The 57,223-nt window shown below is 44.2% G+C and carries 59 protein-coding genes and 12 pseudogenes (1 of these 71 cut by a window edge); 23 read left to right on the forward strand and 48 right to left on the reverse strand.

Annotation, left to right across the window (positions count from 1 at the left end; translation table 11 throughout):
* Positions 1-226: 226 nt before the first annotated feature.
* The 6 genes and pseudogenes from JCM19037_RS27355 to JCM19037_RS12635 all read right to left on the reverse strand — a co-directional run bounded on the left by JCM19037_RS27355 (position 227) and on the right by JCM19037_RS12635 (position 5,303).
* Positions 227-1,159 carry an ATP-binding cassette domain-containing protein gene (locus JCM19037_RS27355; protein ID WP_238544709.1) on the reverse strand — a complete coding sequence of 311 codons (933 nt, stop codon included), beginning with the start codon at positions 1,157-1,159 and terminating at the stop codon, positions 227-229.
* Between the two features lie 17 nt (positions 1,160-1,176).
* Positions 1,177-1,830, reverse strand: a complete 654-nt coding sequence (locus JCM19037_RS27360; RefSeq protein WP_238544710.1) for an ATP-binding cassette domain-containing protein — start codon at positions 1,828-1,830, stop codon at positions 1,177-1,179.
* A 278-nt stretch (positions 1,831-2,108) separates the two neighbouring features.
* The gene (locus JCM19037_RS12625) at positions 2,109-2,297 is read right to left on the reverse strand and encodes a hypothetical protein (RefSeq protein ID WP_042401631.1); all 189 of its coding nucleotides are present in this window, start codon (positions 2,295-2,297) and stop codon (positions 2,109-2,111) included.
* Between the two features lie 218 nt (positions 2,298-2,515).
* On the reverse strand, positions 2,516-2,659 hold the full coding sequence (locus JCM19037_RS25815; RefSeq protein WP_193744171.1) for a hypothetical protein: 144 nt from the start codon (positions 2,657-2,659) through the stop codon (positions 2,516-2,518).
* A gap of 218 nt (positions 2,660-2,877) precedes the next feature.
* Positions 2,878-4,482 (reverse strand): annotated as a pseudogene (locus tag JCM19037_RS12630) (long-chain fatty acid--CoA ligase).
* Positions 4,483-4,537: 55 nt separating this feature from the next.
* Positions 4,538-5,303, reverse strand: a pseudogene (locus tag JCM19037_RS12635) (3-hydroxyacyl-CoA dehydrogenase).
* Positions 5,304-5,462: 159 nt separating this feature from the next.
* Here JCM19037_RS12635 and JCM19037_RS12640 point away from each other — a divergent pair.
* Complete coding sequence (locus JCM19037_RS12640; RefSeq protein WP_042401632.1) at positions 5,463-5,807, forward strand: YolD-like family protein; 345 nt, start codon at positions 5,463-5,465, stop codon at positions 5,805-5,807.
* A 310-nt stretch (positions 5,808-6,117) separates the two neighbouring features.
* Here the strand turns inward: JCM19037_RS12640 and JCM19037_RS12645 are convergent, their stop codons facing one another.
* From JCM19037_RS12645 to JCM19037_RS27365, 10 genes are all read right to left on the reverse strand, one after another.
* Positions 6,118-6,384 carry a hypothetical protein gene (locus JCM19037_RS12645; protein ID WP_042401635.1) on the reverse strand — a complete coding sequence of 89 codons (267 nt, stop codon included), beginning with the start codon at positions 6,382-6,384 and terminating at the stop codon, positions 6,118-6,120.
* Between the two features lie 19 nt (positions 6,385-6,403).
* Positions 6,404-6,949 carry a GNAT family N-acetyltransferase gene (locus tag JCM19037_RS12650; RefSeq protein ID WP_042401637.1) on the reverse strand — a complete coding sequence of 182 codons (546 nt, stop codon included), beginning with the start codon at positions 6,947-6,949 and terminating at the stop codon, positions 6,404-6,406.
* 14 nt (positions 6,950-6,963) lie between these two features.
* Complete coding sequence (locus JCM19037_RS12655) at positions 6,964-7,437, reverse strand: DinB family protein (RefSeq protein WP_042401639.1); 474 nt, start codon at positions 7,435-7,437, stop codon at positions 6,964-6,966.
* Positions 7,438-7,452: 15 nt separating this feature from the next.
* Positions 7,453-8,010: a YdcF family protein gene (locus JCM19037_RS12660; protein ID WP_042401643.1), complete on the reverse strand. Its 558-nt coding sequence runs from the start codon at positions 8,008-8,010 to the stop codon at positions 7,453-7,455.
* Positions 8,011-8,205: 195 nt separating this feature from the next.
* Positions 8,206-9,345 (reverse strand): CaiB/BaiF CoA-transferase family protein, encoded by a 1,140-nt coding sequence (locus JCM19037_RS12665; RefSeq protein ID WP_042401646.1) that lies wholly within the window; start codon positions 9,343-9,345, stop codon positions 8,206-8,208.
* Positions 9,336-10,514 carry a thiolase family protein gene (locus JCM19037_RS12670; protein ID WP_042401649.1) on the reverse strand — a complete coding sequence of 393 codons (1,179 nt, stop codon included), beginning with the start codon at positions 10,512-10,514 and terminating at the stop codon, positions 9,336-9,338. The genes JCM19037_RS12665 and JCM19037_RS12670 overlap by 10 nt, the downstream gene beginning before the upstream one ends.
* Position 10,515: 1 nt before the next feature.
* Complete coding sequence (locus JCM19037_RS12675; protein ID WP_042401652.1) at positions 10,516-11,343, reverse strand: DUF2268 domain-containing putative Zn-dependent protease; 828 nt, start codon at positions 11,341-11,343, stop codon at positions 10,516-10,518.
* A gap of 3 nt (positions 11,344-11,346) precedes the next feature.
* The gene (locus tag JCM19037_RS12680; protein ID WP_042401655.1) at positions 11,347-11,883 is read right to left on the reverse strand and encodes a GNAT family N-acetyltransferase; all 537 of its coding nucleotides are present in this window, start codon (positions 11,881-11,883) and stop codon (positions 11,347-11,349) included.
* The gene (locus tag JCM19037_RS24395) at positions 11,867-12,331 is read right to left on the reverse strand and encodes an MOSC domain-containing protein (RefSeq protein WP_238544711.1); all 465 of its coding nucleotides are present in this window, start codon (positions 12,329-12,331) and stop codon (positions 11,867-11,869) included. Before JCM19037_RS24395 ends, JCM19037_RS12680 begins: the two co-directional genes overlap by 17 nt.
* Positions 12,274-12,546, reverse strand: a complete 273-nt coding sequence (locus JCM19037_RS27365) for a hypothetical protein (protein WP_052363867.1) — start codon at positions 12,544-12,546, stop codon at positions 12,274-12,276. The genes JCM19037_RS24395 and JCM19037_RS27365 overlap by 58 nt, the downstream gene beginning before the upstream one ends.
* A gap of 175 nt (positions 12,547-12,721) precedes the next feature.
* Between JCM19037_RS27365 and JCM19037_RS12690 the strand changes: the two genes are divergently transcribed.
* Entirely contained in the window at positions 12,722-13,978 is a 1,257-nt protein-coding gene (locus JCM19037_RS12690; protein ID WP_042401656.1) for an oleate hydratase, read from the forward strand.
* 41 nt (positions 13,979-14,019) lie between these two features.
* Here JCM19037_RS12690 and JCM19037_RS12695 read toward each other — a convergent pair whose 3' ends face one another.
* Positions 14,020-15,261 (reverse strand): hemolysin family protein, encoded by a 1,242-nt coding sequence (locus JCM19037_RS12695; protein ID WP_042401659.1) that lies wholly within the window; start codon positions 15,259-15,261, stop codon positions 14,020-14,022.
* A gap of 148 nt (positions 15,262-15,409) precedes the next feature.
* On the opposite strand from JCM19037_RS12695, the gene JCM19037_RS12700 reads away from it, so the two are divergent.
* Positions 15,410-16,948, forward strand: a complete 1,539-nt coding sequence (locus JCM19037_RS12700) for an FAD-dependent oxidoreductase (protein WP_042401660.1) — start codon at positions 15,410-15,412, stop codon at positions 16,946-16,948.
* Positions 16,949-16,993: 45 nt separating this feature from the next.
* Here JCM19037_RS12700 and JCM19037_RS12705 read toward each other — a convergent pair whose 3' ends face one another.
* The gene (locus JCM19037_RS12705; RefSeq protein WP_042401661.1) at positions 16,994-17,827 is read right to left on the reverse strand and encodes an STAS domain-containing protein; all 834 of its coding nucleotides are present in this window, start codon (positions 17,825-17,827) and stop codon (positions 16,994-16,996) included.
* Between the two features lie 81 nt (positions 17,828-17,908).
* Here JCM19037_RS12705 and JCM19037_RS12710 point away from each other — a divergent pair, with 81 nt between their 5' ends.
* From JCM19037_RS12710 to JCM19037_RS12720, 3 genes are read left to right on the forward strand one after another with little or no spacing between them, the layout of a single operon-like run.
* The gene (locus JCM19037_RS12710; protein WP_042401662.1) at positions 17,909-18,142 is read left to right on the forward strand and encodes a hypothetical protein; all 234 of its coding nucleotides are present in this window, start codon (positions 17,909-17,911) and stop codon (positions 18,140-18,142) included.
* Positions 18,139-18,903, forward strand: a complete 765-nt coding sequence (locus JCM19037_RS12715; RefSeq protein ID WP_042401667.1) for a DUF4339 domain-containing protein — start codon at positions 18,139-18,141, stop codon at positions 18,901-18,903. Before JCM19037_RS12710 ends, JCM19037_RS12715 begins: the two co-directional genes overlap by 4 nt.
* A complete protein-coding gene (locus JCM19037_RS12720) occupies positions 18,894-19,166 on the forward strand; it encodes a hypothetical protein (protein ID WP_152549060.1) in 273 nt (90 codons plus the stop codon). The genes JCM19037_RS12715 and JCM19037_RS12720 overlap by 10 nt, the downstream gene beginning before the upstream one ends.
* 15 nt (positions 19,167-19,181) lie before the next feature.
* On the opposite strand, the gene JCM19037_RS12725 is transcribed toward JCM19037_RS12720, so the two are convergent.
* The 4 genes and pseudogenes from JCM19037_RS12725 to JCM19037_RS12740 form a co-directional block, all read right to left on the reverse strand.
* Positions 19,182-19,583 carry a recombinase family protein gene (locus tag JCM19037_RS12725; RefSeq protein ID WP_042401672.1) on the reverse strand — a complete coding sequence of 134 codons (402 nt, stop codon included), beginning with the start codon at positions 19,581-19,583 and terminating at the stop codon, positions 19,182-19,184.
* A gap of 66 nt (positions 19,584-19,649) precedes the next feature.
* Positions 19,650-20,689, reverse strand: a pseudogene (gene dinB, locus JCM19037_RS12730) (DNA polymerase IV).
* Between the two features lie 676 nt (positions 20,690-21,365).
* Positions 21,366-22,780 (reverse strand): annotated as a pseudogene (locus JCM19037_RS30135) (putative glycoside hydrolase).
* 3 nt (positions 22,781-22,783) lie between these two features.
* The gene (locus tag JCM19037_RS12740; protein ID WP_042401675.1) at positions 22,784-23,440 is read right to left on the reverse strand and encodes a YkyA family protein; all 657 of its coding nucleotides are present in this window, start codon (positions 23,438-23,440) and stop codon (positions 22,784-22,786) included.
* A 282-nt stretch (positions 23,441-23,722) separates the two neighbouring features.
* Between JCM19037_RS12740 and JCM19037_RS12745 the strand changes: the two are divergent.
* Positions 23,723-25,065: pseudogene (locus JCM19037_RS12745) on the forward strand (MATE family efflux transporter).
* Positions 25,066-25,114: 49 nt separating this feature from the next.
* Here the strand turns inward: JCM19037_RS12745 and JCM19037_RS12750 are convergent.
* From JCM19037_RS12750 to JCM19037_RS12755, 4 genes are read right to left on the reverse strand one after another with little or no spacing between them, the layout of a single operon-like run.
* The gene (locus JCM19037_RS12750) at positions 25,115-26,128 is read right to left on the reverse strand and encodes a cell wall metabolism sensor histidine kinase WalK (protein WP_238544718.1); all 1,014 of its coding nucleotides are present in this window, start codon (positions 26,126-26,128) and stop codon (positions 25,115-25,117) included.
* The gene (locus JCM19037_RS22980) at positions 26,125-26,343 is read right to left on the reverse strand and encodes a hypothetical protein (RefSeq protein ID WP_052363871.1); all 219 of its coding nucleotides are present in this window, start codon (positions 26,341-26,343) and stop codon (positions 26,125-26,127) included. The genes JCM19037_RS12750 and JCM19037_RS22980 overlap by 4 nt, the downstream gene beginning before the upstream one ends.
* A 44-nt stretch (positions 26,344-26,387) precedes the next feature.
* Positions 26,388-26,564, reverse strand: a complete 177-nt coding sequence (locus JCM19037_RS25820) for a hypothetical protein (protein WP_193744755.1) — start codon at positions 26,562-26,564, stop codon at positions 26,388-26,390.
* Positions 26,557-27,216 carry a response regulator transcription factor gene (locus JCM19037_RS12755; protein ID WP_042401678.1) on the reverse strand — a complete coding sequence of 220 codons (660 nt, stop codon included), beginning with the start codon at positions 27,214-27,216 and terminating at the stop codon, positions 26,557-26,559. The genes JCM19037_RS25820 and JCM19037_RS12755 overlap by 8 nt, the downstream gene beginning before the upstream one ends.
* Before the next feature lie 544 nt (positions 27,217-27,760).
* On the opposite strand from JCM19037_RS12755, the gene JCM19037_RS12760 reads away from it, so the two are divergent.
* The 3 genes from JCM19037_RS12760 to JCM19037_RS12770 are packed head-to-tail and all read left to right on the forward strand — an operon-like array spanning position 27,761 to position 29,657.
* A complete protein-coding gene (locus tag JCM19037_RS12760; protein WP_042401681.1) occupies positions 27,761-28,312 on the forward strand; it encodes a bifunctional transcriptional activator/DNA repair enzyme AdaA in 552 nt (183 codons plus the stop codon).
* On the forward strand, positions 28,309-28,818 hold the full coding sequence (locus tag JCM19037_RS29025; RefSeq protein ID WP_042401684.1) for a methylated-DNA--[protein]-cysteine S-methyltransferase: 510 nt from the start codon (positions 28,309-28,311) through the stop codon (positions 28,816-28,818). The genes JCM19037_RS12760 and JCM19037_RS29025 overlap by 4 nt, the downstream gene beginning before the upstream one ends.
* On the forward strand, positions 28,815-29,657 hold the full coding sequence (locus JCM19037_RS12770; protein ID WP_042401685.1) for a radical SAM protein: 843 nt from the start codon (positions 28,815-28,817) through the stop codon (positions 29,655-29,657). The genes JCM19037_RS29025 and JCM19037_RS12770 overlap by 4 nt, the downstream gene beginning before the upstream one ends.
* On the opposite strand, the gene JCM19037_RS12775 is transcribed toward JCM19037_RS12770, so the two are convergent.
* Entirely contained in the window at positions 29,587-30,345 is a 759-nt protein-coding gene (locus JCM19037_RS12775; protein ID WP_152549061.1) for a hypothetical protein, read from the reverse strand. The two genes, JCM19037_RS12770 and JCM19037_RS12775, sit on opposite strands and share 71 nt — an antisense overlap.
* 60 nt (positions 30,346-30,405) lie before the next feature.
* Positions 30,406-32,269: pseudogene (gene htpG / locus JCM19037_RS12780) on the reverse strand (molecular chaperone HtpG).
* A gap of 219 nt (positions 32,270-32,488) precedes the next feature.
* On the opposite strand from htpG, the gene JCM19037_RS12785 reads away from it, so the two are divergent.
* From JCM19037_RS12785 to JCM19037_RS12795, 4 genes are all read left to right on the forward strand, one after another.
* A complete protein-coding gene (locus tag JCM19037_RS12785; RefSeq protein WP_052363872.1) occupies positions 32,489-33,034 on the forward strand; it encodes an N-acetyltransferase in 546 nt (181 codons plus the stop codon).
* A gap of 139 nt (positions 33,035-33,173) precedes the next feature.
* Positions 33,174-33,518, forward strand: a complete 345-nt coding sequence (locus JCM19037_RS28585; protein ID WP_255357914.1) for a prenyltransferase — start codon at positions 33,174-33,176, stop codon at positions 33,516-33,518.
* Complete coding sequence (locus tag JCM19037_RS12790; protein ID WP_255357915.1) at positions 33,515-34,093, forward strand: prenyltransferase; 579 nt, start codon at positions 33,515-33,517, stop codon at positions 34,091-34,093. The genes JCM19037_RS28585 and JCM19037_RS12790 overlap by 4 nt, the downstream gene beginning before the upstream one ends.
* Positions 34,094-34,114: 21 nt before the next feature.
* Complete coding sequence (locus tag JCM19037_RS12795; RefSeq protein WP_042401689.1) at positions 34,115-34,849, forward strand: DUF6081 family protein; 735 nt, start codon at positions 34,115-34,117, stop codon at positions 34,847-34,849.
* A 1,269-nt stretch (positions 34,850-36,118) separates the two neighbouring features.
* Here JCM19037_RS12795 and JCM19037_RS12800 read toward each other — a convergent pair.
* From JCM19037_RS12800 to JCM19037_RS12835, 9 genes and pseudogenes are all read right to left on the reverse strand, one after another.
* On the reverse strand, positions 36,119-36,721 hold the full coding sequence (locus JCM19037_RS12800; protein ID WP_042401691.1) for a short chain dehydrogenase: 603 nt from the start codon (positions 36,719-36,721) through the stop codon (positions 36,119-36,121).
* A 557-nt stretch (positions 36,722-37,278) separates the two neighbouring features.
* Positions 37,279-38,097 (reverse strand): NAD(P)/FAD-dependent oxidoreductase, encoded by an 819-nt coding sequence (locus JCM19037_RS12805; protein ID WP_152549062.1) that lies wholly within the window; start codon positions 38,095-38,097, stop codon positions 37,279-37,281.
* Positions 38,098-38,262: 165 nt separating this feature from the next.
* Positions 38,263-38,655: an Rrf2 family transcriptional regulator gene (locus tag JCM19037_RS12810; RefSeq protein WP_042401693.1), complete on the reverse strand. Its 393-nt coding sequence runs from the start codon at positions 38,653-38,655 to the stop codon at positions 38,263-38,265.
* A gap of 59 nt (positions 38,656-38,714) precedes the next feature.
* A complete protein-coding gene (locus tag JCM19037_RS30140; RefSeq protein ID WP_373900898.1) occupies positions 38,715-39,146 on the reverse strand; it encodes a topoisomerase C-terminal repeat-containing protein in 432 nt (143 codons plus the stop codon).
* Positions 39,138-40,233, reverse strand: a pseudogene (locus JCM19037_RS30145) (DNA topoisomerase); the annotation flags it as partial. The gene JCM19037_RS30140 and the pseudogene JCM19037_RS30145, both read right to left, overlap by 9 nt.
* A complete protein-coding gene (locus JCM19037_RS27385; protein WP_373900889.1) occupies positions 40,209-40,691 on the reverse strand; it encodes a toprim domain-containing protein in 483 nt (160 codons plus the stop codon). The gene JCM19037_RS27385 and the pseudogene JCM19037_RS30145, both read right to left, overlap by 25 nt.
* Positions 40,573-40,833, reverse strand: coding sequence for a toprim domain-containing protein (locus tag JCM19037_RS27390; RefSeq protein ID WP_238544715.1), 261 nt, complete (start codon positions 40,831-40,833; stop codon positions 40,573-40,575). The genes JCM19037_RS27385 and JCM19037_RS27390 overlap by 119 nt, the downstream gene beginning before the upstream one ends.
* Before the next feature lie 125 nt (positions 40,834-40,958).
* Positions 40,959-42,511 (reverse strand): annotated as a pseudogene (locus JCM19037_RS12830) (AbgT family transporter).
* Positions 42,512-42,743: 232 nt separating this feature from the next.
* Complete coding sequence (locus JCM19037_RS12835) at positions 42,744-43,550, reverse strand: alpha/beta fold hydrolase (RefSeq protein ID WP_042401699.1); 807 nt, start codon at positions 43,548-43,550, stop codon at positions 42,744-42,746.
* A 140-nt stretch (positions 43,551-43,690) separates the two neighbouring features.
* On the opposite strand from JCM19037_RS12835, the pseudogene JCM19037_RS12840 reads away from it, so the two are divergent.
* Positions 43,691-45,116 (forward strand): annotated as a pseudogene (locus tag JCM19037_RS12840) (aldehyde dehydrogenase family protein).
* 251 nt (positions 45,117-45,367) lie between these two features.
* Here the strand turns inward: JCM19037_RS12840 and zupT are convergent.
* Entirely contained in the window at positions 45,368-46,183 is an 816-nt protein-coding gene (gene zupT / locus JCM19037_RS12845; RefSeq protein WP_042401702.1) for a zinc transporter ZupT, read from the reverse strand.
* Between the two features lie 151 nt (positions 46,184-46,334).
* Between zupT and JCM19037_RS12850 the strand changes: the two genes are divergently transcribed.
* Together JCM19037_RS12850 and fdhA are read left to right on the forward strand one after the other, a co-directional pair.
* Entirely contained in the window at positions 46,335-46,949 is a 615-nt protein-coding gene (locus tag JCM19037_RS12850) for a hypothetical protein (protein WP_042401704.1), read from the forward strand.
* Between the two features lie 174 nt (positions 46,950-47,123).
* Positions 47,124-48,324 (forward strand): annotated as a pseudogene (fdhA, locus tag JCM19037_RS12855) (formaldehyde dehydrogenase, glutathione-independent).
* A 255-nt stretch (positions 48,325-48,579) separates the two neighbouring features.
* Here the strand turns inward: fdhA and JCM19037_RS12860 are convergent.
* The 4 genes from JCM19037_RS12860 to JCM19037_RS12870 form a co-directional block, all read right to left on the reverse strand.
* A complete protein-coding gene (locus JCM19037_RS12860; RefSeq protein WP_042401707.1) occupies positions 48,580-48,933 on the reverse strand; it encodes a YisL family protein in 354 nt (117 codons plus the stop codon).
* 228 nt (positions 48,934-49,161) lie between these two features.
* On the reverse strand, positions 49,162-49,521 hold the full coding sequence (locus tag JCM19037_RS22990) for an SCO family protein (RefSeq protein WP_052363874.1): 360 nt from the start codon (positions 49,519-49,521) through the stop codon (positions 49,162-49,164).
* An 11-nt stretch (positions 49,522-49,532) separates the two neighbouring features.
* Positions 49,533-49,781, reverse strand: a complete 249-nt coding sequence (locus JCM19037_RS22995; RefSeq protein WP_052363875.1) for a hypothetical protein — start codon at positions 49,779-49,781, stop codon at positions 49,533-49,535.
* A 142-nt stretch (positions 49,782-49,923) separates the two neighbouring features.
* Entirely contained in the window at positions 49,924-50,403 is a 480-nt protein-coding gene (locus JCM19037_RS12870) for a glutathione peroxidase (protein WP_042401710.1), read from the reverse strand.
* Between the two features lie 138 nt (positions 50,404-50,541).
* Between JCM19037_RS12870 and pdxK the strand changes: the two are divergent.
* Positions 50,542-51,373 (forward strand): annotated as a pseudogene (pdxK, locus tag JCM19037_RS12875) (pyridoxine/pyridoxal/pyridoxamine kinase).
* Positions 51,374-51,409: 36 nt separating this feature from the next.
* Here pdxK and JCM19037_RS25825 read toward each other — a convergent pair.
* Positions 51,410-51,583, reverse strand: a complete 174-nt coding sequence (locus tag JCM19037_RS25825) for a hypothetical protein (protein WP_193744172.1) — start codon at positions 51,581-51,583, stop codon at positions 51,410-51,412.
* Between the two features lie 77 nt (positions 51,584-51,660).
* Entirely contained in the window at positions 51,661-52,215 is a 555-nt protein-coding gene (locus tag JCM19037_RS12880) for an NADPH-dependent FMN reductase (protein ID WP_042401713.1), read from the reverse strand.
* A gap of 449 nt (positions 52,216-52,664) precedes the next feature.
* Between JCM19037_RS12880 and fumC the strand changes: the two genes are divergently transcribed.
* Complete coding sequence (gene fumC, locus JCM19037_RS12885; protein ID WP_042401716.1) at positions 52,665-54,053, forward strand: class II fumarate hydratase; 1,389 nt, start codon at positions 52,665-52,667, stop codon at positions 54,051-54,053.
* Between the two features lie 37 nt (positions 54,054-54,090).
* Here the strand turns inward: fumC and JCM19037_RS25830 are convergent, their stop codons facing one another.
* Both JCM19037_RS25830 and JCM19037_RS12890 read right to left on the reverse strand, forming a co-directional pair.
* A complete protein-coding gene (locus JCM19037_RS25830) occupies positions 54,091-54,267 on the reverse strand; it encodes a hypothetical protein (protein ID WP_193744170.1) in 177 nt (58 codons plus the stop codon).
* A 24-nt stretch (positions 54,268-54,291) separates the two neighbouring features.
* Positions 54,292-54,852, reverse strand: a complete 561-nt coding sequence (locus tag JCM19037_RS12890) for a phosphatidylglycerophosphatase A (RefSeq protein WP_042401719.1) — start codon at positions 54,850-54,852, stop codon at positions 54,292-54,294.
* A gap of 109 nt (positions 54,853-54,961) precedes the next feature.
* Between JCM19037_RS12890 and JCM19037_RS23000 the strand changes: the two genes are divergently transcribed.
* The 3 genes and pseudogenes from JCM19037_RS23000 to JCM19037_RS12900 all read left to right on the forward strand — a co-directional run bounded on the left by JCM19037_RS23000 (position 54,962) and on the right by JCM19037_RS12900 (position 56,122).
* Entirely contained in the window at positions 54,962-55,258 is a 297-nt protein-coding gene (locus JCM19037_RS23000) for a hypothetical protein (protein ID WP_052363876.1), read from the forward strand.
* Positions 55,165-55,680 (forward strand): esterase family protein, encoded by a 516-nt coding sequence (locus tag JCM19037_RS23005; protein ID WP_238544720.1) that lies wholly within the window; start codon positions 55,165-55,167, stop codon positions 55,678-55,680. Before JCM19037_RS23000 ends, JCM19037_RS23005 begins: the two co-directional genes overlap by 94 nt.
* Before the next feature lie 47 nt (positions 55,681-55,727).
* A pseudogene (locus JCM19037_RS12900) lies at positions 55,728-56,122 on the forward strand (GNAT family N-acetyltransferase).
* A 42-nt stretch (positions 56,123-56,164) separates the two neighbouring features.
* On the opposite strand, the gene JCM19037_RS12905 reads toward JCM19037_RS12900, so the two are convergent.
* Entirely contained in the window at positions 56,165-56,395 is a 231-nt protein-coding gene (locus JCM19037_RS12905) for a hypothetical protein (protein ID WP_042401722.1), read from the reverse strand.
* 209 nt (positions 56,396-56,604) lie between these two features.
* Between JCM19037_RS12905 and JCM19037_RS12910 the strand changes: the two genes are divergently transcribed.
* Complete coding sequence (locus tag JCM19037_RS12910) at positions 56,605-57,090, forward strand: CotY/CotZ family spore coat protein (RefSeq protein ID WP_042401724.1); 486 nt, start codon at positions 56,605-56,607, stop codon at positions 57,088-57,090.
* 20 nt (positions 57,091-57,110) lie between these two features.
* Here the strand turns inward: JCM19037_RS12910 and JCM19037_RS12915 are convergent, their stop codons facing one another.
* Positions 57,111-57,223: the final stretch of a CotO family spore coat protein gene (locus JCM19037_RS12915; RefSeq protein WP_152549065.1), read on the reverse strand. The gene runs 493 nt beyond the window's last position; 113 of the gene's 606 nt are visible here — the last part of the coding sequence; its start codon lies off the right edge, out of view; it ends in the stop codon at positions 57,111-57,113.

Below are 57,223 nucleotides of genomic sequence, written 5' to 3' on the forward strand. Positions count from 1 at the left end.
CCGCGTTACCCTCCAACCCAACACCCAACAGCGCAATCAGGAAAACCTTAAGTTCATACTATATAAATCATCAAATTACAGTATATTCCAGATCTATAGGTGCTAAAAAACCACATAATCCTGCTCACCCCTCAACATAAAGATGAGATATTAGTACCGGGTGCGCTTAAAAGATTAGCTGTTTTTTAGTGACTTTCGCCCTGACGAGGCATCCATTCAGTTTCGTTTACTTCACCGCGCGTTGTTTTCTTTTAAGAAGATCTTGAAACTTGGCATCTAGCTCTTTTTTCTCTTCTTCAGTTGTTGCGACGCTGAGCTTGCTTAATGTTTCTGTAATTTGCATTTCAATCGCTAAAAGATCTTCGTCTGTATGAGAATGAGCGGTTTGTTCGTCTCTTGAGAGCGGGCTGACGGTCGGCACGTTGTTGGCAAACGACAATTCATCGTCAGCGACTTCGTCGACGAAGCTACGATCATGGCTAACAAAAATGATCGTACCAGGAAATGAACGTAACACTTCCGTAAGTGCTTCTTTTGTTGTGAGGTCTAAATAATTGGTCGGCTCATCCAATAGCAGAAGATTGTTATTATGCAAGAAGACGGTCGCAAGCGACGCGCGCACTCTCTCGCCACCACTAAGGACTGCGATCGGTTTATGCACATCTTCTCGCTTAAAACCGAGTCGTGCGAGCACGTTTCGAATGAACGTTTCTTTGTACGGGCTTTTTGCCGTCACATTTTCTAAAATGGTCTCATTTTCATTTAAGTTCTCTTGCTGTTGCGAGAAGATGCCTAGTTTTGCCGGACCTGCAACAGTAAGCGCCGAATCTCGACGTGCAACCATATTAAGAAGTGTCGTTTTTCCACTGCCATTTGCTCCGGTAATGGCAAGTTTTTGACCAGGTTTGATGGCTCCAGATACTTGTGATTTGAGCGAACGGTTGCCAACTTTCACCTCACAATCGTTAAATTGAACAGCATAACGACTATGAAGTTTAGGAAATTCTGCAATATCAAATACAATCACCTCATGCTCCATTGGCTTTTCTTTTTTTTCAAGCTGATCGATTCTGGAGTGCATCGTTTCTGCTGCCCGGTTCAGCTTCGCCTTCGTCGCTCGAGCACTTCGCTTGTGCAACCTTGCTTCTGAATTACCCATACGGCTTGGCGCCTTTTTTACACGACTGATTTTTGCTGAACATTTTCAATCGCTGATTCCAGCCGTTTTTTCTCTTTCGCATACGTTTCGTAATCTTTATTTTGCCGAACACGAGCGGCTTGTTTTTGTTGTTGATACGCATCATAATTTCCTTCGTACATCGTGACGGTCTGATTTTCAATCTCCCAAATGGTCGTACAAACCTCATTGAGCAACTGCTTGTCATGGGAAGTGAGTAGCACCGCACCCCGGTGCATTTTGAGGGTACGCTCAAGTCCTTCAATGCCTTGTATGTCCAAGTGACTCGTCGGCTCATCGGCGATGATTACGTCAGCTTCTTGGCCGATTGCGCTCGCAATCTTTTTCCTCGTGCGCTCACCCCCGCTCATCTCTCTATCGTCCTCTGGCACTCTCCATAGTGAGGCAAGCCGTGCATCCGGTTGGACGTCCCCCTCGTTGAGTTGTGGGATATAGACTGCATTCCCATATCTTTCAACCGTACCTGAATCCTCTTTGAGTTCCCCCGCCAAAATGGAGAGTAACGTCGACTTCCCTGCACCGTTGTCACCGACGACGCCGATGCGGTCTCCTTTGTACACATAAAGAGACTCGACGGAGAATACTTCCTGTCCTTCATAATTCTTTGATAGTTGTCTAGCGTGTAATAGCACGCAAAAACCCCCTCTAAAGACATTTAGAGAGGGTCCGCAAATCGTTCTGCTGCTTATCTATTCACACACGCACAAATAAACATCACCGAACGAGCGTGTGTGTAGGCAGGTAAGTACGAATGGACAGACGAATCCCATCTCTAAACATCTTCAAAATGATGTTCAATCTCATTGAACGTATTCTGATTATGTTTGTTGATAAGATTAGTTCCACATTCGCGACAGTACCTGTACCTTTCTTAGAATTGAGATTATCATCACATACGTTTTCAAAAATGTCAACGCTGTCTGTTTTTAATGAGTAGTACGAACCGAGTCGCATGTAAAGCGACAGTGAGTACGTAAAAAATAAGAATGATCATATCGACAACGAGCGGGTTTTCGAAATCTACATATAACCAGACGATGAGTCCTCCCCCGAGTAGCAGAAAGAGGTTGAATCGGCCGAATTCATTCAAAAGTTGCATCGTGCTTCTCCTTACATTCAATTAAAGGTTTGAAAAAACGAAAAAGGATGAGATAACGAGCAATACGAACGCAACGAGCAGCAAAGAGATCGCATTCATAACCTTTCTTCCTCCCTTAGTGTACTGTTTCTATCGTATCTCGCTTCTCCTTAGAAACGAACCGTTCTTTCTTGCGATTTTCTTACAATTTTGTAACAAATCATAAAAGAAAAGTGCACTCAATAGCTTGAGTACACTCTCCAATCGGTTCGGTAAGGTTTTGCCATTTCTGTCTTTATTCCGTCTGCTTCACTTCTTAGTCGGCTTAAATCTTTCTTTATGTCTTCAATCTCTAGTTGGACTTTTTTAAGCTCCTTTTTCATCGGATCCACTTAAAGTTTTGCCCCCCAATAAACACTCTAGATCTTGTGCTATCTGTCATTATACTAAAGGCAGGGTGGCAGAAACATATGATAAAAGTCAGAAATCTACACGTTTACATTCGCTACGAAGGAATCATTCTCTGTGTTTTCTATAGGTGTGGTGCTCTTTTGCTAAATGAAGCGTGCGCATAAGGTCACAAATGATGACCATCGTTGGATTAAGAGCGGGCGTGATCTTTTACTTGTTCTCGAAGCGCTCGCTTTAGAAACTTTCCAACAGAAGTTTTCGGAAGTACTTCTAAAAACAGCACCTGATCAGGTACCACCATTCACAAATTGCGTCTCAAGATGTTGGAGCAGCTCTTCTTCGGTCACGACCGAACCTTCTTTGCGAACGACACAAGCCATTGGTCGCTCCTGCCATTTTTCATCTGGCACGGCGACAACAGCGGCTTCGAGCACTCCAGGATGGGCCATAAGTGCATTCTCTAAATCGACGGAAGAAATCCATTCCCCACCACTTTTGATTAAGTCTTTCGTTCGGTCAACGATGGCAATCGATCCTTCTCGGTCAATCGTGACAACATCTCCGGTGTATAGCCATCCGTCTTTGAACGTTGCCTCGGATCGCTCGTCGTTATGATATGCATCGGCAATCCATGGACCGCGAATGAGTAGCTCTCCCATTTCTTTTCCGTCCCACTTAATCTCACCATTCTCATTCACGGCCTTCAGATCAACGAGAGGTACCGCCATTCCTTGCTTGGCTCGAATGTTCAATTGCTCTTCCTTCGAATCTTTCAATTGATGACTCTTCAACTGAGAAACGGTTGCCAGAGGTGCAGTTTCCGTCATCCCATACGCGTGCAAAAAGTCAATGCCGTACACATTTTCAAACTGCTCGATCATTCCTTTTGGTGCAGCAGATCCTCCACAGAGCACACAACGCAAACTGCTCGTGTCATACGACCCTTTTTCTAACACTTGTAAAAGACCAATCCAAATGGTCGGAACCCCTGCAGTAATCGTTACTTTTTCTTCTTGGATAAATTGTGCAATGAGCTCGGGGGTGAACTGTGGACCTGGAAGCACTTGTGTTGTTCCAAACCAAGTTGCCGCAAACGGCATGCCCCATGCATTCACATGAAACATCGGTACAACCGGCAATGCCGTATCCTTTTCAGAGATAGCTGTTGAATCGGTTAACCCTAGTGAGAGGCTATGCAACACAATGCCCCGGTGCGAATAGAGCACTCCTTTTGGCTTGCCTGTTGTCGCTGACGTGTAACACATTGCGACAGGTTCATTTTCATCCAAATCGGCGACAAATGAGAAGTTCTCATCTCCTTCTTGAACGAGATCTTCATATGAATACACCGGTGAGAGAGAGGTTTCAGGGAGTGACGGTTTATCTGTCATGATAATAAACGCTCGTACCGTCGTTAGTTGATCGGCCACACGCTCAATGAGCGGTAAAAGATCTTCATCGACGAGAACGACACGATCTTCAGCATGATTCATTACGTATACGAGGTGCTCTGGTGGCAGACGAAAATTAACCGTATGAATTACCGCTCCGACACCAGGAATGGCAAAGTACGCTTCAAGGTGGCGATGGTGATTCCAAGCAAGTGTTGCAACCCGTTCCCCGCGCTGAACGCCTAATTGCTTAAGGCACTTGAAAGCGCGCGTGTTCGTCTGCCAATATCTCGATACGACATTCGCTGTACATTGTCCAATGTCCTGGAAATGACCTCTTTGTCTGGAAAGTATCGTTCTGCTCTTTCTAGCATTGGAGGTATCGTTAATGGCGTGTTCATCACCTTAATCAAACCCTTTCATGTTTAGATGCAGCGCTCTCCACACCGGTTTGTTTTTTTATTTCGGTGGCATACGAACCGCTCCGTCGAGACGAATCGTTTCTCCATTTAACATGACGTTATCGACAATTGATGCGACCAGTTTCCCGTACTCAGACGGGTAACCAAGTCTTGACGGGAATGGGGTCATCTCTTCAAGTGACTTACGTGCTTCTTCTGGTAAACTTTCAAACAACGGCGTTTCAAATAAACCTGGAGCAATGGTGACAACTCGTATGCCTAATGAAGCCAAATCACGACTTATTGGTAGTGTCATCCCTGCTACGCCGCCTTTGGACGCACTGTATGCCGCTTGTCCAATTTGCCCATCGTATGCGGCGATCGATGCGGTGTTAATGATGACCCTCGTTCCCCTTCTTCATTGGTCTTATTGTCCTTCATTCGTTCTGCTGCAAGTCGAATGACGTTAAACGTACCGACAAGGTTGATTTCAATCACCTTTTTAAAAGACTCCACCGATGCGTTCCTCGTTTTCCGGTCGTTTTTTCCGCAGATCCAATACCTGCGCAGTTTACAACGGTATTCACCTTACCGAACACACGAACGGCTTGATCCATTGCGGTCGTTACACTCTCTTCATCTGTGACGTCTGTGACGTAAAACTCCACGTTTTCACCTAGCTCACTCGCCAGCTTTTCTCCTCTCTCTTCGTTCACATCCAAGATGGCAACGTGCGCTCCATCACGAACAAATTGCCTAACGGTCGCTTCCCCTAATCCTGAGGCACCACCTGTTACGACTGCTTTTACTTCATCTCTTTTCATCTGTACATCCTCCAAGTTGTAAGCCTTTTCATTTTTTCCTAATGAATCGATTCTCTCATTGCTACATTTCGCTGAATTTCGCTATTTTCCTGCTAAAAGAAAAAATTACCACTTATAAAAGAACGTATGTTCGTGTATACTCATTGTGAGGTGATCCACATGGCAAACAAACTTACTCCCGGTTCAAACATGCGCTGGGAATCAAGTCGAATGATTTTACCTGAACACCGAGAAGCTTGGCTAACCCATCAACAGGACACAACAAAGGTGAAAAAGCCCATCCTCGATGAACAACGCTGGCTCGAATTTGAACTCATCTTAAGAGAAGCGATGGAATATAACGAGCCCCTGCGATTCACATACTGGAAGAACGGATCATTCTTCGAACTCGCAGGCTACTGCCATTACGTCAGCCATGACCAGAAGCAATTCCACATCGTTTGCACAAACGATGATGTGCACTACCTGAAGTTCGATGTGGTCATGAATGTTGAACGTGCGTAAGCGTGAATGCATCGAAAAATCGTCATCACTACCGTGTGCCGTTGGATAGCTCCCGCACACTACCCATCCCGTTAGTCGATCGTTCAATGCTCAGCGACTATGGGCGAGTGGAAAAACGAACACCCAAGCCACAAAAGTCTCGATAAAAGCAGACAGCGTAGCCGGCCAGACCACAGAGCCAAGCTGTTATTCGGTAGTGATGGCTGTACATACAGCCATCACTACCGTTGCACCCCCACTTTGTGTAGCGTTTCACGTTGTTCGCTTCCATTTCCGCCACCTTTTCTCAACGCATTTCGTCACACGTACATCACTTAACAGAAATCGATTTGATTAAAGCTGATTTATCTTTTACGCGATGCAAACAATCTTCTCTTTTTTTAATATAGCCTGTGATCATAAAGTAAAAACTAAGTCCAACCACCGCTAAAGAAAGCGGTAAAAGACTAGAAACTGGACCTTCAACAGAATAAGCAGCATTCATCGTTAAAAATCCGAAAACAATCGCCAACACACCGAACATCACCGTGACTACGCCTAATAACACTCGAATGTTTTTTACCGTTTTCAGCTTCATAAATCTCCCTTCTTTACACTCAATGATTTTGATTTAACCATTGGTAGAACGACCTCTCTTCAATCACATTCAGAATGCAGTCGGTGCCGTATTCGTTTACCATGCTCTCAACCTCATCAGGGAAAAGGTGCTCCACATTCATGCGAATGTACGGCAATTTTTCTTGTGCCTTGATTGAGCGCAGATTTTCCGCTTTCGCTCCTGCGAAAACAAGTTGGAGATTCAGCTCATCAAAGGCAAATTGAAGAATTTGTTTTTTTGCTGCGGCGTTCATTCCCTGCCCCCAATACGGATAACCGATCCACGTACCGATGTGGCACGAACGCTTGCTCAAATCCACCTGCTTCAGTGTAATCACACCGACGATCTTGTTTTCGAATACGATCGCTCTTGAATACATGTTTCCCTTTGCCTCTTCTGCATTGACGAAGGAGATGAAAGCACGAGTGCCCTCCACCGACGTTTGTGCTTTGCTGAGGCCTAGTGCCCCGCTAATTTTCTCGTGTGAGGATAATGCCGATACGTGTTCAGCATCTTCCAGTTGGTGCGGCCGTAACGTAATCATTCCATCCCTTCTCTCTATCTGTTCGGCAATCTGACAACTGCTCGTATTTCCTGTAGGTGATGACGATCATGTTCCGCAAGCCCTATAAAATATGCGGACACGGTCAGTTCGGTTTCCCCAATGAAGATGGGGCGATTCCAGTCTGTTTCATGAATGTCTCGAATGGACTGTAAAAGATCTGTCCTTATGTTAGTGAATTCGGCGATGATGTCGCGTTGTGCGATACACCTTCCACGTTCAGCTGCTCGGCTGTTGATCCCTTCACGCTCTGGTCCTTTAGGAAGTGGATGCTGCGAAAATAAATAAGGGAGGCGTTTTTGCAAAACGAAGTCGTCCCAAGGAATAAGATGGGCAATAACTTCAGCAACTGTCCACCCGCCACGCTTGACGGGTGTCCTCCACTCATGCTCATCGAGCCTTTGCAAAGATGTCACAACGGATAAGACGCGGGTATGGTGGGCGATAATTCGTGCTTGGTGTTCTTCCATCGTACGCTCCTTAACTTAACGTGAGTTGTCCATTGATAGCCCGAAATACCTCTCGATCTTACTCACTTCTGCCATCGTCCGTTTAATACCTACCGCTGACTGAAACCAATTGTCTCTCGTAATGCCAAATCGGTCGACACACGGAGAGATGAAGAAGGTCGTTTCCGCTGGAAACACTGATTGGTAGGAACATAACACCCTTCTTGCATGACACGCCTTACATACAATGAGAACGGCCTTCACTGAGATTTGCTCTCTTTGTAAAACCTGATAAGAAAAACGAGCATTGTCAAGCGTGTGAGTCGCTCGGTCTTTTTTTAAGATACGAGCATCGGGAATACCATAGGCGAGACCGCTCTGCCGCAAGTACGCCCACTCGGTCGTCTGTAAGCGAGTATTGAAGCCACCAGAAGGGAGGATGAATGGCGCCAATCCACGTTTGTAAATCAAAGCTGCCGTTTCCATCAACTGACGATGATCAGCACCTGGAATAAGGATCACATCTGCATGACTCCCTTTCGTTTCAACGAAAATAAAGTTCGTCATCTGTTCAATGAGTTGAGGTCGGATCATTCACGATCAACCTTTGCCACGTACGTATCGTTTTCTGAGGCGCTATGAATGCCGTATGACAGTGAAAAATCAAAGTCATCTGGACGGGCATTTGGCAACGCTCTATTTGATTCCGATGAACGTGTTCCACATGCGGCCAATCGCATGAACGAGCAGACGTTCCACGCGCGATGTCGCGCTTCTCAGCCTCCTCACTTATTCCTTCACTGACGCATTACGATGAACCCACCCGTGCTGAATAATCTGTTCAGTATGTTCCCCGAGCGCAGGTGCACCCGTTCGGACTCTGGCTGGTGTCTCGGATAAGCGGATCGGCTGGGCAATGGTTCGCCCAGAAGGTGCATCGTCCTGAATCATCTCCCGATGGACGACTTGAGGATCTTTTGTCATTTCTGCAAATGTCGCCACTGGTGTGACACAAGCATCCGAATTAGCAAAAATCGCGGACCATTCTTGAAAAGAGCGTTTGTGGAACTCTCGCTGCACTTCTCGTTTTACTTCACGCTGAACGGCAGCGTCGCCCGTTTGCCTACTGATGAGGTCCGGTCTATCTATTTGTTCACAGAACAAACGCCAAAACTTAGGTTCTAACGCACCGACAGCGAACCAGCGATTGTCTTTTGTTTCATACGTTTCATAACAAGCGAGACTTCCACTTAATGGCAACTCGCCTCGGCTTTCTTGAGCACCACTTGAAAGAAACTGCGGCAAGCTCGTTTGCATCCAGGAAAGGGCGCCATCTAGCATGGAAATATCGACAAACTGACCAACGCCAGTACGATCTCGCTCATGAAGAGCAATCATAATTCCCGAGAAAGCGAGTAATCCCCCGCCTCCGATATCCCCAATTTGTGCAGGAGGAATGACAGGCTTTTCACCAGCATGTCCAGATAGGTCTAAGATTCCCGCACGACTAATGAAATTCACATTGTGACCGGCTTTCGTTCGATCAGGTCCAGACTGCCCGTAGCCAGTAATTGCACAATAGACAAGTCGTTTATTTTCAGACTTGAGGGTTTCATAACCAATGCCTAAACGGTCCATCACACCTGGCCGAAAGCTTTCAATGACTACGTCCGCTTCTTTGACAAGTTTGAGAAAGTGGTTGCTGCCTTCCGGTGACTTTAGATCAAGGCAAAGGCTACGTTTGTTCCGATTCAAACTATGAAACATTGCTTGTTTCTCATCGGAAATGAGAGGGTCAAGACGAGCGGGGTCTCCATCAATACTCTCAATCTTAATCACATCTGCTCCAAAATCAGCAAACATCATCGAACAATAAGGACCGGGCAGTAGCCTTGATAGATCCAATACACGCAAATCATTTAATGCCACGATGAACCCTCCCCACTAGAAACGATTCTTTCAATAATGGTTGCGTTCGCCATGCCATTTCCTTCGCACATCGTTTGTAGTCCGTAACGTCCTCCAGTCCGATCCAACTCATCCATCATCGTAATCATTAGACGCATACCACTTGCGCCAAGAGGATGACCAAGCGCAATTGCCCCACCTAACGGGTTCACTTTGCTCGGATCTACACGAAAAGCATCCAGCCAAGCAAGCGGTACCGAAGCAAACGCTTCGTTCACCTCAAAATGATCGATTTGATCAATCGATAACCGTGCTTTTTCAAGCACTTTTTCGGTCGCTGGAATTGGACCGGTAAGCATAAGCGTTGGATCAGAGCCGACTACCGTTCTTGCTACAATCCGAAACCTCGGAGTAAACCCTAACGCTAACGCTCGTTCTTTTGACATGATGAGCATTGCTCCAGCCCCGTCACTAATCTGACTAGAGTTGCCGGCTGTAACGTTTCCTTCTGGATTAAACGCAGGGGTTAACGCAGCAAGCTTTTCAAAGCTCGTATCCTCTCGCGGTCCTTCGTCTCGGTTGACAATGTGTTGTTGACCGTCTGCCTGTGTGACAGTGACGGGCATAACAGAGCGATCAAAATACCCGTTTTGCAGTGCCCGAACCGCACGTTGATGACTTTCTAAAGCATATTCGTCCAATTGTGCCCGCGTCATTTTCCACTCGTCAGCAATTCGGTCCGCTGACAACCCTTGATGCAAAAGTTCATAACGTTTCGATAATTCCGGACTCGGTTTTACTCCTTGTACCGTTGACCCGAGAGGCACTCTTGACATGTTCTCGATTCCACCAGCAATGACAACGTCCATATCCCCACTCTGAATCGCTTGAGCCGCAAAATGGACGGCCTGTTCACTTGAACCACATTGCCGATCAATTGTCGTTCCAGGCACTTCCACTGGTAAACCTGCAATTAATGCTGCGGTTCGCGCGATGTTTTGTGACTGCTCACCAACTTGACTTACACAACCGAGAATCACATCCTCAATCTGATGGGGATCCAGCTGCGCACGCTTTACGACTTCGCGAATGACCCTACTTGCAAGCTCATCGGCTCGCACCTGACTTAACTGTCCATTCCGCTTGCCAACAGGTGTACGCACAGCTTCTACGATGACGACTTCTCTCATCTCATTCAACTCCTAACGTTTTGTAAAGGCTTCGAATCTCTTCTGTCGGTTGACTGGTGAGTGAGGGAATCGAATGCCCCGCTTCAATAAGCGCTCGAATGATACACATTCCGTAAAAGTATCCGGTCCTTGGAATGACCGCGTCCGGTTGCGCCATAAAGTACGTGGTCATTCGCTCCTTCGTTAACGGCAAATCAAATTGTTGGTCCAATTCTCGAATGATGTCACGTTTATGTTTGTTCATTTGTACATACGTAGCGGAACTACAAAAGAGCATACGTTGTAAATTCCCGTCTGTCATCGGCTCCCTATCCAACTCAAGAGCGGTGAGCAAAGCTAATCCCTCGGCAATCGCCAACTGTCCGACCGTCCACATTCGTTTCCCAAATTCATCCAACCGGGAAAATCGAACGAGGTGATTCATTTCATGGGCGATGAGAACCGGTCGGTCCGTATGTACAAGCCGTTCAATACCCAAATAAAGAAACGGACGAGTTGCTCTTAATGCACAACCGTCAATATGACCGAGGCCAACGAGCAAATACACATCAAAATCTTCATCAAACTGGAGGAAACGAGCAGCGTCTTGTGCTCGACGACGAATGGCACGCTCATCTACACACGCAACGCCCGCCCGGGCATCTCGAATCAGCTCATTGGCATCAATTGATGCAAATAGCGCACGTTTCTCCTCAATCCCTACAATCTGATACAGCAGCTCAAATATCGGTTCAAACACTTGTTCATAATCCGAAATGTATGCCAGCCACGAATGTTCATCCACTGGAGGTGACTTCATGAAGTCGCGATAACCATGTATCACATCCATCGGTCACACCGAATCCGATACCAATTTGCCGTAATAGACGAGATCCAAAAACGCCCCGTCTTTATGCACATGCTCTCTTAACACACCTTCTTTTTTCATTCCACACTTTTCTAATACACGACCTGAAGCGGGATTGAACGTCATGTGACGCCCGTATATCCGGTGAAAACCTTTGGACTGGAACCCCCACTCCAACACGGCACAAGCCGCTTCGGTCGCATACCCCCTCCCCCAATGCGGTTCTCCCAACCAATAACCGATTTCGCCATGACCGTGTTGCGCGTTTTCAGAAAGTGACATCGAGCCAATCACTTTCTTTTCGTCCTCTGTTGTGATCGCCCATCGATACGTATTCTTTGTCTCGTGAGCGATCCAAGCTTTTGCATCCGCAACCGCATAAGGAAAAGGCAAGTGAAGTGTAGATTCGTAAAGCTTTTTATTGTTGCAAAGCGTCGCCACCTGCTTGGCATCCGCCATCCGTAACGTCCGTAACACTAAGCGCTCAGTAACGATACGATATTCATCAACCGCTTGACACATCTTCACTGCCCCCTTTAGGTGAACTCCTCAAAATTTTCCGATATCGATTTTTCCACTCGTGTGAAAGTGACTTGAGTTCGAGCATTGATTGGATTTTTGTAAGGTCTTCACGTTTAAAATAAACATCGCTGCACATCCAAACACTCGGCGAATTGACGGTTCGCTCCATAAGCTCAAGGGTGTCTCCTTCTTTTATACAGCCTGGCTGCAAAACCCTCGCAAAAAAGCCAGAGTAGCGGGTTTCAATAAAGCGGGCAAACACTCCATTAACATTCAGTTTTCGGTCGATCGTGTTGCACGGCACTCGTCCTTGGCTAATCTGAACAATCGCACTGCCCATCGTGTAAATGTCCCCAATATAAACATCTCGCTCCAGCAAGTTCGTAACGGTTACATTTTCGCCAAAAGCTGGGGCTGTAAGGGAAAGGTCAAATTCTTCCTCCCACATCTGATAGTGTTCAAACGGATAAAAACTAATGGCACGATCTCTGCACCGTGGTTCTTCGTATTGCCAACACCGTCTCCTTCAAAGCCGTCGTATGTCAAATCAACAGCTTTTACAGGTTGCTTTTGAATGCCTGTAACAATTGACTGATCCACCAACTGACTGTTCATTTCCTTCGGCAAGCCGATGGATAGTGTATGAATGCTTGGATGTAGCATGCGGTTTCTCCTTTACGTTACAAGTAATCAATGGTTGTCCATATGGTCTTGCATTTCCTCTATAAACCGAACGTTGCGACCGTTTAGAACGTTCCAAGTTCAGCGTAACACATTCTTCGTGTGCCGACGTAAAAAAATGGGTAAAGTAAAAGAAATTGGATGTTGAGGTGATCGAATGAAACACAACGAAAGCGACGTGATTATCATCGGAGCAGGGCTCACTGGACTTTCAGCTGCGAATCGGCTCATCGAAGATGGGTTTCACGTAACAGTTCTTGAAGCGATGGAGCGAGCAGGTGGAAAAGTAGAGTCTGTAGAAAAAGAGAGTGGATGGTTTGAACGGGGACCGCAATTCGTAAATGATGATATGTCCGAAATGGTCAAGCTCATTGAACGAGCGGGCATGACATTAGCGGAGACGACGATCGCTGACAATGCAGCGATGATTCATGCAGAAACGAAAGAAGACGCGGACCAACGAACGGAGCCACTCGTCCCGAAGTTATTTGCCACCCACTTAACCGACGATATTCCACTCGCTCAATTGTATGCGAATGCGGGCATGAATGATACGAGCCTTTCCATTATCCGTAGCATGCAAACAGAACTCGTTACGATCGAACCTGATCAATTGAGCGCTATCGCACTTATTGATACGAATAACCGCTACCCATCAGAAAAAAGCGATCTTACCCACCAAGCTTCAGGTCCACTTGGAACCGTCATTACCTACTTAGCGGACCGACTTGAAGATCACTTGATCTATGAAGCACCGGTCACACACGTCCGGACTTCAGACAAGATGTATACCGTTCATACGAAAAACGAGCAGTACACTGCCCCTGCAGTCATTGTTGCACTTCCCCCTGCTGTGGCAACCTCTCTAAATTATCCAGAAGAGGTTGAGTACCAGTTTCGCGACGCATTATCTAGCTACACGAACGGCGCGATCGTAAAAGTAACTTGGCAATTTGAACAGCCATTTTGGAACGATTTGCATGCCAAGAATACAGAGAAACCGATGGCAGGTCTAGTGTTTACAAACCCTGAAGGCATTACCGTTTCTGTATCAAGCAAAGCAAATGGACAACCTCGATTAACGATGTTTATCGGCGGAAACGAAGCGAAGCGCTTTTCCACTATGAACGAGAAAGAACGTATTCACGAAGCCACGCGCTTACTCGCTATGGGTGTCGGTTCAGCTGCCTATGACTATACGGATGCGACTGACAGCGTGTGGGTGGACCACCCCTATTGTGGAGGTGGCTACGGAGCAAGCGTCCATTTCGGGGGTCAGCCGGATGCGGCAGAACATTTACGTCTACCATACGAGCGCTTTTTGTTTGCGAGCAGTGAAACCGCGACCGAATTCCCGAACTTTATGGAAGGAGCGGTACGTGCAGGGATCCGCGCGGCGATGAATATCAAATAAATGATCTATGACCCAATCCCCACTTGGGAATTGGGCCACATCTATTCGCTTTCCTCTTCCTCATCATGTTTTGTAATACGAACTTGGCTAATTTTCTTCTCATCAGCCTCCAGAATTTCAAACGTCAAATTGTTAAACTTGATGACTTCTCCTATTTCTGGCAACCCGCCATACTGAGCCAACAGAAAACCAGCAAGGTTATCCTCGTCTTCGGGGATGTTCGTCGAGAACACGTTATTTAAACGGTGTAATGTGAGCTTACCCTCACAAATGATCTCATGATCCGTTTGTTTCACAATAAATGATCCGTACGTGTCTGTTTCATCTTCAATGTCTTGTCCGATCATCGCTTCGATGAGATCCTCATGGGTAACAATGCCTTCAGTGCCTCCGTATTCATCATGGACGACAGCAAAATGTTTCTTTTCCTGTAGCATCTTTTTGAATACGGAGTTTACCGCCTGAAATTCATGTACGTAAAGCGGACTCAGATCAGAAACTTCGCGCACGGTGCGGTCTGGCTCCGTAATCCATTGAAGAGCAAACTTCGAATGAAACACACCGACAATGTGATCGATGTCGCCTTCATAAATTGGATAACGCGTGTATTGGTTATTGCTTAAAATTTCTTTAGCTTGTTCAAACGTGTACTCTACAGGAATGGCTTGGATATCTATTCTAGGCGTTTTTAAAATGTCTGATACGTTCAGTTTTGTGAAATCCAACATCCCTTTTAGCCGTTGCATTTCATCTGGAGCAAACGTTCCTTCCGTATGACCGATATCTACCATCGCTCTCATTTCATCTTTGGAAAATGTTGCTTCGTCCTCATTTCCTCTACCTAACACCCGAATAACAAAACGTGTAAACATGTTCAACAAGTATGTAAACGGCTTTAATACTTTAAGCAAGATATACGTAAACGGATACACAATATGAGAGATCCGCTCCGGATACGCTGCTGCAATTGATTTCGGCAACACTTCCGCAAAGATGATAATCATTACCGTTAAAACGGCAGTTGCAATTCCTACATTAATGCCATATTCTAGCGCCACAATCGTCACGAGTGACGGCAAAATGATATTAGGGACATTGTTTGCAATTAAAATGCCCGATATAAACTCCTCAGAGTTCTCGACAAATTTCAATAAGTTTGCCGACCGTTTGTCCCCATTGGCAGCTTTAGATTGCAATTTAATTTTGTTCGTAGCAGTGAGAGCTGTTTCGCTTCCGGAAAAAAAACTGGATGCGAGAAACAGCAAAAATATCGCGATAATCACAAGACTTCCTCCACTCAAGATATAAACGTTTGTGTATACAATTTCCATTTCTTGTTCTTATTATAACGTAGTTAAAGCTCTTATGCTTAGCATCGTATACCTCTCAATAATTCGTGCATACTACACGTAATTTAGGAGGGTAAAATTTATGAGCCTTTGGGAAGAAGATTACAACATACCGTCGTTTCCCGCAGTTACCGCGGACGACTCGGCAGACGTTATTATCGTTGGGGGTGGCATTACCGGCATTACAGCGGCATACCTACTTACAAAAGCGAATGTGTCTGTCATACTTATTGACGCTGATCGGTTAGTAAACGGAACGACCGGCCATACGACCGCAAAAATTACTGCTCAGCACGGCCTCATCTACGATGAACTCATTCAACATACAGACAAAACGAAAGCAAGGCTTCACTATGAAGGTGCTACTGATGCATTAAACATGATTAAAGAAACAATTGAATCCTTGGCAATCGATTGCGATTTTGTTGATAAGAACGCTGTTCTCTACGCAGAGAATGACGTGTACGCTCGTAAATTAGAACGAGAAGCTATGGCTTACAAAACGTTAAACATTCCCCATGAAACGATCGAAGGCCCTCCAGATCTACAGGCGGTGGGCGGCTTGCGTATGCCGGACCAAGCGGAGTTTCATCCGATTAAGTACCTATCTTCACTCGTCCATTATATCACTAAACACGGAGGGCGCATTTATGAGCAGACAGTAGCAACAAACTTGTCTAAAGATGATCGTCCAGAAGTGATCACACGCGATGGCCATCGCCTGCAAGGGTCTCACGTGATCGTCTGTTCACATTTCCCTTTTTATGAAGGCAACCAATTTTATTTTACAAGAATGTACGCCGAGCGCTCCTACATTCTTGCCATCAAACCGAAACAAATGCCCGCAGAAGATGACATGTATTTAAACCCAGAAGATCCGGTCCGCTCTATTCGCAAAATGTCCTTCAGAGGAGAAGAACTTCTACTTATAGGCGGCGAACAGCATAAAACTGGACAAGGTCGTGCGACAAGCTCTCATTACGAAGCGCTTGAAACATTTGCCAATAAACATTTTGGAATTGAACGCATCGTTGACCGTTGGTCTGCCCAAGATTTAACAACGATTGATAAACTGCCCTATATCGGCAGGATGAGTGATGCACATCCGAACGTATATGTGAGTACCGGATATCGCAAGTGGGGGATGACGACCGGCACGTTAGCCGCAATGATCCTTTCTGACGCTGTCCATCTCAAGCAAAATCGGTATGCATCATTGTATTCACCCAACCGGTTTTATGCAAACCCTAGTATCGCGACCTTTCTTAGAGAGAACCTTAACGTTAGTAAACACCTATTACTCGGGAAGCTGGACTTGACGAATCAATCGTTAGATGATCTGAATACGAATGAAGCGATTGTGTTCAAGCATAATGGTCAAAGAAAAGGTGCATTTAAAGATACCGAAAATCACATCCACATCGTTGATACAACGTGTACACACCTTGGGTGTGAAGTGGCATGGAATGACGGTGACCATACTTGGGATTGCCCTTGCCACGGATCAAGATTTTCCTACACTGGAGACGTCATTGAAGGTCCAGCCGAAACCCCTTTACAAACACATGATCATAGTCTTTTTACGAACCTCGACACGAAAGATGATTCGTCTGGTTGGTAAAAAACAAAAAGAACTCGTCGATGTTGTTGACGAGTTCTTTTTTGTTTAGAGTAACCCTTTTTCATGGATCGCCTGCGATAACGACGATCGAACCGAGACTTCATCAAATTGTATACCTAGTTGTACTGCCGTTTGCGCAATTTCAGGACGTAATCCAGACAAAATCGTATGTACGCCTAATAGTCTTAGCCCTTGAATAAGCTGAAACAGTTGTTGCGCGACCATCGTATCGACAATCGGCACACCTGAAAGGTCCATAAACAACGTGGATACTTGCTTTTCAGCACATTGTTGCAATGTGTGCTCCAACATTATTTTCGCACGGTACGTATCAATATCTCCTACGATCGGTAAAAGAGCGGTATGTTTCGTGAGCAAAAGAACAGGTGCACTCAACTCTGCAATCGTTCTCTGTTGAGCAAGGTTTCTGCTTTCAGCAATTTCGTCATACGCTTTTGCAAACATTTGAATAACGGTGTTCATCGCTTCTGAAATGGCTATCGTCCAATCAAGCTCATCTCGTTCACTCCATTTTTCAGGAGATTGTTGGATATATTCATCCAATAACTGTTCATAGAGTCGTTGATTATGCGCGAATTCACGAATAATCAGATGAATGGGTGTGTTTTGATGATACTCATCTCGAGCAATTTCTCTTACCCAAGGTTCAAGCGTTGACTGGAACTCATCGATGGTACTTTTAAAGATCGTAAAGAAACGTGGATGAAAAGCATGATTCTGTTCCTTTAATTGATCAATTACTTCTTGATTCCTCGAAGCGTACACGCCTTCATTTTTGTCTAGCTTTTCGTACCAACGCTCAGTAACCGTTCTGCTATTCCTCATCATAAATTCATACAGACCGTCGTTTTGGCTCATAATCTTCTCTCCTGTTCCATATATATTTCTATCATAGAACATTTGTGCACAATTGTCTTGCAAAAATGGGGGTAGAGAAATATGTCGAATCAAGATGAACAGGTTGTGCATCTCATAAAAGAAGTGGGCACACAAATTGTACAATTAGAAGAAGAGTTAAAGCAGCTCAAACGGATGATCAAAACATTGGAAGAGAATGAAAAAAAGCTTCATGAGCAGATGGAAGAATACGAACAGCTACACCGTTACGTTCACAATAAAGTATGCGAGCATGATCGAGATATATTTTTGCTAAAGCCTAGAGGTGACCGATGAAACAAGAATGGTATTACCTCGTAGATGATGGCAATCAAATCGGTCCTTTCTCTGCAAAAATGATGGTGCAATTATATGAAGATGAGAAAATTCATAAAGAAACGTACGTATGGGATGGAATCATTGATGGGTGGCGCTACTTCTCAAGAACACAACTTTATGAACAATGGAAGTCCTATTCCATGCGTCATGAAAGGACAACCTTACAAGAGCCCGTAACTCGTATGCATAAATGGGAGGAAGTTATTGAAAAACGGGTGCTGCGAAAGCAATTCTTTGCTAAGATCTTTACGATCCATTCTTGGCAAGAAACGAATGATGTGTTATTCGCTCACCACCCCGTCCAAAAACCTGTACAACCTTGGGTGTACACGCGCGTCATGTTGTTAAGTATTTTTTTCTATTTACTCGCGTTCACATTGTCTTTTTTCGTAGCCAATAACCCGCTTTTCATCCCATTTGCCATAGCAGGTTTGCTTCTCCCTGGATTGTTATGGATTGTATTTCTTTTAGAGATTCAACGACACGTGCAATTGCTTCCAATAATCTATACCGTGATTGTTATTCTTTCGGGTGTTGTTGCCATGGTCGGCTACGCCACCGTTGCCATCACCGGCATCTCATTTATACTGTTAGTTTTCTTGATCGGAAGCGTTGCGCTTTATATGCGATTGTATAAGCATCAGGACCTTCCCCACGCCCTGTTTATAGGTGCGCTAATCGCCGTGCCATATGCAATCATTGAAGGCAGATGCTCCTAACATTTGCTGGGAGTAATTTGACGCTTTTCTCGTTGTACGGCACATTCCTCACTTGGGGCATGCTCATCGGCGCAAGCTTGTCAAAGCATTGGAACAAGTGGCAAAGCATCGGATTGTTTTCTTTCGCCATTCTTTTGGCTGGATTCTACTACACCTTCCCTATCACTTTCGTCATCGTTCTCGTTACGATCGTTGGATTAATAGCGATCCTCATGCTAATTTATGTACAATTTATTAAGACAGAGCAAAAAACAGGCGAATAGAACCACTCGCCTGTTTTAAGATTTCTTTTTATTTTTATGAATCCCTAAACGCGTTCTTTCACTTCGTACGTCAAACCCAAACTCATCCATACGTTTGATCATATTTAAGTACAACTCGCCATTTTTTCTCGTATCCATTCCATCAAATAAAGAAATAAAACGAACGCCTTGCTCGCGTAGCTTTGCTAAGTTGTCAATCAGTTGTTCACTCGATGATGCAAAACAGGAAAGCTTAATGACAACGATTGTGTCTTTCGACTTTACAGTGTCCATTAACTTCTCGAGCTCAACTGGTTCATCCGCTTTTCCAAATTCTTGTTCTTCAAACACAAAGTCTACACCGTAATTTTTAAGCATTTGTCGCTGAATAAAGCCCTTTTCATCGCGACTATAAGGATTTACATATCCATAGATCAATTCCGCATACCTCCTTTCGTCTATACTTCTGTCTCATACCTGTTTCTCGTCCTTTTCAAACGCCCTTTAAAAAAGCGGAATCTGCACATGCTCTGCTTCTTCAAGATTGGAGACGGTAATGCCGAGTAGCCGGATCCCTTTTTCTGCATCCCCTAACTCTGCCCATAATTCTTCAGCATATTCATAAATATCGTCAGAGGCTTGCACGTGACGGTTGCCACTCGCTCTTCTAGTAATCGTTTCAAAAGAATGGTAACGAACTTTAAGAACAACCGTTTTTCCTTTCTTACCATGCCTAACTAATGCGTTCATTACCTCATCTGCTAAGCGTTGAAGCTGAGCTAGCACTTCAGTTTCTGAGTACAAGTTTTTAAAATATGTATGTTCTTTACCCACTGACTTTCGTTCACGTTCAACCCGAATCGGCTTATTATCAATGCACGAATCTTTTTATAGTAAGACATGCCCGCTTTACCAAAAAGACGGATCAATTCCATCTGCTCTAACTGATACAAGTCATCCCCTGTATAAATTCCAAGTTCGTGCATACGTTGTGCCGTTTTTGGCCCGACACCTGGAAACTCCTCCACGTGTAATTGGCGCAGAAACCGCTCGGCTTCATCAGGAATGATGACCGTTAATCCCGCTGGCTTTTGCTGATCAGAAGCAATTTTAGCAATGAACTTATTATAGGAAACACCCGCTGAACTCGTCAGCTTTGTCTCTTTCCAGATGTCTCGTTGAATCATCCGTGCGACGACCGTCGCACTTGGAATGTTCTTTTTATTGTTCGTCACATCAAGATACGCTTCATCAATGGACATCGGTTCTACGAGGTCTGTATACCGAAGCATAATGTTTCGAATTTGTGCTGATGCCTCGCGATACGCTTCATAATTTCCAGACACAAACACACCGTGTGGGCATCTTTCATATGCTTCAAAGGCACTCATTGCGGAGTGTACACCGAACTTACGCGCTTCATAGTTCGCCGTTGATACGATGCCCTTTCCCCCGGTTTGGTGAGGGTGCTTCGCAATGATGACGGGTTTACCTTTTAGCCGTGGATCGTCTCGTTCTTCAACAGAGGAGAAAAACGCATCCATGTCGATATGAATAATCTTCCGTGAAATATCCCGATAAGGTTCTGGAAACTGTATTCCTGACGACACGGCTACTTCCCCCCTACTTTTATATACACTTATTATAGCGAACGTATGATCGTTCTTCAAGTGACGAGGGAACTTCACATGAACATTTCACTACCGGTTCTATATAGTGTTAACTTTAGATTTTCCTAATTTACGCTGTTGGATTGGAGGGGGAGTGCGGTGCCATTTTGCGCGCAGTTTGTTTAGTTTAACGATTTTTGCGCTCACTGCGCTAAACTCCTGCGCAGTTTGTTCCAACCGGAGAAGAGATTCAATGCCCATAAGCGAGCACCCTGTCGGCCCCAGTAAGGCCGAAGCCAATTCGGACCCGGTTCGGCGCCCCTCGCGCCGACGGCTTGTGGATACTTCGAGGCGGGGATGTACACATGACTCGGTGATCTGTAACCGAGTTGGCTCAATCTGCTCCCTAGTTTATGAGAATATACCGCTTTTCCAACGATTTCCCTTAACTTGAGAACCGTTCAGCCGCAACTCAAGCACAGTTTCCACTTTACGAAGCCACCCATTGGTTCTTGAAGAACTTCTTTCGTTCGACTTATATAGAACAATAACCTAACATTTAGTGTAGACCCGAAAAAATAAGCGACCCCGATTGGGGTCGCTTATTCATTTATTCCTCATCTTCGTCCTCGTCGTCAGAGTCCTCATCACTATCTTCTTCATCAACTTCTTCATCTTCACGCTCTGCCTTCTCATCAGCACCCGCAATTTCAATGTCGCGACCGAGCGTATAATCGACGCCTTCAGTATACGAATTACCCGCATTCCAAAGGAGGAACTCGTAAATATCGTTGTCATACAGCGCTTGAATTTGCGCTTCAACTTCATCTACCCCGTAGTTCATATAATTGCCAGATCCAAGATAGGAAGCTGTAAAGTCTTGAAGCCACGGTCTCGAAACCGGTGGGTTATCCAATTCACCTAAAACATCGTTTTCCAATTGTGAAAACCAATCCATAACATTGTATGGCTCCAGATCTGGAATTGGAATTCCTTCAATATGCCCAACACCCCAGTGACTTGGATAAGGCATGGCAGAGATAATGTCAACGTGCTCTGCAATTCGTTGATAATCTTGACCAATTGTTGGTGCACCGTCAGGAAGACAAACGGGTTCACCGAAAATATCTACAGAAACTTTCACACCATATTCTCTTAGTTCTTCACGAGCGTATTCAACAAAATCTGTAACCGCTTGGAACCGCTTCTCAGAACTCTCAACGTCCATATCGCCGTATTTACCGTAATCAAAATTCAAGCGATCTTCATTAGATGCGAGGTTTTCTGGGAAACGAATATAATCAAATTGAATCTCTTTAAATCCAGCCTTAGCAGCCTCTCTAGCTACTTCAACATTATACTCCCAAACTTCTTCAGAGAATGCACTAACAAACACATCGCCATAGTTTTCCCACATTGAGCCATCTGGCTCGGTATAGGAAAGTTGAGGTTCACTTTCACCAAGTACGCGGTCTTTAAAAACAACAACCCGTGCAATCGGTAGATCTCTGAATCTTCAAGCGTTTCCATCATCCCATCAACATCAGAAATAATGGCTTGTGAGTTGTTTTGGATTCGCTCATCTTCGGAGTCCGTATCAATAGTAATATTTCCGTGGTCGTCTTTAATATCAATAACCATTGAATTCAATTCGGTGCGATCTAGTAAATCAACTAACGTTTCGAACCGGTCCCCGCCTGCTGAATATGCGGTAGAATACACACCTCTCACACCGTCTTGAGGGTACTCAATCTCAATGCCACTATCGTATGTAAATCGATCAGGTATTAAGCGTGGGAGAAACAAGAGTCGATCTTCTTCTGATGGAACATCAAACAATCGTTCTTCTTCTGCTGCTTCATCTTCAGCTTCATCACTGTCTTCTTCTGCATCGTCTTCTGTTTCTTCTTCAGCATCTGCATCCGTTTCTTCAGCCTCTTCTTCTGCAGATACGTCAGTCACCCCAATGCTCAGTGCAAACCAGCCAGCAAACAATAAAGTTGATAGTTTCAAAGGTTTATTCATGAATTATTCCTCTCCCTCTTCTTCCTCAACGTCCATTTCAAAGTCTGCGAGAATTTCTTCAATCGTAAGTAACGCTTCTTCTAGCTCGTCCCAAGCTGGAAGTGTTTCGACATGAGAATCATTTAATGTTTCAATGCCATCTGCCAACATTTGAAAATCGGCTTCTTCGCTTCCTAGCCCATCAAAATATTGTTGATGACGCTCTAGATTGGCACTATATTGTGAGATAAATGAAGAAATACCGCTTTTAGCATCTGCTAAACTCGATGCCGTTTCTTCAAGATCACTCGGAAGTTCTTCAGCATTCCCGTTTTCTAAAACGAGTTCAACGGTGGACAAGTCAGATTCCATTTGAGCGTATGCCGTTTCAATTTCATTGAAGTACTGCTCACGAGTGCTTACATTCTCAGCAACTTGCCCTGAACCTTCTGTCAATGCACCGTTTGCGTCATCTGCCAAGTCTTCTTCAAAATGAATTTGCAAGTCTCTTTCTTGTTCCAAAATGTTATGAGCTGCATTGATGATCGTTTCGTGTTGCGACTCTATGCTATCAAATGCCGTGCCTGCCTCTTCTGTGCTGCTCGGCTCGTCCGTGCCATTACATGCAGCAAGTAAAAGTGCTGTACTAGCAGCACCAAGCACCAAGTTCATCTTTTTCATTTGTTTCTCCTCCCTGTTTCTACTCCTGAGCGTTATCGACAATGTTACTAGAAATGCGCCTGATTTCCTAGATCTTTTTTCCTCTATTGGCAAAAGAAAAACCGGCACGTAAAAATTGCCAGTTTTAGAAATCATAAACCATATTTATTATATCAGCACCTTCGTAAGAGTGGAAGAGTTAGATGTATGATTTTGTCAATTATCGTAGAATTATGAACAAGGACAAATGCATAGAGAGCGGTTATACTAGATGGAACGCTTTCGTTTGAAAGGAATTCGAGTATGAAACAACACCAACAAGATTTCACCCAAGGCCCCTTGTTTAAGCCGTTGTTGCTGTTTTCTGGGCCCATTATGCTCGCCAACTTACTTCAATCCTCATTCCAGATCACTGACAGCTTATGGGTCGGTAACTTGCTTGGCGCTAATGCACTCGGTGCTGTCGCCGTTTCCAGTACGATCATCTTTACCGTTCTCTCATTCGTCATTGGTTTGAACAACGCATCGTTAACGATCCTTTCTCAACAACGAGGCAAAAATGACCAAACCGGCTTAAAACGATACTTAAACGCATTTGTTGTCGCTATGACCCTCATTGCCCTGTCTGTAGGTGCTGCCGGCTATTGGTTTAGTGAGCAGTTACTCTTATTAATCGGCACGCCTGAAGCTATGCTCGCATCAGCAGACGCCTATTTGCGCATTAATTTTCTAGGCATTCTCTTTCTTTTTGGGTATACCTTTATTAGTACGATCTTACGTGCGCTCGGCGATAGCAAAACGCCTCTTCGCATCGTATTGCTCGCGGTTGTTTTAAACATCGGTTTAGACCCGTTGTTCATCAGCGGATTTGGCTGGGGCATTGAAGGGGCTGCCTATGCGACGCTTGCCTCTCAGGGTACTGCCTTTTTGTTCGGTGTTATGTACATCATCAAAAAAAGCTAGCACCATTTACTATGCCACACTTGCCCTCTAAACAAGAAATTGGTTTGATCTTAAAACTCGGCATTCCTTCAGGGTTGCAAATGTCGGTGATCGCGGCAGGGGTTGCCGCCATTATGAGCGTGGTGACGAGCTTTGGTAGTGATGTTGTTGCCGGATTTAGCGCTGCTCAACGTTTAGACAGCTTAATTATGCTTCCCGCCATGGCCCTTGGGACGGCTGTGAATAGTATGGCAGGGCAAAACATTGGAGATGAACAGTGGGATCGCGTAAGAACGCTCGCCAAATATGCGGTTCTTTATAATCTCGTCATTATGTTTGCCATTGCGACGTTTATTGTGCTGTTTGCTGAATACGGCGTGCGTTTATTCATCCAAGATCCAGATGCGGTTTTGTTTGCGACTCGTTACTTACAAATCGTTGCCTTGTGCTATCCGTTTCTTGGCATAAACTTCGTATTAAATGGGATCGTAAGAGCGTCGGGAGCTATGTATCAAGTTCTTGCATTGAACATCATCTCTTTTTGGGTATTACGATACCCCATTACCGCGCTTTGTTCCTCGTTATTCGGGGAAATTGGCATCGGAATTGGGATGGGAATAAGCCTTCTCATCGGTAGTTTATTTGCCTATCTGTACTACCGCTACGGAAAGTGGGACCAAAAGCGGATTTTTGCTGAAGAATAAAGAGGGAACAAGAAAGCGATGAGATTCGTATTTTGCGAATCTCATCGCTTTAGCTTTTCTTCACATCCGGCACTGTTAATGTAAACTGAACTCCCGCATCAGTATTTTCTAATTTGTACGGGTAGGACAAAGCTTCAGCCATTTGTTGAACGAGATACAAGCCAACGCCACTACCGCCACTGTTTTTGTTTCGGGACTTTTCTACACGGTAAAACGGGGCAAAAACAGCCGTTAAGTCTTTATCTGAAAGGGTTGCGCCTGTATTCACAATTGAAATGTCCCAAGCGTTAGGAACCTTTTCAGCTCGAATGACCATCTGCTCTCCTTGAGGAGAATACATGAAGCCGTTATGAATGACGTTATACATAATCCTGGATAAGAGTTCTTCGTTTGACTGAACCCACACGTCGTCCTCTAGCTGACAATCGACCGTAATCTCTCGTTCTGATTGGAAGTACTCCAGTCGCTCCAACGTCTGATTGATGAGGGAAGCGAGTTGAATATCTTGTCGTTCGATACTCGTCAGGCTTCTTTCTAATTTCGACAGCTTCATCATATTTTGCAAAAGACTCTCCATCTCTTCGGTCGTCTGAATCGACTTAGCCAAATACACTTCTCGGTCTTTGTACGGACCGATTTCGTGTAGCATGCCTTCAAGCTGTCCTTTTAAAATTGTAATCGGTGATTTCAGTTCATGGGAAACTGCAGAAAAATACTCTCTTCTCTTCTCTTCGATGGCCCGCTCTTTTTCAATATCAGTCTGCAACTGCTCATTTGCCGACTTTAACCGTTCCAACGATTGTTCTAAGTTCCCAGACATATGATTAATACTTTGAGATAATTCACCGATCTCATCGCTCCGCTTCATGTCAATTTTTTCGGTGAAGTTCAGCTGTGCCAGCGATTGAGCGGATTGATTGAGCTGAAGAAGCGGTTTTGTGATCTGTCTAGAGAACACATAGGCAAACCCAACAGATAAAACAATCGCAAACACAATAATGTAGGGCAAAAAGAGAAACAGTGCTTCAGTCGCCTCACTTACCGGCTGCAAAGAAGCGTTCACGTACAAGTAAAACGGCTGCCTTCGATTAAAATCGGTATCGTCCGTGAATACCCATCGGAAAAGCCTTCAATTTGCTCAGGGTTGGCTAAAATGCGTTCACGATAGTTTAAGCCCCCATCGATCTCAATGGAACGAGCATTTAAGGAGAGTAGCGGTGTATAGTTTTCGTCGAGCAGATGAAAATGCACATTCTGATTCCAACTAATCTCTTGCATCCCTTCATAAATCGATTGAAACGGGCTTGCTTCTGCTTGCTCGACTAATTCGTCAACGCTTCGTCAATTTGTGCAACCTTATACTGTTCATAAAAACTCGGGAGAAATAAATAAAGGGCTACATAAAACACAAACGCAAGTGTAAGTAATGTACCTGTTGAAATTAGAAACAGTTTGCCCGTAATTCGATTCGGTGACAGTTGCTTAATGAGATTAAACATCCAATTTATAACCGACGCCTTTCACAGTTTGAATCGTATCAATGCCTAGCTTTTTTCTAACGTTTTTAATATGTGTATCAATCATTCTCGTCTCTCCTAAATAGTCATAACCCCACACTTGCTCAACAATTTTCTCTCTTGTCAGTACAATGCCTTGATTCATGAGCAATAACTTTACGATCTCAAACTCTCTCGTTGTCAGCGTCACCTCGCAACCATCAACCCACACTTGGTATCGATCAGGATCGAGCTTGATACTACCAAAATGCAACGTAGTGTCTGGTTCCGATTGATTGGCTCTTCGTAACAGCGCCTCGACTCTCGCTGTGAGAATTCGAAAAGAAAACGGCTTCGTCATATAGTCATCAATGCCGGTTTCAAACCCACGCACTTGATCCTCTTCTTCACCAAGTGCCGTCAGCATAATGATTGGGACGCTCGAATGTTGGCGAATCATTTTCACAAGTTGAAGCCCATCAATGTTTGGCATCATCACATCAATGAGACAAAGATCAAACGAATGATTTTTCATCCATTCATACGCTTCTAATCCATCCGATGCAGTCGTCACATCATAGCCACCAGCGATAAGAAATTGTTTTATAATTTCTTGGATCTCTAAATCATCTTCTGCAACAAGTATTCGGTTCATAGACGGTCCCCACAGTTTCATAGTATACGCTCATTATAATCGATGCCGACACCTCTCTTAAAGAAAAGATACTTCATCAACGAATTCCTGAAGATACACTTTCTAACAGAATTGCCTATTAGAGCATTTTTACGAACAAAGACAACGTAACACTTCCATCTTCTTATAGAAGCGCAAGATCCAACGTAGAAACACCTACGCTGGGATCTTAATGGATTTTAGGTTAATTTTGGCTGCAATTCCTTGATTAGATTTTTGTCAGCACATCTGTCGTCAATGTGGAATTTATGAATTAATCAACGTTCACCCCGGTATGCTTCATTGTCCCTCCTTTATATGAATAGATTGTCATCAGATTCTTCTGCTACGTTCAGCATCAGCTGGGGGGCAGCTTGCTGTTTACATATTCTAAACTACAGACCCCATCTGTAGTTTGTGTGAAGTTCACTTGAAGACTGGATGAGGATTCACAAATCTTGTGATTCCATTCTTCTACACTTTCTATTTACACCATTCTTTCGTATAGTAGCAGTGAGGTGATGACGTGCAAACAACCGATAACGATTGGCAAGCCATTGTTGACAATGATTCGACCTTTGATTCTGTATTTGTATATGCGGTTCAAACGACGAAAATTTATTGCAAACCGTCTTGCCGCTCCCGCCAACCGAATCGTTCTCACGTACAGGTGTTTCAACGTGCTGAAGACGCAGAACGTCACGGTTATCGACCGTGTAAACGCTGCGAACCACAGGAACGATTAGAGCCAAACGCACGGATTGCACAAACAATGACTACCTTGCTAAGAAATCATTTAGACGAGCCAATCACTTTGAGTTGGCTTTCAATGAAACTTCATAAAGACTCTGCCCACCTGCAAAAGATCTATAAAGCACAAACAGGGGAAACGCCAAAACAAACACTCACATACATGCGTATACAAAAAGCAGCAGAACTACTCGTTCATACGCACAAATCAATTGCTGAAATTGCACGCACTGTCGGGTATACGAACCGTTCATCATTTCAGCGAACGTTTGAAAAAGTTATGCACAGTACACCACAACAATTTCGAAACGAGGAGGGGAAACGATGAATGTTTACTACACGAACATCACAGTTTCAAAAAACAGCCATTGTGATTTATTAATTAGCGAATATGGGCTTTGTTATGTTGGAGCTCCTGCCGACTCCTATTCAACAACAAAAGCTTGGCTGGACCGGAACTTACCAGACGCAGTATTGACGACTGACCCGCTCGCGACAGAGCCCTACGAGAATGCTTTGCAACACTATTTACTTCAAAAAACGAACACCATCGATATTTCGATTCATCTCGTTGGAACCCCTTTTCAAAAACAAGTATGGAATGAATTATGCCAGATTTCATATGGGCAAACGAAGAGCTACTCAGACGTGGCACGTGCACTCCACCGACCAACAAGCGTTCGGGCTGTGAGCAATGCCATTGCGAAAAATCCCGTTATGATTGCCGTTCCTTGCCATCGTGTGATCGGTAAAAATGGTAAATTAACCGGTTTTCGTGGCGGTTTAGCGATGAAAAAACAACTTCTTCAATTAGAAGAGGGGGTGTTTACATGAACCTAGACGTGCGACACGTCCAATCAAAATCCATTCTCACGCGAACGTCTGGGTTTTTAAATGGTTATACACATTCACTAAACCCTTATACGGGTTGTGCTTACGGGTGCAGTTTTTGTTACGTGAGGCAAATGCCGATTGCCCTTTTTCGAACAAAGAGCTGGGGAGAGTATGTCGATGTGAAGCAAAATGCCAATGCACTACTCGAAAAAGAATTAGTACGTGCAAAGAAAAAAGAACCTGTCTTCATCTTCATGTCTTCCAGTACAGACCCTTACCAGCCCATCGAAATGAAAGCAGAAATCACTCGATCGATCCTTACTACCCTCATCGAAAACCGTCCAGCTTTTCTGTTCGTACAGACGAGAAGCCCAATCGTGCAACGTGATCTTGATCTATTCAAAGAACTTAAAGACCAAGTGTTTGTTAGCATGACTGTTGAAACCGATGACGACCGAATACGGAAACAGTTCACCCCGAATGCGCCTGCGATTCGCGGCCGATTAAAGGCATTAGAAAAACTCGCAACAGCAGGTATTCCTACTCAAGCAGCCGTTGCCCCACTATTGCCTAGCACCTCCCACTTCCCTAGCCTTTTGGCAGATTATGTGGAGCGTGTTTGTATTGATGACTTCTTTTTAGGCGATGGAAGTGGAGGAAAACGAACCTCACGCCTTAACATCCGGTCCTTATACGATGAAAAACACGTCCGAGATTGGTACGACCCCTCCGCCCGCGATCGCCTAAAAAAACGCTTTTTAACAGTTTTTAAGGACGAAAATGTGAGGATGAACCAGGATGGCTTTCTGCCACCTGCACATCTTGGATTGAATCGGTAATCCCAAGTGCAAGCCGTAACCGATCACGCCAGGCGAGAAGCCCATCCTCATCCTCGCTTCCTCGATTAAGTTGTGTATACGCCAATCCGTCAGATTCCACGTAACCGACCACTCCACTCCGTTTCTTTACTTGCAGTGGCCAGGCGGCGTCATTCATTGAGAACACGTTCTCATGCATGAGTGTTCGTAAACTCGCTATATTCATCCCACAAGAACCAGCGGTCACATCCCAATACTTTTCTCCCATTTCTTTCGAAAATAACCGATTTACAATACTCTCGGTTTGTTGCCAAGACTCTGGATGACTGCGAAATGCCTGTTCGCTTCTACCAATTACCGTATAATCGTTCTCCTGAATCGTCTTGTGCACAGCGGCCAACTGCTCTTTTGCCGTCTCCAACCAGGTTAATAACCGATCGGTGTCGCAATAATGAAAATGATCTGATTGCGCGTGCTCATCTGCTAAGTGGAGAAGTGAATGTCTAGCAAAAGCCGCCCCTTTTGCAGGAATGACTTTAACCAAAAATCCTAAGCGTTGCAGCTCCTTCTGTAAAACATACGGCGTCTCGTCACTACACGTGGCAATTTTTTCAGTAAAATACGCATCTAATTGTTCACCGTGCTCCTGCATTTTCGTAAGCAGCGCACCTTTTGGGTCATGCATTGTGACAAGTAGCACCATATTCAAAACGATTCACCTCGTAAAAAAATGAAGGAAGTGAAGATCTCTCCTCACTTCCTCGGCGTTTTAGTTAGCCATGACTTTACATACATCTTGTGTAAATGCGACAGGGTCTTCAAGTGGAAGCCCCTCGATCAGCAAGGCTTGATTGTATAACAGCTTTGTATAGAGCTCCAACGTTTCGTCATCCGCTTGTTTTAGCGATTGAAATACATCATGCTTGGCATTCACTTCTAATACTTTATCTGCCTTAACATCTTGATTATCCGGCATGGACTGTAAGACTTTCTCCATCTCTATCGTAATCTCACCATCAGCCGCCAGAAAGACCGGATGTGTTTTTAGCCGTTTCGATTCACGAACGTCTGTCACTTTCCCTTCTAGAAATCCTTTCATTTTCGCAAAAATCGCTTGGTCTTCTTCTGTTGCTGTACTCTCTTTGTCATTCTCTGACAAGTTAAGGTCTGCACTTGAAACCGATTGGAATTCTTTTTCGTTGTAACTCGCAATCATCTTTAAGGCAAATTCATCAATATCTTCGGTCAAGTAGAGAATTTCATATCCTTGCTCCGCGACCATCTCCGTTTGTGGAAGCTTATCTATTCGCGTGACAGATTCACCGGTAGCATAGTAGATATGAGATTGATCGTCAGCCATACGCTCTACATACTCCGCAAGTGTGACGAGCTTCTTCTCTTTAGACGAATAGAACATTAACAGATCTTGTAGGTCATCTTTGTTCATGCCAAAGTCGCTATACACGCCGAACTTAAGCTGACGACCAAATGCTTCGTAAAACTTCAAGTATTTGTTTCGGTCGTTTTTTTGCATCGTTTTCAGTTGCGATTTAATCTTCGATTTAATGTTTTTGGCAATTAACTTTAATTGTCGATCGTGTTGCAACATCTCTCTCGAGATGTTGAGTGACAAATCTTCAGAGTCAACCATCCCTTTGACAAAGCTAAAGTAATCAGGCAAAAGGTCGCTGCATTTCTCCATAATGAGCACTCCGTTGGCGTAAAGCTCCAACCCTTTCTCAAATTCCTTTGAGTAATAATCAAATGGTGCAGACTCAGGATATAGAGAATTGCATTGTAGCGAACCGCCCCGTCGACACTAATGTGGACATGGTCTAATGGCGTATCAAAGCCGTAGCGTTTGTCTTTGTAAAACTGTGTATAATCCTCTTCTTTAAGCTCCGCTTTGTTCTTTCTCCAAATCGGAACCATGCTATTGATCGTTTGTAGTTCTTCCACTTCCTCCATTTCATCACTGTCATCCGATTTAGGCTGACTCACTGTAACGTTCATTTTAATCGGATAGCCGATAAAATCCGAATACTTCTTAATGATCGACTGTAAGCGATGTTCATCTAAATAATCCTCATACGTTTCTTCTTCTGTGTCTTCTTTCAGTGTGAGAATGATTTTTGTACCAATCTCGTCTTTCGATGTTTCTTCGATCGTAAAACCATCCGTACCGTTGGACGTCCATAAATACGCCTTTTGTTCATCTACGGAACGACTGATCACTTGCACCTCTTCGGCGACCATAAATGCAGCGTAAAAACCAACACCAAATTGACCAATAATGTCATGGCCATCTTTAATTTCTTGTTCTTTCTTAAATGCTAAAGAACCACTTTTGGCAATTGTGCCTAGGTTATTTTCTAACTCATCATGTGTCATGCCAATTCCTGAATCCGTCAGTGTTAGTGTGCGACTTTCTTTGTCTGTCTCCACTTGAATGTAGTATCTTCACGATTAAACGTAATGGAGTCATCGGTAAGCGCTCGGTAGTACATCTTATCTGTTGCATCACTTGCATTAGAGATGAGCTCACGAAGAAAAATCTCTTTGTGTGTGTAAATGGAGTTAATCATTAGTTCTAATAAGCGTTTTGATTCGGCTTGGAATGGAATTTTAGTCATGTCTGTTTCCTCCTTAACGATCGTTTAGCACTCCACTCATTTGAGTGCTAACCTACATATTATTTTACCGAATCACCCAAAATCGTCAATGATTATGCGGATGTTTTACACATTTTTGTTACATAAAACCTGTACACTTAATAGAATTGTTAATTTAAGGCGTAGGTACATATTGTATAATGGCACTGAATGAAAATGACGCATATCGTGAGGTGTACGATGTCTGCGCGATTCCATGTTCGAACCGTAGTGCAAGAAGAAGAGCTCCACTCCATGAGTCAACTATATGATGATGTTTGGAATAGTAGTGAATCTAGTACGATCCAAGAGAGAATGAAACTACACTATGAATATGAAGGATTTTTAGGGCTTCAGGTCATTGGCCCAAAAGACGAGCTTTACGGTTTTGTTTATGGCTACACGTCTAAACCTGGACAATATTATCACGAACGGTTGAAGTCCAACTTGCCAAGTCCCGTTTATGAACAATGGCTATCCTCTTGCTTTGAACTCTCCGAACTCGTCGTTCACCCTTCTGCAAGGCGCAAAGGAGTTGCCCGTTATCTTTTAGAACATATCACGACCGTGGTTCGCCACGATACCGCGATATTAACGACGCAGGAAGCAAACAAAAAAGCGAGAGCGCTTTATGAGCAACTCGGATGGCAAACAATATCTGAAACGTTTTACCCCTCCTCCTTACTTGAACCCTATGTCATTATGGGTAAAAATCTCGAAGAAGCTGATGGTGTCCCCTCTATATAATTGAGCGTTTTTATGGCTTTAGCCGTCCCCTCCCGCTAAAGCAACGTTCATCTTCCTTAATCTACTAACGGTCATTGATTGTGAAATTCGTAGTTTCCATGTATATTTTTAATGAGAGAGATTCTCAAGGAGGAAAACGATGCACACATCCGTGAAATTCTGGATGAAAACTGCCCGCTCCCAAGTGCTACCTGTGATGGTGCTTCCAGTGCTCATCGGTGCAGCTGGAGCGTTTGCTGTTTATGAAACTTTTCATCTCGGACTATTTTTACTCACACTTATTGGTGCGCTTAGCGCTCACCTGTTTAGCAACATGATTAATGATCTATGGGACTATCGAAATGGTGTAGATATCGCTGCTGAAGAAACGGCTGCTGCCATTTCTACCAATTCTCGAGTATTACCGAGTGGGGCTGTTCCCGAACGAACATTTTCCTTCGTCACGTGGCTATTCTTTGTTATTGCCTCCTATGCGGCGTCGTGATCAGTGCGTTTGTCGGTTGGACGGTTTTATTATTTGCAGCTGCTGGCGGCGCTATTGCTTATTTCTACGTTGCTCCTCCACTTAAATTTGGCTATCTGGGGAAAGGATATAGTGAAGTAGCCATTTTCCTCGCTTTCGGAGTGTTGCCCGTCGTCGGTACGTATTACGTCCTTACCGAGCAATTGGACGTACAAGCCTTCATGATGAGTGTGCCAATTGGAATCTTAACCACTCTAATTTTATTTAATCATCATTTCTTACATTGGCAAGCCGATAAAGCATCTGGAAAAAAAACACTCGTCGTTGTTCTTGGCGAAAAAGGAGCGCTCCGCTTTTCTAAAGTACTCGCTTCTCTAGGATTTTTCTCAATTATTGTCGGCATAGTTGTCGGTGTGTTTCCGTGGTACACAGTGCTCGCCATCCTCCCTGCAATACCGTTATTCAAAGTGTATCCATCGTTTAACGAGACGAATGCCAACGAGTCGTATGTGAAACTGATGGGTGCATCGTTAAAAGCGTCTGTACGCTCAGGCTTGATCATCACGATTTGCCTCGTCATTAGCGGACTATTATAAAAAACAAAGGTGTGAAAAAAATTGACAAACACGCGCATACTCGGAGATTTTCATAATATCATTTCAGAAAACGACACTTGGAGAATTGGAGGCTTCCCACTTCCTGACGGAAGCTTCTGGGAATACCGTGAACCGGAAGCCGTTGTCATTTCCAGAAATGGCTTTCTATATGTACGCGCCCCACTTAGTCGCTCGCACGACCACGTCCAAATTCTTGATAATGCCAAGCATATGTACTACTCAAAAGAACCTGTCACCGTCCCTGAAAACACAAAAGTTAGCTTTGAGCTTCAAATTCGCGCTCGCACGAAAGACACAAATCCAGACGACTTGTATGATGGATATGTATCACTTAACCTCCTTGATTTCTCAACTGGAGCTGCACTGGACTTCTTCACGAACGACAAACAATACGCCTCCGTATACGGCGTGCTTCCGTTCCCTGGTGTCGATGTGCCTGATACCGATGAAACGAAGTATTTCTGTATGTTCAAAGAATCCGATGACCATTTCATCTCGAACGACTTTAATCGATATAAGATCACGTATGACCGGGCAAACAATGAAGTTATTTTCTTTGTAAACGGCCACGAAGTACGTCGAGAGAGCAACGTACCGATTAAATTCAATCAATTCACCGTTGCCCTTGGCATCATGACTGAACAAGACCTCGGTCCAGATGGTAGTGTATCCGTTCATGGTCAAACGGTGATTGGTGAATGGTCGCCAGTAACCGTAACAACAGAAGAAGAATAAACCGAACCTAAGGGAACGATCGTTGCCAAAGCTGAATATGGCGGAATTAGCACGCATAACCATTCAAATTCCAAACACCCCCATACGTGGCTTCAGACCACGTATGGGGGTGTTTGTGCGCAACCTAAACTCTTCACTCTACGTCTTCTGCCTACGTACTAACGATCAGTTACGTTCAAAACGGCGAAGCATCACATAGCAGTGTTACGGTTTATCTTCGCCACCAGAGGTGCCGACGGTTGCGCACTCTTGAGGTTTAGATGAATAAACAGGCTGAAGTTCGTCATAGAGCGCCCAGTATGAGGTAAGCTGAGGTGTTCTGAAGTGATCTAGATCACCTCTCTCCTAGAGGTTCCCAAAAACGAGTGGCCGTCGCCAAAGCCGGAGCTGAAGATCGTGAAAAACGATCGGCATAGAACGAACATAAGCATTACCTCATTTACGCTGTTCGGTTGGAGGGGTAGCTCGGTGCTGGGTGCCATTTTGCGCGCTCGTTTGCCTAGTTTAACGACTTCGCGCTCATTCCGCTAAACATGCGCGCAGTTTGTTCCAACTGGAGCGCAAATTCAATGCCCAAAAGGATCGTTCTCTGAACCCGTTGCCGCAAGGGATGGCGGCATATGCGGGCAAGACGAACGATCGTTCTGCGCTCTAGTTTTCTCCATCTGCGCGCAAGTTTGAGCTTTTCACTGATTTTAGGGTAGATTTCGCCAAACTTGATCGCAGTTTGTTTCAACTTTCGCGCAGATTCCAGGCTGAAGTGCCAACGACACGTCGGCCCCGCCGGGGCCGAAACGAAACCGAACTTGGTTCGGCGCGGTTCGCGCCGACAGGTTGCGGGTACTTGGGGCGGGGATGTACACATGAACTTATGATCTGTTCCCTAGTTTATAAGAATAGAGCGCTTTTCCTGCGATTTTCCCCAATTCGAGCACAGTTTCCACTATACCAAGCTTACCATTGGCTCTTGAAGAAATTATTTAGTGCAACTCATCTATATAGGATGAACTAAACATTCTCCTAATTGCGCAGTTTGTTGTTGCTTTCTACTGCAAGCGTATGCTTGGATGTCGGGGGTTCCCCCTACCATCACTCCCGCATATTAAGTTCAACAAATGTATATTGTCACATGAACTTCACCAACTGTCACAAATCGTATTAAATGGAGCGTTTGACGGGTGAATGATCACATAAAAAGGGCAGAGAGAATGACTGCCCTTTTTCTCTACGGTGACCACTAAACAAACCGATCATGTCTGTTCAAAGTGATCATTCATACACTTCGTAATGCTCCCCTGTTTGTTTCCCTTCCAAAGACTTCACGTACGCTTGTGCGACCTTTTTACCGGGAACGGGCTGAAAACCTCGGAAATAACTGCCAAGTTTTTCAAATGATTCTTCTAGCACTGTTGGACTTACAGCATTAATCCTGATGCTACGCGGCATCTCAATTGCCGATGCTTTCACAAACGATCGTACCGCTCCATTTGCCATCGCAGCTGAAGTCCCTTGTGGTATGGGATCATCCATCATGACTCCGGTTGTGAGTGTGAAGCTTCCTCCATCTGCCACATAAGGAATACCTAAAAGCACCAGGTTAATCTGCCCTTTCAGCTTACTATTGAGACCGACTTCGTTCTTTTCAGGTGTTAACTCGGTAATCGGTGAAAAACCGGCTCGCCCAGAAGCATTAATAACTGCATCAACGATACCGGTTTGCTCATACATCTGTTGGATACTCGCTTCGTCCGTAATATCGACTTGGATATCTGAACCGTTCCTCCCTGCTCGAATGACTTCATGATGATCCTTAAGACATCCATAAATCTCCTTCCCGATCGTTCCACTTGCACCAATGAGAAGTACCTTCATCTAATCAACAACCTCTCCTAAAAGAATTCGCTTCAGTTTACGGATTAACTTAATAACTATGAAAAAAATCCGTCTGTATTCTTCTTTTACCATTATGCGGTAAGATAAACATACAGAGTCGGTGAATATTACGTGGAATAAGAACAGAATAACATCCGACCAAATACATGAATTCTAGTCCTTTAAGGCGACCAACGCATGGATGACTCAGCATATTTGAATATTAGTGACAAAAAGAAATTTCTAAACGAAAAAAATCGAAGTGGCGTGGGATTTTATTTGTCATCACCAAAAACTCCACAACGATTAGATAATTCAAGCAATCTTGATCAAAAAATCCATTGAAAATGTGTTCCCTACTCTTACCCATGTTAAGATCAATTCAAATGCATAACAGAATTTCTGAGAAAGTCATTATCAATCTTTATGATGCGCTTCACCTTAACTTAAACAAACAAATTGAAGGGTTTGTCAAAATGGCCGTTACCAGAGACCCCCCTAGATATAGAAGAACTGGAAAACACCATATTTTCATGTTCAACCGGTGAGCGATTTGCTTAGCTAAACCGCTCATTGGCAATATCCATGACTATCATTGACGCGGCCATATTGCCGGCAGTGCTAGCCATAAGAAGCGAGGAGGATGCTTTTTTCTCCGTCTCACCAGCAATGTGGACGCCAAGTACGTTCGTCCTCCCAAACCCATCAGTAATGATTTCATCTCGTTCATTTCTTTCTAAATGGAGTTGTTCAGTAAAAGGGTTTGCACGAACGTATTCAGGTACGACGAACCCGCCACGTCGGACAATCATCTCTCCATTCTGTAATTCAACGGATGATAACTTCCCATTCTCTCCGTGAAGTTGGCTAATCGGGTTTGTTTGAATAGTTATTCCTCGCTCCGTTAGCGGTTTGACAGCTTCTTTGTCAACAGATTTACCGTTTGTAAACACGACCAAATCAGCGGACCAATTTGACAACAATTTCGTCAAGTGTAGAATGGCTGCTTCATCTTCTGCGAACACAGCAAGTGGTTGGTCACGCAATTCATATCCATCACAAAATGGGCAGCCAAAAATGGACGTCCCATAATACGTACGAATTTGCTCGTGATAAAACACTTCTTGTACCCCGGTCGCAATGAGAATTCGTTTCGCGACGAACACATCTCCATCTCCAGTTGAGACTTCAAATCTGTCTCTTATTTTTGTGGCGCTTGCTACAGTTGCAGAAATCTTCTTCACCGTTGGATAAGCAAGGGCGTCAAGCTGCGCTCGTTCTCGAAATGCGATCGGGGACATGCCATCTCTCGTAATAAAATTGTGTGACTCTCTCGTCACACGGTTCCGGTTCGTATCGTTATCAAAGAATAACACGTGTTGACGTGAACGCCCGAGGTCAAAGCAGCTGCTGAACCTGACGCACCCCCACCGATAATAATGACATCAACATTTTTCATATTTTAACACGCTCCAATAAATATATTAAAGATCTATATTATCTATAATAATTCCGTTATAAATGCCACTAGAGAGTGGCATTTATCGGACTTGAGAGACCAAGTCCTCGAGTCTTGTTTCATCTAGTTGCGCAAAGAATTTCTCCTCCGCGGCTTCAATGGACCGTTGAATGACACAGTTTGGATTATGTGTCTCACAATAATCAAAGATGGCAGGCAACCCCTCTACCGCACGAATCATTTCTAATACGGAAATCTTCTCCCAGCCTGCTTTTAATTTGTATCCCCCATTTGCACCAGGAACAGAAACAATCATTCTAGCTTTCACAAGTTTTGTTAAAATCTTGGATAAATACGTGGTTGAGACGTTTTGATGGCCTGCAAGCTTAGCCACACTCGTATGACCCGAATCATCCCCAACAGCTAAATGGAGCATCGTGTGCAATGCATAATTCGTCGCCTTGGACAGTTTCATCTTTCGGCTCCCTTAACATAGATAATATGAGTCTATAATATCAACGACACCTGTTCGTGTCAATCAAATTGGAATGCAATCTTCCCATTCTCATCTAGAGTAAGCACAGCTGAAAACTTTTTCTTGTTTTTGCTCACAAACCCTTTAATTTTTCTCGTTTCTCTTTTCGTACACAACATCCGAATTTGATTTTCTGTGAGTGTCTTTCCTGCGATTCGAATCGGAATCACTTGTTTGCACCCTTCTTTATATTTGTCACAGCCGTATACTCTACCCTTTTTGATCATGGCTCCCCCACATGCAGGGCAATTTGCAATTGATGGAGGTTTCACTCGATCCGTTACAGAACTGTCTAGCTGTAACTGGCCGACTTGTTGCTTGGATGTTTGTAACAGATGATGAATGAATTGCTCAATATTCGTTAAAAATTGATCTTTTGATTTCTCCCCTTGTCCAATTCTTTGCAAAAACTGTTCCCACTCAGCCGTCATATCTGCTTTAGATAAAAGCGTTCCATCGACAGCTTCACAAAGAATACGACCTTTCGGGGTCACACGAACGATATTTTTCGTAACTTCAATGTAGTTCTCTCGGATGAGTGTTTCAATAATGCTACTTCTTGTCGCTTCTGTGCCGATACCGGCTGTCTTCTTTAACACCTCTTTGAGTTCCTCATCTTCAACAGACTGTCCTGCCGTTTTCATAAGGTTAATGAGCTGTCCATTCGTATAAGGTTTTGGTGGCTTCGTCTCATCTGCGTGTACGCGTAAGTGTGCACCAACTTCTTCTCCTTCTTGGACATTTGGAAGCCGCTCGTTTTCTTCTCCCTTTTCAAAGAGCAACGCTTTCCAACCTCTCACACGTTCAACGATGCCTTTCGCTTTGAACTCTAAACCTTTAATGTCAACTGTTACATGGGTTTCTTCAAACTGATGGCTGGCATAAACATCGCCAATGTGTTCGTTAAGATTTCGTCATAAATCTTCTTTTCAAGTGCTGGCAATTGATCAATACGGCGGCGGGTAGGCACCCGCTTCGTCGGAATAATTGCATAGTGTTCTTTCACCGCTTGGTCGTTTACGTATCGACGGTCCGGCTTTCCAGGTTGAATAAGCGAAGAGGTAGACTCCGGAACAGAAAGCAATTGTTTATATTTAGTTACGTTTGTGTTCAAATACTTGAATTCATGTTGGGTAATGTAGTTAGAATCTGTTCTTGGATATGTGACTAACTTCTTTTCATATAAAGACTGAACCGTACGAAGCACTTGAGAAGGGCTCAACTTCCATCTTTTGTTCGCTTTCGTTTGAAGTGTGCTTAAGCTATGCAATCGTGGAGATTTCACCCTCTTCTCGACACGATTCACTTCAGCAATCGTTCCCTCTTCCTCCTCCCGAATGCCTGCTTCATTAAATACTTTCTTTACTTCAGGCATCGAGCCGGAACGATTCGGGTGTTTCGCTTCAAATGAGCCCTCGTTCGTATGAATCCGGGCGTAGACTTCCACATAGGCTCGGGCTTGAAGTGTCGGATTTCTTCTTCCCGACGATGAATTAGGCAAAGCGTGGGTGTTTGCACACGACCGACACTAAACGCTTGTGATAGCCACGTTCTTGCAGCAGAAGGCTGTAGGCTCTAGAAGCATTCATACCAACAAGCCAATCACCAAATTGACGTGCTTTTGCTTCTTCGTACAAAGACAAATATTTGTCCCCTTCCTGCAACTGCGTAAATCCACGCTGCACCTCTTGTTTCTCTAAAGAATTGATCCACAACCGTTGCATCGGTTTGTGCGAGGCACGGGCTTTCTCAATAATACTTCTTGCAATATTCTCCCCTTCTCGGTCGGCATCTGTGGCAATGATCACTTGTGTTGCTACAGCGAGTAGTTTCTTCACTGTATCAAATTGCTGTTTTTTATCCGCAGGTACAAAAAAACTGAAATTGCTCTGGTAAAATCGGAAGCTCGTCCAACTTCCATTTCTTCCATTCTTTTTTATAATGATGAGGCTCAGCCAAGTTGACCAAGTGGCCAAACCCCCACGTAATGACAGTACGATCGCTAAAGTAATTCGGATCAGTCACTTCGATATAACCATTCTTTTTTTCCGTTTTTGAAAATGCAGACGCGTAGTCTCGCGCTTGACTTGGCTTTTCAGCCAAAATGACGGTTGTCATGTTCCTCACCTCTACCGCTACATTGTGCGTTCATATCTTGATCCAATTATCGCATCCTTAACACGTGGTGACTAGCTGAAAATATAATAAAAAGGCATGAAGCACATGGCTTCATACCTAATATTTTACGGTTCGTAATAAATCGGTGCGTTTGGTCCAAGTTCTACCCCTAGGAAAATCCACACGATGAGCATCACCGTCCAAGAGAGGAGGAAGAATATCGAAAATGGCACCATTGTGGAAATTAGTGTTCCGATTCCCATCTTCTTATCATACTTCTGAGCAAAGGCGATCACCATCGCAAAGTAAGTCATGAGCGGCGTAATGATATTCGTTGCCGAATCTGATACACGATAAACCGCTTGCGCAAGTTCAGGCGAGTAACCGGTTTGCATCATAATTGGAACAAACACAGGCGCCATCATCGCCCACTTCGCTGAAGCACTACCTACAAAGAGGTTTAACAGTGCAGTAATGAGTATAAACCTATAATCACAGGTAATCCGTCAATGTTTAGGGAAGTGAGTAGTTCACCGCCGTAAATTCCCATAATCAAATCAAGGTTTGATTCGTTAAAGAAAGCGACAAACTGACCGGCTGTAAACGCGAGCACAATGAATACACCCATGGAAGCCATCGTATCAGACATTTGCTTTGCAACATCTTTATCGTTACGAATCTCTCTCGTAATAATTCCGTACACAAGGCCAGGGATTAAGAATAGCAACAACATCACGACAACGAGTGAGTCCATAAACGGTGAATTCACAATCGGCATTTCTGGATCATAACCGCGCATCGGTCCCCATTCTGGAACGACGAGCAAGCTCATAAGACCAGCAGAAATGAGCACAGATACAACTGCATAAACAAGACCTTTCTTCTCAATCGGCTTGAGTCTTTCTAAGTCCCCTCTGTAATCTCCTTTATACTCACCAAGACGAGGCTCAACAATTTTCTCAGATACCCACGTACCGACAATCGTAAGTAAGAACGTCGACGCGATAATGAACCACCAGTTCATCGCAATGTTCATCTGTTCAGCATAAGCAGGATCGATCGTCGCTGCTGCTGCCATTGTAAGCTCACCGAGCATCGGATCGGTTGCAGATAATAAAAGGTTCGCACTAAAACCACCAGACACCCCAGCAAAAGCTGTAGCTAAACCTGCAATTGGATGGCGTCCGAGTGCTGCATAAATGACGGCACCTAATGGAGGAAGAACGACATACCCTGCATCTGAAGCGATACTTGACATGATCGCCGCAAACACGAGACCTGCGGTAATTAAACGGTTAGGAATCGAAAGAACAAATCCCTTCAACCCCGCGCTAATTAATCCGCTTCGTTCACACACACCGATACCAATCATCGTGGCTAGCACAACACCAAGTGCGGGAAACGTAATAAAGTTGTCTACCATACTGGAAAAGATATACGCAATCCCTTCTCCAGATAACAAGTTAAACACTTCGACTGTTTCTCCTGGCTCAACAGGATCTTCAACAGATAGATTAAAGCTCGATGCAATTGCAGAAGCTACCATCACAATAAGGGCTAGGATGACGAATAGCGTTACAGGGTGTGGCAATCGGTTTCCCGCTTTTTCGACGACGTCAAGAAAGCGTTGAAACAAACCCCTTCTCTTTTTGTTTGGATCCACAGTTTCTTCAGACATACGATTTTCTTACCCCTTTTCTATCCCCTTGTCCAACAATTGGTGGTTATAAATTATTTAGAAAAAGTATTCTAACAATTGTTGTAGTTGTACTTATGTAGCAAACATATAACCACAATCATGATCGGTATCTATGCATTTGTCAATCAGTAATTTATTATTCTAAAATAATAATACGCACAAAAAATCACTCACCCCCTTCTATGTATAAGAAAGGGAGTGAGTGAACTTACTATTCAGATATAAATCGCACAAGTTCTTCGTTGAATTTCTCGCGCTCATCATGGAAAAGACTGTGTCCACTTTCTTCAAACGGAATCAAGGTGCTTTTTTCAATGCCACGCTCAATAATTTCAGCGAGGTCGAACGGGCAAATCTCATCATTTCTTCCATGCAATATCACTGTGGGTACGTGTATGGAAGAGAGATCATCACGCAAGTCTGCATCCCTTAGCGTCCGTGCGGAAAAAATTGTTGCGTGTGGGCCTGCTTCCATAGCAAGACCGTGAAACCAGCGGTTGTATGCTTCACTCGGGTCTTTCCCAAAGAATAGACTTCCGAAATCAACGAGCATGTTCGCTCGGTCCGCATACGCTCCATCGATTAATCCGTTCACATTGTCTTTTGGAATGCCATGTGCAAAATCCTCTCTTTCAGTAAACACTGGCGCGGCGGCACCTAGAAGGGCCAACTTCGAAATCCCTTTCCCTTCATGACGCGCCATGTAGCGTATTGCGATGGCTCCACCCATTGAAAAGCCAGCAAGCACAGCGTCTTCAAGTTCTAATTGATCAATGACTTTTCGGACGTCGTCTGCCATCGTATCATAATCGTACCCGTGTAACGGTTTATCTGAATTTCCGTATCCTCTAAGGTCGATACCGATGAAGCGAAACCCTTTCTCAGGCAACACAGACATTTGATGTTCAAACATTTTATGGTTCACCGGCCAACCGTGCAAAAAGATGACCGGCTTGCCTCTACCAATATCTTCTACAAACACGTTTGTTTTCTCACCGACTTCAATGAAATGACTCATCGTATACACACCTTTCAAATCGTATGGAAATCAATTCCCAAAAGTCTTGCTTTTGAAACTTGTTTATATCCAGTATGATAAGGGTATAGATACACGTTTCGCCGTAATCAAAATGCACTTACTAAAAGGAGCGATAATTCATGAGATCCGATCTTTTGCATTACATTAACGGAGAATGGACAGAATCTTCGGGCAAAGATACTATCGAAGTGATTAATCCTGCTACAGAAGAAGTGATTGGTACCATTAGTAACGGCACGAAAGAAGACGTTGACCGCGCAGTGAAAGCGGCACGAGCGGCTTTTCCACATTTCTCACAAACGTCTAAATCTGAACGCATTGACCTGCTACATCGAATTGCTGAAGAATATGAGAAACGAAAAGATGACTTTGTTGAAATGATTACACAAGAGCTCGGAGCCCCTGTAAAAATGAGCAACAAAGTCCATTACAATATGGGACTCTCTCATTTTAAAGAAGCGGCAAAGCAGCTAGACACATTCGAATTTACCGAGAACCGTGGGTCGACGCTTATCCGGAAAGAATCGATCGGTGTGAGCGGCCTCATTACCCTTGGAACTTTCCGACAAACCAAACATCGACGAAACTTGCCAGTGCCTTTGCTGCTGGAAGTCCCGTTGTGTTAAAGCCTTCCGAGCTCACACCGTATGCAGCGATCATTCTTGCTGAAGTATTCGAAGCGGCCGGCGTACCTAAAGGAGTGTTCAACCTCGTAAATGGATCAGGCGAAACCGTCGGAGATGCCATCAGTTCTCACCCAGACATTGATTTTGTTTCCTTTACAGGTTCTGGTGCTGTCGGACAGAAGATTAGTGAAAACGCTGCCAAAACGGTCAAACGTGTGCACTTGAACTCGGTGGCAAATCGCCGTTAATTGTTTTGGATGATTATGATGTGAAGAAAGCAGCCAAGATCGCTGTTTCAAACGTCTTGGCCAATTCCGGACAAGTGTGTACAGCTGCAACCCGAACGCTCGTATCCAAAGCAAAACACGACGAATTTGTCGAAGCGGTTAAAGAGGTGCTTCCGAAGTTCCCAGTAGGTGACCCAAGGGATGAGAATACATTTTATGGCCCTCTCGTCGCCGAGAAACAATACGACCGCGTCCAAGATTACATTAAGAAAGGCGAGGAAGAAGGCGCGACGTTACTTGCTGGAGGTACAGGTAAACCTGAAGGGTTGGAAAAAGGATATTACGTAAAACCTACCGTGTTTACGAACGTCAACAATGACATGGTTATTGCAAGAGAAGAAATCTTCGGTCCGGTCATGTCAATTATTACGTACGATGATCTCGAAGACGCCATTCGAATTGCAAATGATACCATTTATGGTCTCGCAGGTTATGTTGTTGGAGATGATCCAAAAACGGTGGAATATGTTGCATCTTCCATCCGAGCAGGCAGAATCTCAATCAATACACCTCCTGCTGATTTCTCCGCCCCGTTTGGTGGTTACAAACAGTCGGGTATAGGTAGAGAATGGGGAGATTACGGCATTGAGGAATACCTCGAGATCAAATCTGTCGTCGGGATGTCCTCATAACCGATCAAAGACACAACACGCATGAGGAGCAGCAAATATGTTCAAACGTTGGTTCAAAAAGAAGAGCTGCTTCTTTTGCAAGAGCAGCCAAGGACACATGAGACCGTACTACACTCTGGAAAATGAAAAGATCTCCGTTTGTGAAAAGTGTTTGGAGTACGCGGAACGAAGAGCTTTTCGAAAAGGGTGATTATGAACAACGAAAAAGCGTCCATAGATTGGGCGCTTTTTTTAGTTCTGGATGGCTTATCTCATAGAAACAAAATCAAACTGGTTGCCATGACGGCCATACCGAGTACTACACCGTATATGGTCATGTGACCGTCATCGTATTTTCTTGCAGCTGGTAATAGCTCATCTAAGGAAATAAAAACCATAATGCCAGCAACTGAAGCAAATACGAATCCAAATGACATCTCATTCAAATACGGCATGAGAAACAAAAAGGCAACGACGGCCCCTAAAGGCTCTGCTAGCCCTGACATGAACGATAACTTAAACGCTTGCCAACGACTGCCAGTTGCATAGTAGACCGGTACACTTACAGCAATTCCTTCTGGAATGTTATGGATGGCGACGGCAATTGCAATCGCAACCCCGAGTGATGGATCATGCACAGCAGAGGCGAACGTAGCGATGCCTTCAGGGAAGTTATGAATCGCGATCGCTAATGCGGTTAACGTCCCCATTTTCAAAAGTTCTGGATTATCCCGCAACACACGTGCCCTCGGCGCCCTCATCTCCTCGACCTTTTTAACTTCATGAGGATTCTTCTCGTCAGGCACACACCGGTCAATGATCGCAATCATGAGTATGCCGGCAAAAAAACCACCGGCAGTGAGCCAACTACCTGTGTCTCCAGTCGTACTCGCCGTCATCGCTTCATGAGCTTTTGGTATAATCTCCATAAATGATACATAAATCATCACACCTGCTGAAAATCCTAATGCCCAAGACAAAAACTTCGTATTTGTGGTTGAAGTAAAGAATGCAATAAAACTACCAATGCCTGTAGAAAGACCTGCAAACAACGTTAGTAGAAACGCTAGCCACACTTCTTCACTCACAACCCACACCCCTTTTACACTTCGCTGGTTGTCCTATATATATGTAGGGATTTACCGTTCATGAGCAAGAAAGCGCGTGTAACGATTTTCTCGCAACCGCGACTAAAATAAAAAGACGAACGTCCAATAAGGAGAATACGATGAAGAAAACATGGTTGTTCATTTTACCCGCCTTATGCTTGCGTCTTGCGGGACGAATCCATCACAAAACAGTGGAGATCAAATTCATATTGGCAATGTTGATGACCTTACTGAAGGTTATGTTTTAGGCATAACAGATGAAACGATTACACTGAATATGTCCCCAGCTCATCAAGCTCATGCTCTTGAGGAAGGTTACGAATTTACGGATATGATGCTTCGCTCAATGGATGTCGTTCGGACGGATGAGCTCGATGTGATTGACCGTAATGGATCAGTAATTGAAGATCCAGATATTGAAGAAGGAGAACGGTTACGGTTTGATTTTGACATGGCAGAATTCGATGATATTGAAGGGCCAATTGAGCTCGACTACGTTGTCGTAGATCCTGTGACAGCAGAGGAAATTATTGCGGAATATACGCCTTCAGAGCCTGGAGTCAACATCGGCTATGTTTATGATGAAACTGATAGCTTAGATGATTTGCCAGAAGAAGACGTTAATGACTTACTCGATCATCCAAACGTGTTAGATGTTTACTACTTGCCTCAATCAGCCGAAGATAATGGCCACAATTACGAAGAGATCTTTGAGATCGAACGTTACCTGCTGGGTGTTGTTTGATGAAGATGAAATGTGACGGTTTATGAATCTTTGGAAGATGTACAAGCCGAATTGGACGAGTACTAGTCCAATTCGGTTTTTATAATTTATATCTGAAAATTACGATTAAAAAATCTATTGATCGGGAATTGGACAAGTAGCCGAATGTGGCAATTCTTTTCTGGAGGGATTCGAATGTCAAGCAATCGCGCAGTCGTGTACCAAGGACCTGGTGAAGTTACTGTTGAAGACATTGCCTACCCTGATCTCGTGTTACTAGATGGCCCTGGTGTACCTAAAGCAAATGTAAACCGTAAATGTGAGCACGGGGTGATCTTGAAAGTCATTACGACGAACATTTGCGGTAGTGACCAACATATGGTTCGCGGTCGGACAACCGCTCCGCAAGGTTTAGTTCTTGGTCATGAAATTACAGGCGAAGTGATTGAAGTCGGTAGAGACGTGGAGTTTGTTAAGAAAGGAGACATTGCTTCGGTGCCATTTAACATCGCATGTGGTCGGTGTGTGATGTGTCAGACGCAAAAAACCCACATTTGTACGAATGTGAATCCAGAACGCCAGGTGCTGCGTACGGTTATGTGGATATGGGTGGATGGGTTGGCGGACAATCAGAGTACGTGATGGTACCTTATGCTGATTTCCAATTACTCGTCTTCCCAGACAAAGATCTGGCAATGGAGAAAATCTTGGATTTAACGATGCTAACGGATATTTTCCCAACCGGTTTTCACGGCGCGTATACGGCAGGTGTCAAAACGGGATCCACCGTCTACATCGCCGGGGCAGGCCCTGTTGGTTTAGCGGCTGCTCACTCTGCTCAACTTCTCGGAGCATCAGCAGTTATCGTCGGAGACTTGAATGAGCGGCGTCTTGAACAAGCCCGTAGCTTCGGATGCGAGACCGTTAATCTAAAGGAACATGATCGTCTCGGTGAACAAATTGATCAGATTCTAGGCGTACCAGAGGTGGATGCAGCAGTTGACGCGGTCGGGTTTGAAGCATCAGGCACGGTGAGGCGGGTGAACAACCTGCCGCAGTCCTGAATGCGATTATGGACGTTACCCAAGCCGGGGGTAGCCTTGGTATTCCGGGGTTATATGTGACTGAAGATCCTGGAGGTGTCGACGACGATGCGAAAACCGGCTCTTTAAAAGTTCGGTTCGGTCTCGGTTGGGCAAAAGCTCATTCCTTTACAACCGGACAAACTCCTGCGATGCAATACAACCGGAGCTTAATGAAATCCATCCTTTCAGGAAAAGCGAACATTGCCAAAGCAGTAAACGCTGAGCTCATCTCATTGGACGAAGCGCCAAAAGGGTACGCTCATTTCGATGAAGGTGCTGCCAAGAAATTCGTCATTGACTCACGATGGTAAAGCGTTAAGAAAAAAGCAGTAAGGGGAGAGCCGACCCCCTTACTGCTTTTCTTTCATTAAATCAAACTAATAATAATACTCACAACGACGATGAGTCCAATAAGCATGAGAATTGTTCGGATCATAAGTAACCGCTCCTCATTTCTGTCATATGTGTCTATACCTAAACAGTGAAGGTTTCAAACAAAAATGAGAAAATTGAGTCGTTTGTGCCACTAGAAAAACCACTAGCCGTGCCAGTGGTCCTACAATTCATTAAAACGTAATGACATTAAAGCCCATGAGCGCAACGATAACGAGAAGTACGATCACACCAATAAAGGCGCCGATACCATTCTCTCCCCGCTTCGCTTTGCCAAGAGCCATTTCCATTAGGCCGATCATAACGACAGCTAAGATGCCTTTAACAATGTAAACGAGCGGCCAGCCCATCGGAGCGAGCATACCCACACCTGACACGAGCATAATGATAAAGAACAGACGAAGAATCATATGAAGAATTTTACCAGGTTTGTTCTTGTGACTCGTAAACAAAAAGTACGCAACGATAAATAGAGCCGCAACAAAGGCCCAAGAGCCTTGATGTGAAGCAAAGAACATATCAAACATTTTTTACACCCTTCCTGTAATCCTACTCTCTTTCATTCTAACAGGATTACCCGAATCCATCACTTTATATCCTTTCTAATCACTAGTTTACTAACGAAATATGAACAGAAGATGAACAGAAAAGCTGTTTCTATGTAGCGTAAAGACGAACTGCCCACATCACTCTTATGATGCAGGCAGTACGGTCAATTCCTTATCAAAATATATCATCAAATCTTCAACATGTAATTATTTCTCTTGTTCTACCAATACTTCAAGGTCATTTACAATTGGAGAATGATCGACATCAAGTCCATCATACGTTTCAATTACACGACCATCCATATCGACAAGGAATGTTTGCGTCGAGTGAATGATATCATCGTTTTCAGGGTGCGCTTGAACAACACTATTAAAAGATGCTGCAGCAAAATTCTCTACTTCCATTCTGTCATAGCCTGTGAGAAAGTCCCAATTAGAGAAATCTGCATCATACTGCTCTCCGTATGCTTTTAACTGCTCTGGCGTATCGTGATCTGGGTCCACCGTAAATGAAATCAAATTCACATCTAGCTCCCGCTCATTTAATTCATCTTGAAGTTCGGTCATGTTAGGGGTCATTAAATTACAAACGGTCGGGCAACGCGTAAAGACATATTGACGAGAGAGTACTTTCCTTTCAAGTCTTCGTTTGATACAGTCTCGTTATCCTGATTCGTATACGAGAAGTCATGCAGTTCTAAATGTCCCCCGTCTGTCGCTGTTGTTGGTTCTTCAGCATCGCCCGCTTCCGGTTCAGACGAACCACATGCTGAGAGTACGAGCGTAAGCGCGAGTGCACTAATGAACATCCAATGTTTTCTGTGCAAATTCCTTCCTCCTTTAGATTTCGTCTGTGGTTCATGCTTGTTTAAGACGTTTCTCTACTTTGAGGAATATGCACAAGCTTGGCAACTATGTCTAATTCAGGACAAGAATATTTTACAATCTTTCTTGAAACGATCGGAATCGCTAACCTAGAAGGTTTACAACCTCGTCTTCGATTCGTTCAATTGATACTCCAGGACCGTACCGTTCAACGACATTGCCGTGTCGATCAATGAGAAACTTCGTAAAGTTCCACTTTATTTTACTTGAGCCCACTCCTTTCGTTGCGGATGTGAGCCTGTCATAAAGCGGGTGAATGTTTGCGCCTCGAACGTCTATTTTCTTAAAAATCGGAAAAGTTACACCGTGTTTTGCTTGAAAGACTTTCGGAATCTCTTCATCATTGAGCGGCTCTTGATTCATAAATTGATTGCTCGGAAAGGCTAAAATTTGAAATTGGTCGTCTTTGTAGCGTTCATACAACTCTTGTAAACCCGTTAATTGATGAGCAAACCCGCAGCGACTTGCCGTATTTACGATCAACAACACACAGCCTTGATATTTTTCTAGTTTATGCTCCCCGTCAACAAACGACTCTACGGACACCTCGTAAATTTGACTCATCGGAAATCCTCCCGTCTTTCTTCATGTTTACCCGCGCTCATCCGTGTTCAACCTTCATTTGTTGTCAAGCAGATCAAAATCACTTTATAATAGAAGAACATACTTTTAGTCTATTCATCAAGGAGGAAATCAATTTTTATGACACAACCAAAAGCATTGACCATCGCTGGATCGGATTCTAGTGGCGGAGCAGGTATACAAGCAGACTTGAAAACTTTCCAAGACCTAGGCGTATACGGAATGAATGCATTGACGACGATTGTCGCAATGAATCCTAATGGCTGGAGTCACAACGTGTTTCCACAACAGCGTCTACGGTAGAAGCACAACTAGACACGATCTTTTCAATCGGCGTCGACGCGATGAAGACAGGAATGCTCGGGTCCGTTGACGTAATTGAGTTGGCAGCGAAAAAGATTGAAGAACACAACGTTCAGAAGTCCGTCGTTGATCCCGTTCTCGTATGTAAAGGCGAAGAGAGGTACTTCACCCAGAAACAGCCGACGCATTACGTGAAGTGTTGGTGCCGAAGGCTTACGTTGCAACCCCGAACCTTTTTGAAGCTTCACAACTGGCTCAAGTTGACAAGATCACAACGATTGAACAAATGAAAGAAGCAGCAAGCATTATCCACGACAAAGGTACACAATTCGTCGTCGTTAAAGGTGGAAAGCAGTTAGATTATCACCTTGCCGTTGACCTCGTCTATGACGGAAAGACATTCACATTGCTTGAAACCGAGAAAATTGATACTTCATACAACCACGGTGCGGGCTGTACATTTGCTGCAGCGATTACCGCAGAACTTGCGAAAGGCACTGAAGTCAATGAAGCGATTAAAACAGCAAAAGCATTTGTTTCAGCAGCGATTCGCCACGGCATTCGCTTGAACGAATACGTCGGTGCTGTGCGTCACGGTGCGTATCGCACGTTTGGTGACGAGACGACGATTACTTCAACATCGATCTAACGAAAAAGAAGCCAGGCTCACCGCCTGGCTTCTTTCTTATAATTGCTCGTTTATTCGTTTAACGTGGTTGTATTCTTCTTCGCGTTTCTTCTCTACTTCAATGATCTTCTCAACATCTGCATGATACTCTCCAGTGCTATACCCATGAGACTGGTGCATCGCTTTCTCCATAAGCTCGGTGTAATTCATCGGTTGTTCATTACTCTTCACGTAGTAATCCTCCCAATATTCATAGCCGCTACAAGCGGTCTTACTCTACATTTACCCGAACTGCTGTTAATGAAACGTCAGATTTTCTTTCGTAACCAATCTGCAAATGTGTTCAAGTAAGAAAGTAACGCTTCGTCTGTCTCCTTGTCACTTAACTGCCCATTTGTTTCAAACTTATCTGGGGCTTTGGCTACCTTCAATGAATGATCCTCCATAACCGTTGCACCTGCAGCTTTTAATGTTTGAATCACCTGCTGTTGCGCCCCAGCTGTTCCACTATTGGTCGGGGTTACTCCAATCACACCCGCAAAATGCCCATTCAGCATATTCTCATTCGCATCACTACCCGCCCAATCTAGCGCATTTTTTAACACACCAGGAATGCCCTGGTGATACTCCGGTGTCACAATGAGAACACCGTCACTCTTTTGAATCGCTTCTTTAAAATCACGAATCTGCTCAGGATCACCGTCATTTTCAAGATCACCGTTAAACAAAGGGATATTCTTAAGTGGGTATTCGGTAATTGCCAGCCCAGGAACTTCTTTCGATATGGCTTGACGAAGCAGTTTTGTATTTAGTGACGCGGATCGCAAACTTCCACTAATACCAATGATATTTAACGGTTTCATATGATAGAACTCTCCTTATTGCTATATATTTGCGAAAAAAAAAGCAGCTCCGCAGGGGACAGCGGAGCCACAACAGAGGATGAGGGATGCAGGCAGGGCCGGTTGGCATTCAGCGACTCGATGTGTTACAGGGGGGACACACCAAGGCTGATCAGGAGGGCGTAGTTCCTGTATGCGAACGAGGAGTTATGTTTAACGGTCGTCGTCCGTAGACTCCCGTGTGCTGCACGTGTGCAACGGCTCCATGTTCTTTCACCGGTTACCCTGTTGGTAAATAGATACCTTTTATCGGAATGTTTCAAACCTGTTTTTTTAAATTATTTACGAAAAAATATAAGAATTGTAACCGCCTTACTTTTTCTCATCTACAAAGTGGTTTATGATAGATAAGGTAGACAACAATTCTAACGTTTACTACTTACATTCATTATGCACAGGGAGCGATTGAGATGGATTATCGAATTGAAAAAGATACACTCGGTGAAATGCAAGTTCCTGCCGATAAATATTGGGGCGCGCAAACACAGCGTAGCGTTCAAAACTTTCCGATCGGCAAAGAGAATATGCCTAGAGAAGTCGTGCAGGGCTTTGCCATCTTAAAAAAAGCAGCAGCGAAAGCAAACGAAAGCTTAGGCAAGCTGGATAGCGAACGAGCAAATGCCATCGCACAAGCAGCCGATGAAGTACTTGAAGGAAAATGGGACAGCCATTTCCCGCTCGTTGTATGGCAAACAGGAAGCGGAACACAATCCAACATGAACATGAACGAAGTACTTGCTAGAAGGGGTACAGAAATTCTTAAAGACAAAGGTTCAGACACAACGATCCATCCAAATGACGATGTGAACCGTTCCCAAAGTTCCAATGATACATTTCCAACGGCAATGCATATTGCAGCGGTAAGTGATGTCAACCAAAAGCTTCTCCCCGTACTTGAAACGTTGAAAAATACGATTAATAAGAAATCTGAAGAGTTCAATGACATCATTAAAATTGGTCGTACTCATTTGCAAGATGCAACACCACTTACGCTCGGGCAAGAGTTTAGCGGCTGGTATGAAATGCTAAGAAAAAGTGAAATGATGATTTCTGAAAGCATTCAACACCTCCACGATCTTGCGATCGGCGGAACAGCTGTCGGAACTGGGATTAATGCACACCCAGAGTTTGGAGAGCGCACAGCCGCTTTTATTAGCGAATTCACATCTTTTCCATTCCGTTCTGCGCCGAACAAGTTTCATGCGCTAACAAGTCATGACGATACGACGTATGCCCACGGTGCCATTAAAGCATTGGCTGCTGACCTTATGAAAATTGCGAATGATGTACGTTGGCTCTCAAGTGGTCCAAGATCAGGAATTGGTGAATTAACCATTCCTGCAAATGAGCCAGGAAGTTCGATTATGCCTGGAAAGGTTAACCCTACACAAAGCGAAGCACTCACAATGGTCGTCACACAAGTGATGGGTAATGATGCGGCCATCGGGTTTGCAGCAAGCCAAGGAAACTTTGAGCTAAACGTCTTTAAACCTGTAATTATCTACAACTTCTTACAATCCGTGCAATTGCTTACAGATGCGATGAAATCCTTCCACGATCGTTGTGTTGAAGGAATTGAAGCAGAGAAAGAGAACATTGAGAACCACGTGAAAAACTCACTAATGCTCGTTACAGCGCTAAACCCTCATATTGGGTATGAAAACGCGGCTTCCATTGCGAAAACAGCTCATCAAGAGGGACTTACACTAAAAGAAGCTGCATTGAACAGCGGCTTATTAACCGAAGAACAATTCCACGAGTGGGTTGATCCAGCCAAAATGGTTCAACCATCCGAATGATACAACGAACCACCGAGCGAATGATTTGCTCGGTGGTTTATTCATCGTATGTGTAACGAACGACATACTTTTTATTTTTTAAACGAATGACTTCCACAAGCGGACCGACTTCATAGCCCCCGTGCCAGTTATCTTCAAGCTTCGCTTTTATGCAGCTCGCTTGAAACTTCGTATGATACGTCTCTTTCCAATAAATCCAACGCGGTCTATACATCAGGACGTTCCTTTCATAAAGTCTTCAACCAATCAACTCTTCATCTTCTCGAATCTTCATGTCTTTTTTTGCTTTTCCCTCTTGCTTATCGCGAATGCGATGCGCCAGTCGGGCAGATGCATTTGCGGCAATGCTACACACGAGATCATCCAAAAAAGTGTTCACTCGTTCCGACGCACGATCCAAATCTCGAATAACCCCAGTCTTCTCTTTATCAAGATAACCAAATGTAGTCACAGCAATGCTACCGAAACCAAATACTGAACCGAGCGCAATCGTTTCATCCACCCCAAATAATCCTTCATCGGATTCAACTAACGCTTGTAACGGTGCTGACAATTGCTGTTTTTCAGCCAGACAATCAAGTTCCACACCGACGAGAATCGCATGTTGAATTTCTCTTTTCATTAACACCGCATCGACGCTGTCTATACATTCAGATATCGTTAAGTCTTCAGCATATGGGTGTTGTAAAGCATACACAATATGACCGATATCTTCAACCGTAACCCCGCGGTTTTCCAAACGCTCCCGTGCCGCTTTCTCAACAACATCCCCTTTTACAGGTTGGTTCTCTTTCCCCATATGAATTCCCCCTTAGCTAATATACTATCATATTCATGCCATCCCCCAAGCTCCACAAGATTATGATACAATACGTCTAGATTCTAGTTGTAATAAAGGAGATAACGAGATGGAAGGATCCGTTCAAACCATTGCATTTAAAAGTACAATTTTAGACACAGAACTTGATCTGCAACTGTACATTCCACCGAACTATCACGAAAACATTGCGTACAACATCGCCATTACCGGAGATGGCCAAGATTTTTTTAAGTTAGGAAAAATTGATCAACAGATGGAAACGTTCATTTTGGAAGAATCTGGCCTGACACGATCGTCGTTGGCGTTCCTTACCCAAGAGTTTCAACACGGCGCCTATGGTATGCCCCGCTTGGGGAACAAAAAGATGACTACATTCGTTTTCTAAAAGATGAATTGCTTCCTTTTCTTTCAGAAAGATATCATCTGCTGGGCAGCGCTGAAGGTCGTTTACTTCTCGGCGATTCGCTATCGGCATCGCTCACGTTAATGGCTTGCATTCAGGAACCTGACACATTCCAGCGAGCAGTCATGTTCTCTCCTTATGTAGACGATACACTGTTGTCTCTCGTTGCAAATAGTGACGATTTGCATCGCTTTACCGTGTACCACACCCTCGGTAACAAAGAAAACGAAGTGAAGGCAACAGATGGACGGATATTGGACTTTGTAACGATGAACGAGCAATTACATGCAGCGTTAGATGGCACATTGAAACACTATCAATATAAAGTGATCGAAGCGGGTAACCATACATGGTTTACGTGGGCGCCAGAACTTCCACACGCACTCGATTATCACTGGTCATAAGGAGGAAGAAAGCTATGGAAGTGACCATCGCTCAAACAGAAGAAGAAATGAAAGGCGTGCAACACGTGCGCTACGAGGTGTTTGTGAAGGAACAACACGTCTCCGTTGAAGAAGAATGGGATGAATACGAGGATTCCAGCATCCACTTTCTCGCTCACGACAACCATACCCCTGTAGGTGCGGGTCGTTTACGTTGGGTAGAAAATACAGGGAAAGCAGAGCGTATTTGCATTCTGTCCTCCTATCGTGGTACAGGCCTTGGACGTTTAATCATGAGCGCGCTTGAAGATACGTACAATCGCAAAACGGCAAGGAAGTGGTTCTCTCTGCCCAAACTCATGCACGCCCCTTTTATGAAAAAATCGGATATAAGGTAACGAGCGAGGAAGAATTTCTTGATGCGGGTATCCCTCACGTTTCCATGAAAAAAGGTATAGAATAGATGGTAAAACCGCTGTGCAAACGAACGTGCACAGCGGTTTTTTTAACCAAGACCGTCAATTCTTCTTCCTTTGCCCGTGACAAAGCGTTCGGAACGTTGCCGATAATAAAAAGAAGAGGCATAATCATCGGTAGGTTCTTTATATTTTCGGTACACTTCATATCGATGTACCGGCTGTACGCGCGAAGCGGCATGAATAAGATTTGATGGACGCTGGACCCGATTGCCGTATTGGCTGGCTGTCTCATTAACGTTTGCTGGAACATATCCCACTTCAATCCCTCCTTCATAGCGATTACCTTTATAGAACTTGTATACCCGAACTCTTCGTCGTTTACTCCTCTTGTCCGTATTTGTTTACATATCGTTCTAACCCTTGATAAATCAGGATTTTTACGAACTCAAATAAAACTACACACGCTTTAGGGTAAACGTACATACGATATAGCGAACATGAAGGAAATCCTAAAGGAGTGATGAACGTGAGCTGCGGTCGCAAAGACTTTGATACCGGCAACTGCGTATGCGATGCGGTGCTTGCGATTAGTGAAGCACAAGATGCCGTTGATAAAAAAACTGGAAACTGCGCGAATAGTTGTTTCTCTAATCTGCTTAAACCAAACGGGCGGATTAACGACACAATTCCATTCATGCTAAAAGGGAAGACCGGAGAATTATTCTGGGCTACCGGCGGTCTAACTGCTGATTTCCCTGATGTTTTCGAATCTGTATTCTTCAGAGTAGAGAACATTTGTGAGAAATCTTGCTGTGCTACACTATCCTTGCTTCGCCCAATCGGTGACATCTTGTTTACACAATCGTGCTGCGTCGATCCAACGTCTTTATCTGATGTAGTCTCTCTTGAGCGCACAAACTGCTGCATTGAAGTAGATCTAAGCTGCTTCTGCGCAATCCAATGCGTAGACCCAGGATTGGTAGACAATCCAGTCGCACCTCCAGGTCAATAACTGGAGGGCACTGGAAAATGTTAAGCAAACGTTTCGATCGTTAGGTCGACAACGTCCTCGTATTTAATCGTCACAAGATAAGGTAACTGCTGGGTCTGCATCGTAAACTGCTCATCTTCAACAGCGGTAACGT

The organism is Geomicrobium sp. JCM 19037, assembly GCF_000698105.1.
In the GTDB taxonomy this organism is placed as follows: domain Bacteria; phylum Bacillota; class Bacilli; order Bacillales; family Marinococcaceae; genus Geomicrobium_A.

Coding starts and splice junctions, on each gene's coding strand:
- JCM19037_RS27355 (WP_238544709.1), bottom strand. CDS start 1,159: ATGGGTAATTCAGAAGCAAGGTTGCACAAGCGAAGTGCTCGAGCGACG.
- JCM19037_RS12625 (WP_042401631.1), bottom strand. CDS start 2,297: ATGCAACTTTTGAATGAATTCGGCCGATTCAACCTCTTTCTGCTACTC.
- JCM19037_RS25815 (WP_193744171.1), bottom strand. CDS start 2,659: ATGAAAAAGGAGCTTAAAAAAGTCCAACTAGAGATTGAAGACATAAAG.
- JCM19037_RS12640 (WP_042401632.1), top strand. CDS start 5,463: ATGGCAAACAAACTTACTCCCGGTTCAAACATGCGCTGGGAATCAAGT.
- JCM19037_RS12645 (WP_042401635.1), bottom strand. CDS start 6,384: ATGAAGCTGAAAACGGTAAAAAACATTCGAGTGTTATTAGGCGTAGTC.
- JCM19037_RS12650 (WP_042401637.1), bottom strand. CDS start 6,949: ATGATTACGTTACGGCCGCACCAACTGGAAGATGCTGAACACGTATCG.
- JCM19037_RS12655 (WP_042401639.1), bottom strand. CDS start 7,437: ATGGAAGAACACCAAGCACGAATTATCGCCCACCATACCCGCGTCTTA.
- JCM19037_RS12660 (WP_042401643.1), bottom strand. CDS start 8,010: ATGATCCGACCTCAACTCATTGAACAGATGACGAACTTTATTTTCGTT.
- JCM19037_RS12670 (WP_042401649.1), bottom strand. CDS start 10,514: ATGAGAGAAGTCGTCATCGTAGAAGCTGTGCGTACACCTGTTGGCAAG.
- JCM19037_RS12675 (WP_042401652.1), bottom strand. CDS start 11,343: ATGGATGTGATACATGGTTATCGCGACTTCATGAAGTCACCTCCAGTG.
- JCM19037_RS12680 (WP_042401655.1), bottom strand. CDS start 11,883: ATGTGTCAAGCGGTTGATGAATATCGTATCGTTACTGAGCGCTTAGTG.
- JCM19037_RS24395 (WP_238544711.1), bottom strand. CDS start 12,331: ATGTGGGAGGAAGAATTTGACCTTTCCCTTACAGCCCCAGCTTTTGGC.
- JCM19037_RS27365 (WP_052363867.1), bottom strand. CDS start 12,546: ATGCTACATCCAAGCATTCATACACTATCCATCGGCTTGCCGAAGGAA.
- JCM19037_RS12690 (WP_042401656.1), top strand. CDS start 12,722: ATGAAACACAACGAAAGCGACGTGATTATCATCGGAGCAGGGCTCACT.
- JCM19037_RS12700 (WP_042401660.1), top strand. CDS start 15,410: ATGAGCCTTTGGGAAGAAGATTACAACATACCGTCGTTTCCCGCAGTT.
- JCM19037_RS12705 (WP_042401661.1), bottom strand. CDS start 17,827: ATGAGCCAAAACGACGGTCTGTATGAATTTATGATGAGGAATAGCAGA.
- JCM19037_RS12710 (WP_042401662.1), top strand. CDS start 17,909: ATGTCGAATCAAGATGAACAGGTTGTGCATCTCATAAAAGAAGTGGGC.
- JCM19037_RS12715 (WP_042401667.1), top strand. CDS start 18,139: ATGAAACAAGAATGGTATTACCTCGTAGATGATGGCAATCAAATCGGT.
- JCM19037_RS12720 (WP_152549060.1), top strand. CDS start 18,894: ATGCTCCTAACATTTGCTGGGAGTAATTTGACGCTTTTCTCGTTGTAC.
- JCM19037_RS12740 (WP_042401675.1), bottom strand. CDS start 23,440: ATGAAAAAGATGAACTTGGTGCTTGGTGCTGCTAGTACAGCACTTTTA.
- JCM19037_RS22980 (WP_052363871.1), bottom strand. CDS start 26,343: ATGCAAGAGATTAGTTGGAATCAGAATGTGCATTTTCATCTGCTCGAC.
- JCM19037_RS25820 (WP_193744755.1), bottom strand. CDS start 26,564: ATGTTTAATCTCATTAAGCAACTGTCACCGAATCGAATTACGGGCAAA.
- JCM19037_RS12755 (WP_042401678.1), bottom strand. CDS start 27,216: ATGAACCGAATACTTGTTGCAGAAGATGATTTAGAGATCCAAGAAATT.
- JCM19037_RS29025 (WP_042401684.1), top strand. CDS start 28,309: ATGAATGTTTACTACACGAACATCACAGTTTCAAAAAACAGCCATTGT.
- JCM19037_RS12770 (WP_042401685.1), top strand. CDS start 28,815: ATGAACCTAGACGTGCGACACGTCCAATCAAAATCCATTCTCACGCGA.
- JCM19037_RS12785 (WP_052363872.1), top strand. CDS start 32,489: ATGTCTGCGCGATTCCATGTTCGAACCGTAGTGCAAGAAGAAGAGCTC.
- JCM19037_RS28585 (WP_255357914.1), top strand. CDS start 33,174: ATGCACACATCCGTGAAATTCTGGATGAAAACTGCCCGCTCCCAAGTG.
- JCM19037_RS12800 (WP_042401691.1), bottom strand. CDS start 36,721: ATGAAGGTACTTCTCATTGGTGCAAGTGGAACGATCGGGAAGGAGATT.
- JCM19037_RS12810 (WP_042401693.1), bottom strand. CDS start 38,655: ATGAAACTGTCCAAGGCGACGAATTATGCATTGCACACGATGCTCCAT.
- JCM19037_RS30140 (WP_373900898.1), bottom strand. CDS start 39,146: ATGACGGCTGAGTGGGAACAGTTTTTGCAAAGAATTGGACAAGGGGAG.
- JCM19037_RS27390 (WP_238544715.1), bottom strand. CDS start 40,833: ATGACAACCGTCATTTTGGCTGAAAAGCCAAGTCAAGCGCGAGACTAC.
- JCM19037_RS12835 (WP_042401699.1), bottom strand. CDS start 43,550: ATGAGTCATTTCATTGAAGTCGGTGAGAAAACAAACGTGTTTGTAGAA.
- JCM19037_RS12850 (WP_042401704.1), top strand. CDS start 46,335: ATGGTTGTTCATTTTACCCGCCTTATGCTTGCGTCTTGCGGGACGAAT.
- JCM19037_RS12860 (WP_042401707.1), bottom strand. CDS start 48,933: ATGTTTGATATGTTCTTTGCTTCACATCAAGGCTCTTGGGCCTTTGTT.
- JCM19037_RS22990 (WP_052363874.1), bottom strand. CDS start 49,521: ATGACCGAACTTCAAGATGAATTAAATGAGCGGGAGCTAGATGTGAAT.
- JCM19037_RS12870 (WP_042401710.1), bottom strand. CDS start 50,403: ATGAGTCAAATTTACGAGGTGTCCGTAGAGTCGTTTGTTGACGGGGAG.
- JCM19037_RS12880 (WP_042401713.1), bottom strand. CDS start 52,215: ATGAAACCGTTAAATATCATTGGTATTAGTGGAAGTTTGCGATCCGCG.
- fumC (WP_042401716.1), top strand. CDS start 52,665: ATGGATTATCGAATTGAAAAAGATACACTCGGTGAAATGCAAGTTCCT.
- JCM19037_RS25830 (WP_193744170.1), bottom strand. CDS start 54,267: ATGTATAGACCGCGTTGGATTTATTGGAAAGAGACGTATCATACGAAG.
- JCM19037_RS12890 (WP_042401719.1), bottom strand. CDS start 54,852: ATGGGGAAAGAGAACCAACCTGTAAAAGGGGATGTTGTTGAGAAAGCG.
- JCM19037_RS23000 (WP_052363876.1), top strand. CDS start 54,962: ATGGAAGGATCCGTTCAAACCATTGCATTTAAAAGTACAATTTTAGAC.